The following is a 57,671-nucleotide window of genomic DNA, read 5'->3' on the forward strand; positions in this document are numbered from 1 at the left end:
TCATATTTTTGCCGCGGGTGGGGCCGTTGTCTAGTTGGTGGGTGTGGGGTGCGTGTCTACTTTTGAATAAGCCTCATAATCTCTTCACTCAAGAAGAGCTTCTCTCTACCAAATTTTTCTTCCCGAAGCACCCCAGCTGCGACATACTCACCCAGATATTTGACAGCGGCGATAGGTCGTTGTGGGGTTCATCGACAGACCAGATCATGTACAAAATCTACCGATTTTTTGGGAGGTAGGCCCTCAAAACTGCTGATATTTCAAAATTTTCGCGTTTTTGACAGGTTCCGCGCTAGACAGCTACTTCCACCTGCTGAGAGCTACCCGGCAACACCATAGACTGCCCCACGCTTCCCAGGAACATGAGAAGAGCTAATGAGCCCAGTGTCCTTGAGCTTACCGAGATTGTAGGCAACCTGTCGGCGGGTCAGTTGAAGCCCCTCCATAATTTCTGCGACGGTTCGATCGCCGCCCTGGAGCAGATAAGAGTAGATTTTCTGCTCAGTTTCTGCAAGCTCCAGAGGCGCACCGTCCTGCCCAGACTCAAGAAGCTGAGCTACTTCGTCCTTCTGCACGTCCATCGAAGGGCGCCGAATAATCACAGTAAATTGGAAGCCCTTATCTACAAACTCCAGCGGCGGCAGACCGGCCTGCCGCATGGCCTTTTGAGCCTCAAAAATACCGTTCCCTTCACCCTCAATCACCCTGGAACCATCAGAAATCTGAGCAAGTTTACAAATTTCATAGAGGGCAGAATTAACCGCAGTTTTGTGCCCCGGTTGAGCAAGGTTGGCAGTAGTCACAGCCCATAACCCTCCAGGGTTAGTGATAACAATGCGATTGCGATAAACCCGAACAACAACGTCTTTCGCGTAGGCAGTATCAGCATCAAGGGCACGGTGAACCAGAGCATTCGCCACCAGCTCACGAAGCACAATGAGCGGAATCTCAGGCTGATTTTTCAGCCCTCCCTGACCATCAGGAACCACAGAAAAACGAAGATTTCTTACTAACCATTGCAGGGTTTGCTCCAGCATCTCTACCAAGGGGCCGTCAGCTTCTAACTTGTCTGCATTACGCAAGACCTCATCTTCAACCCACCCAGAAACTTTGAGAGCAGGGTAGAACTGCTGCGGGTAGTTACCCAGGGCATACAAGCCAGCCAGGGTCAGCTGTCGGTGGTCTGCTGTAGTAACGCTTTTGCGAGCAAGCACGACCTTGTCGTCTATCTGACTCAGCCGTTGCGAAGTATGCCGGGCAGCTGAAACAAATTTTTCGGTGTACCGCCTATCGAGGTCTTCAGGGCTCGTGTGAGCAACCGCTTCAAGGTCATGCTGCCTGCGTTCCCGTGCGGCCAGAACACGGGTAATCTCGTAGTCGTCCATGGCGTAGTCGCCGTCGGAATAGCGCATGTAGGCCTTGCCCCGGTAATAGCAGGGGCGGTCAACCAGAGGGAGGGGCGCAACGCTCACGATGAGGACGGCAGCATCACCCACTGTTATGCGATCAAAGGTGGCGTTCCCCTTAGGGGTCAAAGAGTTTCGCAGGGCAGAGGCAATGGACTTTTCAAGTTCATCTATGTCATAGACTCCAACAACGGAGAAGTTCTCTGCTTCATCGATACCACAGATAAGGGCTCCCCCGTCAGGCATATTGGAGAAGGCACAGAGGGTTTCAGCGATGCTGGTGGGGTAGCCTTCCGTTGCCTTTTTAATTTCGAGGCGGGGTTCTTCGGAACCGTAGGTTCTGAGCCGGTTCAGGATCTCATTGAGATGTTCTAATGTCCATTCCATATGTACATATATACACACTTATACACATGATGTACATGGTTTTGCACATTTCAATGTACATCTCCCCTATCAATCCGCGCAGACCCCTCAGGCCGTATGCAGCGATAAACCGGCACAGAGCGAATACGACGAGGAGTTCTACCCTTTCACCACGTCACTCTTCAAAATATCCATCAGCCCCTCATTCACAAAGAGCTTCTCTCTACCAACTTTTTCTTCCCGCAGCACCCCGGCCAAGACAAGCTCCCCCAGGTACTTGGTTGCGGTCTGGCGGGTCACCGAGCAGCGACCCACCACGTCCTTAATACGGCAGTAGGGCTGCTCAAAAAGAAGATCTACAACACCTACCGGCATCTGAGATCCAACAAATTCTTTTACCTGTTCCTGCAGGGCCTGAATCTGCTTAATCTTCTGCAGAGTACTCACTGCCGTTGAACGCATAGCTTCAACCATGTAGAGCGTCCAGTCTTCCCAGGCCCCTTCCGAGGTCACCGCATTCAAGAGGCGATAGTAGTCATTCTTCTGGGCAATGATGCTCTGGGAAATATAAAGAATAGGTTCGCTCAAAAGCCCAGAAGATACCAGCATCAGCACGTTCAGAATTCGTCCAGTACGCCCATTGCCATCGTCGAAAGGATGGATGGCCTCAAACTGATAATGGGCAAGCGCAACCTTCACCAACGGGTCAAAGCTATCAACAGAGTTCACGAACTCTTCCCAGTTGTTCAGCTTCTCAGAAATCACCTCAGCTCCCTGAGGCGGGGTATAGATACGACGGCGAGTTACCGGGTTACCGATATACACACCGTCCCCGTGTCTGACCCGAGTATCAACATCACGGATAGTGCTACAGATTTCTCGAGCAGTATTAGCAGTGATAATGCCCTGATGTTCCCGCATCGCTTCAAGCCCAGCAAAGAGAGCTTTTTGATAGCGTAGAGCCTCCCGGGTCGCTCCACTGGCGTCCGTTGATACCGTTGCAGCCTTAAAGAGTTCGTCGGTGGTAGTTACAATGTTCTCGATTTCAGAGCTAGCCTGGGCCTCAAGCAGGGCAAGAGAATACAGGAAGATACTCGGATTAGGCAGAGACACCAGGGCCTCATTTAAACCAGCAATATCTGCCCGCGCCTCGATGACAGCCTTAAGTACGCGGGTAGTTTCCACGTAGCCGACCGGTGGTAGTGGCGGAAGGTCGTTGTAGGGTTCATCAGCAGACCAGGTCATGTACAAAATCTACCCATTTTTGACATATAGGCCCCGAAAACCGCTGATATGTCAAAAATTTTGGGATTTTTTGACAGATCCAGGTCATATGTTCAATCTTTTGACAGGTTCTCCGGCCGCTCCGCCCCACCCGCTTCGGTTATCTCTTAGGAGCTCGCACGCTCGCTCCCGATGACCTCAGCCAGCCTCTTCACACCCTCGGTCAGTGCTTCCGGTTCGATAGCTGAGAAGGCGATACGTAGCTGGTTGGCACCCGGGTTGCGGGCAACCCCGTCCTCACCGGCTACCGGCTCGTAGAAGGCTGAGCCGGGAATGAAGACCACACCTGCCTCGATCGCGGGGGCCAGGGCGTCCGCTGCGTCCTGGTACTTGCTACCGGCGGGCAGGGTCAGCCAAGTGAAGAAGCCACCCTCAGGTACCGTCCAGGTGGTGCCTTGGGGCATGTACTTCTGGCAGGCGTCCAGCACGGCCTTGCAGCGGGCCTCATACAGGGCGGCGGTGGCGCGGGTGTGGGGCTCCCACAGGCCCTCGTTCATGAAGCCCAGCACCAGGCGCTGCGAAAGCACCGACGGGCAGATGGTTACGGCCTCGCCCGCAATCTGCAAGAACTTACGCACGCGGAAAGGCGCGACCATCCAGCCCACGCGCAGGCCGGGTGAAAAAATCTTAGAAAAAGAGCCCAGGTAGAGCACGTTCTCAGGGTCAAGCGAGTAGAGGGAGCGGCGGCGTTCCCCGCTGAAGGAGAGCTGGCCGTAGGGGTTATCCTCAACAATCAGCACGTCAGCTTCACGGCAGACGCGCACCAGCTCAGCCCGGCGCTTACCCGATAAAGAAATGCCGGTGGGGTTCTGGAAGTTAGGGATGGTATAGAGGAACTTGATCTGCTTGCCCTCAGCCCGAATAGACTCAATCGCCTGGGCCACAGCGGCCGGATCGAGGCCGTCTGCGTCCAGGGGGACTTGGCGGACGTCCGCCTGGTAGCCCTCAAAGACGCCCAGGGCGCCGGTGTAGGTGGGGCCCTCTGCCAGGATGACGTCCCCGGGGTTGACGAAGAGTTTGGTGACCAGGTCCAGACCCATCTGGGATCCTGCGGTCATCTGAATATCATCGACCGCCGGGCAGGCGCCCTCAGATTCCATGAGGTCGCAGACCAGCTCCGCCAGGGTCTCCAGGCCAGCACCTGAACCGTATTGCAGAACCTCTAGACCCTCTTCTTGGATGATGCGGGCAGCCATGTCCCCTAGCCGGTCAAGGGGCAGGAGTTCAAGGTCGGGGTTACCCCCTGCCAGGGAGATAATACCGGGGCGCATGGCAACCTCAAAAACATCGCGCACCGCTGAGAGGCGGAACCCGGCGGCACGGTCAGCGAAGTGGCGCATGAGGCGGGCCTCAGCTGGGGTTGCTTGTTCCAGTAATTCAGCAATCTTGCTCATGGTCACTCCTTACTGCCGTAGGTAATATCAGCGACGCCGGAGGCCGGTGAAGTCGGCCCAGCCCCCACACCGGCGGCCTGCAGGGAAATCAGCTCATAGACCACGTGGGCGGCGGCGATGCCAGTTAGTTCAGCGTGATCGTAGGCCGGGGCGACCTCGACCACCTCGGAGCCCACCAGGTTAAGCCCGCGCAGCCCGCGCAGAATCTCGAGAAGTTCGCGGGAGGTTATGCCGCCAGCTTCAGGGGTGCCGGTGCCCGGTGCGTGGGCGGGGTCGAGCACATCAATGTCGATAGACAGGTAGAGGGGCCTCTCACCGATGCGCTCCCGCAGCAGCTCAACGACCTTCTGCACGCCCAGGTAGTAGACGTCCGCGCTGGTGACAATACCGAAGCCAAAGCGGGCATCGTCCTCAAGGTCTTCGCTGCCGTAGAGGGGGCCGCGGGTGCCCACGTGGCAGAGAGCGTCGGTGTCGAGGAGGTCTTCTTCAAAGGCGCGGCGGAAGGGGTGCCATGGGTGTATTCGGCGCCGAAGTAGGTGTCCCAGGTGTCTAGGTGGGCGTCAAAATGGAGCAGGGCAATTTTGCCGTGCTGCTTGGCCAGGTTGCGCAGGTTGGCGAGCGCTACGGTGTGGTCGCCGCCGATGGTCACCAAGCGGGCACCGTCCTTAGTGAGCTGGTGGGCGCCAGCCTCGAACATGGCAAGGGCTTCTTCGATGTTGAAGGGGTTGCCGATGATGTCACCGGCGTCGGCTACCTGGGCTTCTTTGAAGGGGGAGATGTTGGCGGCGGGGTTAAAGGGGCGCAGCAGGCGGGAGGATTCGCGCACATGGTTGGGGCCGAAACGGGCACCGGGGCGGTAGGAGACACCGGAGTCCCAGGGCATGCCAGCGACCACGATATCTGCTTTTTTGACTTCGTCGAGGCGGGGTAGGCGGGCGAAGGTGCCAAGCCCGGCCCAGCGGGGCACTTGGGCGGCGTCCACGGGGCCGGTGCGCTTAGTGCCGTCGGTGCCGGTAGCAATGACGCGGTGGGGGTCTGCTGAGAAGAAGGCTTGAGCCATAGGTCCTCCAAAAGGTTAGGACGCTGGCAGCAGGCTCTGTGTTCAGGGTGCGGTAGATGCCCAGGCAGACCCTCTGCAAGTGCGTCCGGTCACACTAGAATTGCTACCACTATAACCCGCCTGCGCAGCAACGGCAGGGTAGTTTTTCCTGCGACTCAGCAGCGGTTCTGATACTTATGCACCAGGCAGCAAAGCTATTCCACTTACCACAAGCGAACCTGGCGGGGGCAAGTGTCCTTATTTTCTCCACCCACCTATAGGCGCATAAGTTTGCAGAAAATGAAGTTAAAAGATTATGGCCGTATTTGACCAGGCCTACCTCGATTTTTATGAGCGGACGCTGGTACCGGCTGGTAGAGATATCAGCTGAAGGGTAGCATCCGGCTGTGCAGGGTTCTTGGGTCGTGTGCAGGGAAAACTCTGCACAGAGGCTAAGAACCCTGCACATTCACCCTTAGCACCTACTGGTAGGTCACCAGGTAGGGCTTGGGGGTCAGGGCGTAGGTCTGCTCAGGGGTCAGGGTGGGGGTATCTTCGTCGTAGAAGTTCTTCCACGAAGGCTTGATTGCTGGGTCAAGTTCGCGGATTAGCTCCTGGTAGGTGGAGTCTTTCAGCTCGGGTGTACCGTGGCCGTCTGCGTGCAGGGTGAGGGCCAACTCAGGGTGGCTGGTATCGAGTAGGGCACGGTTAGTAATCATGGAGTGCTTGAACTGGTGTAGCACCACCATCTTCTGCGGCAGGTCGTGCTCATTTGTCAGCGCCGCTAGATAATCTAGGGTTTCGTTGATTTCAGTTGCGTCTACGGTGCCGATTTGTTGCAGGTGTACCTGGCCAGGGTAGATACGCCATTCGGGGTCAAGGCCTAGACCTACGTTAGGTTTTTTCAGCAGGTCTTCGTACTGTTTGATTTGTTCTAGGAAGGTGTTCTGGCCGGGCTGGAAGTCCAGAATCACGTAGATGCCGTTTTTCTCGGCTTCTTCAATGATGGGTTCTAGGCTCTCAATGGTGGGTTCATCGGAGTAGTCCCCGTCAATGCCAGGTTCGGAGCTTGCCACAGTAGTGATGATTTCAAAGGCGGGGATGACCTTCTCATCGGTGTAGGCCTGGTACTCTGCGGCGAGTGCTTTGACGCGCTCTACAGACTGGGCAGGGTCTTGCTCGCCCAGTACACCAAGTGAGGGCCCGGAGGGGTTACCGTAGAGGGCGACGTAGCGGTGGGCGAAGATTTCTTCGCCGCCACCGAGAACTTCTTTACTAGGCACCTCAGAGGTACTAGGTTCGGGGCTAGCTGCTACGAGTGTAGAGTCTGCTTCCGTTGCGGGGGCCTCGGCGGTGGGGGTGGTTGCGGAGCAGCCGGCCAGGGCGAGAGTTGCGAGGACGCTGATGGTCAGGGTTTTGAGGAATGGGGGATTATGGGGGTACATGATTTCCTGAATATATTTAATCTGTCTTTAATTAGCCTACGGAAGAGTCTTTAGCAGCAGCAAATATGACGCCCTTCCCTCGCGTCTTATCGGAACACTCATGCAGGGTTTTACCCCGTGCACGGCCTAGGTTTCTTTAAGATTTGGGGCTCGGCACGCCAAAGCGCCTCCACTTCTGATGGTTCAGGAGTGGAGGCGCTTTGGTTTGTTGTGTGGCTCTTAGACACTCACACTAGGGCTTCTAGGTAGGAACCGTAGCTTGAGCGTTTCTGCCCCCTTTAGCTAAGGTCGCCGTCGGTGTTCCCCGGTGCAGGGTTCTGCGGGGAGGTGTAAGACGGGTTAGCAGGTGCAGCCTGCTGGGGGGCGTAGGGCTGCTGGGCAGGGGCCTGCTGCTTGCGTTCGTCCATCGCTGCCTTAATGCGGTCGCGGAACAAGAAAGCGGTAGCAATAAGGGCAAGCAGGATCAGAACGAGCAGACCTACCAGGATGATGCCCACCCAGTTAGGTGTCTTAACGTTGATCGCAAGCTCTGTCTTTTTGTAATCGCTTGTTTCACTGTTGAAGGTAACTGATGAGCGTTCTACTTCTGAGGCATCGATCTGTGCGCGTGATTCCTCAGGGATAGAGTGCTGAGACGGAAGGTCAATGGTGTAGCTATACCCGTTGGCGAGAGTTGCATCGTAGTCAGAGGTAGAGAAAGGCAGGTTGATGTACAGGTCGTACTTCTTGGAGAACCAGTTGCCTTCACGCTCTACCTTGGTGATACGAGCACCGGGCACGTAGGAAGAGAGGCGGGAGGTGAGTTCTTGGGCATCTGATCCTTCAATGGTGGCGGTGTAGGTGACCATACCATCAGACTCAGAGCGGTCGATGCTGGTGCCCTCACCTTCAGGTGCCAGGAAGTCCTGCAGGCCGTCCCCTACTCGGTTAGCCTGGTCGGCATTCAGTGAGTAAGAGAAGGTTGCTTCACCGCCGCCGTCACCGTTGAGATCTAGGTTCACATCTACTGCATCGAAGGTGAGGGAGTAGGTGTATTCAAGAATGGAGGTGCGGGAAATCTTGGTAGATTCCTCAGCGGAGTCGATGTTCCCTGAGTAAGACTTTTGCCAGTTGCTGGGGACCTTTGCGTCGAAGCGGGGGCCGTTGCCTGCGGGGGAGCAGACAGTGGGGCAGGTAATTTTAGCTTCGATGCTTGCCGTGAACAGGGTCTTGTCTGTTTCAGAGGGGCGGTCAGTCAGAGTGATGGCGTTCTGGTCAGATGAGAGCAGTTTCTGCAACTTAGTGTTGAAATCGTTGATGTCTGTTGCAGAGAAGGTAACAAGCTGACCGTGAGTGATGGTTGAGAGGTTGTTGGTCTCAGCGAAAGTGGTGTTGTCGATAGCGGAGACGGTGTGACCTTCGGGGGCGTTTTCGCTGATGTAGGTATCAACGTAGCCCTGCTTGACTGAGCCGAGAGGGGTGGTAGAACCAAAGGCAACGCGCCCGGTGTAGGTGCCGTCATCTTCAAAGATGAGCTGTACGCCCAAGGAGGGCACACCGTTGTCGGTGACGTCTGAGACCTTGATGGTGCTGTTGGTCTTATGGTCCTTGCCACCGACATGCACAATAGTTTCTTCGGTACCGCTGAAGATGTTGCCATCTGAGTAGACGCCATCAGCCTTGAGGGCATCACCCAGCCAGCCTAGAAGCTGGGCAGAGGTGAAGTTTTCTTGAACTGTGGTGCCTGTAACCAGGCCGGTGTCTGCCAGGTTGATGACGATAGTGGGTTCTAAGTCTTTACCGCTGGATTTGAGCAGTGATTCTACCTTGGTCTGGTAGTCATCTACGGAGCTAAATTTGAGGGTAAAAGTGGCGCGGGAGCCTTTATCGTCTGTGGAGATACCGCTGTATTCAAGTTCGGCAGGTAGGTGACGTTTGATGGATTCGTCTACGGCAGGCAGGCCACCTTTGAGGGAGGTGCTTTCGCTGTCTGAGGTGCCGATTTCCATGACCATGGTGCGGGAGCCGCTGAGGTTTTCGTCTATGGATAGAGTCGTGTTAACGGCGGCACCGCAGGCGGTGAGGACGAGAGCGATAATGCTCAAAAGCGCAAGGTGCGCACGTTTCATAGGTGAGCGAAGTGTTTGCATAATGATCAACTCTTAGGACAGGACGCTAGTGATGATCTGGTAGGCAACGTACCAGACGATCCATGCGGCGACGATGACGCCGGTGGTGGTGAGAATGTAGCGCATGACCGGGGAACCAACGAAGCGGGTGGAGCGGCTCATACCTACGTAGGCCTGGATATTCAGGAAGAGTGAGCAGACCATGAAGAAGAGGAAGATAAGGATAAGGACGATGAGGAAGATACCGGGGGCCGGGATCAGGGACAGGAGCCAGAGAATCAGCAGGGCCGGGATGAGGGCTACGTTAGATTCTGCGTAGACGTTAGCGGCGTAGCTGAAGGGGTATTTCTTATCTCCACCGTTGAGAGCCATCATGAGGCCGGCGGCACGGAGCGCCAAGGTTCCGAAGGTTGCGGCGGTGACCACGAGGAAGGTGGTGAAGAGTTCGCCGCCGGTGAGTGAAAACAACCCATAGCTGAATAGGTAGTAGAAAGCTGAGTTTGCCAGGTTGGAGGCGGTGTTCAGCAGGGAGATAGCCCACAGGCCTGCTAGTAGAGAGATGATGCTGAAGTTGAATACCCAGAAGAGGGGCAGGGAGGTGGCGAGCTGCTGGCTGGCCTGGTTCTGGCTCTTGAAGTTGAGGGTAAGAGTGGTGAACTGTGCCTTGAGTGCTTCAAGGGCGGGGCTGGGCTGGGCAGGTGCAACCGGTGCGCCGTATTGCTGCGCGGGGAACTGGCCCTGAGCAGCCTGGGCTGCAGGTGCCTGCTGTGCATACTGGACGGGCTGCTGCTGTGCAGGGAACTGGCCCTGAGCAGCTTGTGCTGCAGGTGCCTGCTGTGCGTACTGGACGGGCTGCTGCTGCGCGGACTGCTGCTGCGCGGGCTGGCCAGGGGTAGGGACGTCGTTACCCTGCGGCTGAGGGTTTGCTGACTCCGGGGGGAGTGACATGAAGATTTCTCCTTCGGTGCGTAGTGTGTACTGCCCTACCATCCCATTAGTGGGGTGTAGGGGGCTCATCTGAAACGAGAGTGTTTTGGTTGGGGTAGCGATGGCATATTTCTGGCAACTGCCCAAGCTACTAACTGTTTATTATCTCTTCTTTCAGATAAATATGCATACATTTAGCTGAGTTTGTGGAGTGTTCTGTATGAAACTTTCCCGTATTTTCCCCGCAAGCAGTGAGCAAAGCGCCGCCGCTTCTGAAACATTCAGAAGTGGCGGCGCTTTGAGCTAGCTAGATGTTCTCTAGATTGTGAGCAGAGAACTACTGTGCGCGGCGGCGGGAGACGACAAGAGCGCTACCACCGGCTGCCAGCAGACCCAGGCCAGCAACTAGAGGTGCAACACCTTCAGCACCAGTGTTTGCCAGCTCCTGGGGCTGACCGTTTGATGAGCCAGCAGCAGCGTTCTGAGCAGAAGATGCAGCGGCCTCATTGTTAGCTACAGGTACAGATTCACCGGCAGCAGGGTTCTGTGCAGCGGGCTGCTCGGCTGCAGGCTGCTCAGAAGCGGGCTGTTCTGCTGCGGGCTGCTCTTCAGCAGACTGCTGGGAAGCTGCGGTTACAGTCACGCCAGTGCTGAAGGTAACGGGGCTTTCGGCAATGACCTCACCTGCAACGTAGTCAGGGACGTAAGTGATGGTTGCGGTGCCTTCACCAACGGCAGTAAGGACGGTGCCTTCTTCGTTGACGCTAACAACCTCGGGGTTTGAAGAAACCCACTTGCCCATGAAGCCTGCCTCTTCATTACCGGAGAAGATAGCTTCGATGTCTGCACGGCCAGCTGCATGAGTGTATTCGATGTAGGCGTTGAGGGTGTCCCCTACAGTCAAAGCGTGTGCGTTATCTACTACTACATCGGCACCGTCAAAAGCGCTAACGGGAACGCTAGCTAGGTTAACGGGGGTGCCGTCGGCCTGGCGGTGTGCGTCAGCAGCTGTTGCGAGGATGATGCCGTCAGCTAGCTTAAGGGGTAGGCCGAGAGCTGATGCGGGGGCGAGGGCGACCTTGCCGTCAGTAACCTGCAGATCGATGGCGTAGACGCCATCAGAGTAGACTACGGTTTCGTCCTGGATGAAAGCGGGGGTGAAGTAGACAGTAGCGGCACCGTTTGCGCCGACGGTGAAGTTACCGCTGGGGTTAACTGAGATCACAGATTCGTCAGATGAGCTCCAGGCACCGATTGCGCCGGTGTAATCGCTATTGACGATTTCGGCATCGAGGCTAACTGCATCACGGATGTTTGCCTTGATGCCCTGAGCACCGTTGCGTTCAACGAGTTCCAGGTAGATCTTTGAGAGGTCGTAGTTCTCAACAGCGCCTGCACCGTTGGGAGTTCCATCGGGGCCCGCTACGATACCCATTGCGTAGACAACGAAGAGGCCGTTGCCGGTCTTGACGTGCTCGCCGGGCTGGTACCAGGCGTTGAGGGCACCCTGCCCAGCGGCTGCGGCAGAGGTAGTTGCGGCTGCAGGGGCTTCTTCGGCCTGTGCTGCGGTGGCAACGGAACCAGCTAGCAGCGCCAAGGCGGCGGAGGTAACTGTCGCGGTCTTGATAAAGGTCTTCATGAGATGTGCTCCTGAAAAGTGGGTGTATGTCGCATGGCGCATGATTGTGCCTAGCTACTCCTGGTGAGTCTAGCTAGATTTAAGGGATTCTTCAGCAACCTATGGGTGTTTGGGCATATTTAACACACATTTCCTGTATGCGTTTATCAGACAACCACCTGTGTTGGCCCTCTATCTCCCGCATCACACCCACTAATAACCATGCTGTGCCCTGCATAACATTACATGAGGAAAAAGTCTGTAACTTTCCGCACCAGCACCCTAAGCTAAACCTAAGAGCCCCTCCCCCGAAAGACCAGCATGATTCACCCTGCACTCCCCGACCGTTCCGGTGAAAGCACCGAACCCCGCCGCAACGCCGGCTACGCCATTCTGGCCACCCTACGCAACTACGGCATCGACACCATTTTCGGTATCCCCGGCACCCACAACCTCGAGTTCTACCGCCACCTCAAAGAGCTGGGCATCCACCCCGTCACCACCCGCCATGAGCAAGGTGCCGCCTACGGTGCGGACGGCTGGTCACAGACCCGCGGCCTACCCGGCGTCGTCATTACCACCTCAGGGCCCGGCCTACTCAACTCCCTCTCAGGTGCCGCCACCGCCTACGCCGAGTCACGCCCCATGATCGTCCTCTCCCCCGGCCGCCCGGTCGGCCACGAATTCCGCGACATCGGCTCCCTGCACGAGACAAAAAACCCCACCGGCGCCGTTAACTCCATCGTCGAATTCTCCCGCCGCGTGAACTCCGCAGAAGAAGCCGTGGATATCATCCATAACGCCTTCCGCTCTTTCGCCCACAGCCGTCCGCGCCCCATCCACATCGAAGTGCCCCTCGACGTGCTCGAACGCGACGTCGAACTCGACCCCGCTATCATGCAGGCCCGGCCCCTGGGCAAGCCCCAGCCTGCCCCCGCAGACGATGTGCACGAAGCAGCCCGCATGCTAGCTGAAGCCCAGCGGCCCATCATCATCGCAGGTGGCGGCGCCATCGGGGCAGCAGATGACCTACTCCGCCTAGCCGAAACCCTCGAAGCACCCGTCATCACCTCAATCAACGGCAAGGGTGCCATCCCCGAAAAACACCGGCTCTCCCTGGGGGCTGACCTGCGCCTGAGTGCCGCCCACGCCTTCTGCCGTCACGCCGACACCATGCTCATCATCGGCTCCAAAATCGGTGAAGCCGAACTCTGGGAGGGCGACATCCGCCCGGCAGGCCCCGTCATCCGCATCGACATCATGCGCGACCAGATGCTCACCAACATCACCCCCGATATTGAGTTGCCCGGCAACTCTCAGGCAGTACTCCCCCAGCTTCTGGACGCCCTGGCCGAACTCGACCTAGCACCCGGCTCCCGCGACCCCCGCGACCTACAAGACATCTTCGATGCCTTAGACAACGAAGGGCGCGCTAAAGCCCCCGAGCTGGCAGAACTCAACGAGAAAATCATGGAGATACTGCCTGATCACACCATCATCGCCGGCGACTCCTCCCAGGTGACCTACATGGGCACCACCACCTTCTACCGGGCAGCCCGCCCCAACTCCCTGCTCTACATGGCCACCTACGCCACCCTGGGCTACGGGCTACCTGCCGCCATTGGCGCCAAGATAGCTGCGCCCGAGCGTCCGGTGGTCTGCCTGCTCGGCGATGGGGCCCTCATGTTTGCCATTCAGGAGCTTATGACCGCTGTTGAGCAGCAGCTTGACCTGCCGATTATCTGCGTGGAGAACGGCGGCTACGGCGAAATCCGCCAAAACGAGCGCGACCGGGGCATCGCCCCCGTAGCCGTAGATTTAGTGCAACCTGACTGGGTGAAACTAGCCGAGGGCTTTGGTGCCACCGGCTTCTCAGCGACCATGGAAACCCTGGCCGAGACGGTCCAGCAGGCCCTGGCTACCCGCGGCCCCTCGGTAGTACACCTCAAAATCGGTGAGACTCTACGCTAGCTACTCGTAGCGCAGGGCCTCGATGGGGTCGAGCTTAGCGGCCTTATTGGCCGGGTAGTAGCCGAAGAAAAGGCCGATAGCCAGGGAGAACCCTAGAGCCAGCAGCACAGCACCCAGCGGTGGGACAACGAAGGTCCCCAGCAGGCTGGCCCCCAGCATACCTAGGCCACCACCTATCAGTACCCCCAGTAGACCACCGACCAGGCAGACCATCATAGCTTCAACCACGAACTGCAGGCGGATTGCCCCTCGGGTTGCGCCCAGGGCCTTACGGATACCGATTTCGCGGGTCCGTTCGGTCACCGTCACGAGCATAATGTTCATAACACCGATACCACCGACCAGGAGCGAGATACCGGCGATAGCCGAGATAGCTGCGCTGATGCCGTCCAGAACCGCGTTGAACTGCTCGGTCATCGCCGAGAAGTCTTGAATCTCAGCCATGTAGTGCTCATCGGTACGGTACATGCTGGTCAGATGGGCCTGAAGCAGGGCCTTCACCTGCCCCAGGTCCTTACCTTCTGCTGGGCGTACGGTGATGCTGTTCCAGCCGTTGCTGCTATAGGATTCGATGTCAGATTCCAGCGAAACCGGTAGGTAGACTGAGCCGGGCCCTGTATAGGCGAAGATACCGCTACCTATAGCCTCGGTTTGATAAACCCCGACCACCATAAAGCTTCGCGAGGTCATGCCAAATTGCAGATCGATTTCATTGCCTACTGCCGCCTGCGGGTCACTAAAGAGCTGATGAGCCTGGTCGGTTGAAAGCAGGATGACCGGTCGTTTGGCGTCCATATCGGCTTGACTTAAAGAGCGCCCTGCCACCAGGGTAACCGGGTTGAGCTCTAGGTAATCCATATTGACGAACTGGGCGTTGGTGTAGGGGGCCTGGCTCTCACCGGCGCTGAGGTTTACACTCACATAGGAGTTGGCCCCGATGGGAATGCCCGCAATGTTATCGCCCAGGGCCTCTTTAAGAGTGGCGATGTCGTGCTCATCAAACTTAGACTCAGCGGCGGGCTCAATGTATTCCCCATTCGGCATACCCATGGGGCCGGAGGTCAAACCAGCTTCTTCCTGTTCCTCGGTGGGGCGGGGGACCACATTCACCATCAGGTCATTGGCGCCAGAGCTCACAATCGACTCAGAAGCCTGAGTTTTCAAGGAATGACCCAGGGTCATGATGGTAATGACAGATGCAATACCCACAATAATGCCCAACAGTGTAAGGAAGGAACGCATCTTATTGGTGCGTAAGCTCCCCAGGGCTAAGGAAATTGATTCTCGTAGGTTCATTGACGGGCCTCCTGCTCAATCCGCCCATCTACCATCGTGACGGTGCGGTCAGTCTCAGCCGCCAGCTCAGGGTTGTGGGTAATGAAGACGATGGTCTTACCTTGCTCTTGGTGAAGCTCATGGAAGAGGTCCATGACCATGCGCCCAGTGTGGGAGTCCAGGGCGCCGGTTGGTTCGTCCGCCAGGAGCAGGGGCGGGTCGTTGGCTAGGGCGCGGGCGATAGCAACACGCTGTTTCTGGCCACCTGAAAGAGCTGCAGGGCTATGATCCATACGGTCAGCCATGCCCATCTGCTCCAGCAGGTGAGCGGCGCGGTCGCGGCGGTCGCGGGGGTTCACACCGGCGTACATCATGGGCATTTCCACGTTTTTGAGAGCCGAGATACGGCCCACCAGGTTAAAGCTTTGGAAGATGAACCCAATGTTCTGGCTGCGGTAGTAGGCCAGTTCGTCGTCAGAGAGGGAAGGGATATCCTCACCGGCGAAGGTGTAGTAGCCGTAGGTGGCCCTATCGAGTAGGCCGATGATGTTCATCAGTGTGGTTTTACCGGAACCTGACTGGCCCACCACTGACACAAACTCACCGTGATCAACATGGAAGTCGATGCCAGGGAGTACCGTGATGGCGCTGGGTGTTCCCATGTTGAAGGTTTTGACGATACCTCGCATATCGAGCAGAGTGCTCATGGCTACCACCCGAAGCTGGTGCCGGCGTCAAGGGTGACTTTTTCACCCACGCGGTGGCGGTAGGTTTCGCCGGGGGTGAGTACCATGTCACCGCTGGCCACCTCACCGCTGGTAAGGGAGATATCGAATTCGTTGGCTAGGCCAGTTTCTACAGGGCGCTCTTCGAGGGTGAAGGAGCCATCATCGTTGGGTACGGCCACTACGATGCTCTTCTTACCGAGGTCGTTGGTGTAGACCGCATCCAGAGGCACAGCCAGGGAGCTCTCTTCTTCAGAGGTGATGATGCTGGCCTTGACAGATGAGCCCAGGTAGAGGCCCTCACGGTTGCCGGTGACTTCGATGGTGACGGTAAAGGTGGGGGCTGACCCGTTACCGGCCATTACACCGGCCGCTTCATCGTTGCCCTGCTGGGCTGAGTCAGCGATGGAGGCTACGGAGGTGACGGTGCCTGCGTATTCCTTGCTTCCGGTGGCTCCGGCGGTGAAGGTGACGCGGTTGCCTTCCTTAATGGTGGCCACATCAGCTTCGCGGACGCTGGTGGTGATGGTGAGCGTGGAATCGTCACCGATAGTAACAACAGGCCCACTTGCCGGGGCACCAGGTTTAGCGACGCTCATAACTACACCGTTGATGGGTGAGGTGAGGGTAGCTGAGGTGAGGTCGCTTTGTAGGGCACCTACTGTCTGGTTGCGGGTGGTTTCTGCGCTGGCCAGGGCGGTGCGGGCGTTGTTGAGTTCAGTTTCCAGGGCTGCTAGCTGGGTGTTTGCGGCGGCGCGGGCGGTGGTGACGCCGGTGTCTGCGTCCGTTTTGGCCCCGTTAGCCAGGCGCAGGGCAGATTCTGCGGCGGCAACGTCGGCGTTGAAGAGGGTGAGGTCTTCACCGGCTGCAGCGGCCTGGTCGCGCATCTGCTGCTTGGTTTTGAGGTCGGCCGCAGCTAGGGTGACCTGCTCGTTAGCAGTGCGCTGGGCGGCTAGGGCGGCCAGAATTTCGGGGTTGGTGCCGTTGGCGATTCCCTGGCTGTACTGGTCGTAGGCGGTCTGTGCTGCGTTCAGGGCACTCTGGGCGGTGGTGACGGACCCGTCCAGCTGGGTGCGCTGGGTGTCAAGGTCCCCTTGCAAGGTGGAGGTATCGATGGTGGCTAGGGTCTGGCCAAGTTCTACCCGGTCACCTACTTCTACCTCCACGGAGCTAACGGGGCTGGTCAGGTGGGTGGTAATGGAGCGAATTTCACCGGGCTGCACAGTGCCGTCCACCCGCACCTTGTTGCTGACACCTTCATCGCTCAGAGTCAGGTAGTCGCTGGAAGGAATAGTTGAGTGGGCGCTGGTGCCGCTACCGAAGATGCTGTTGATGAGAAGTGCACCGATGGCGATCAGAGCGATGATGCCTAGGGCAAGGCCGATGAGTACCTTACTGAGGGTGCTCATTTTCTTTTTAGCTGGTGCACGCCGGTGTGCTGATCCCGGTGTAGGGGGTGGGGGTGGTGGGGGTGGTGCTCATGGTTGTGGGCCTTCATCAATAGGGGAAATAGATGTGATGTAGTCCTTTCAGTGTAAGTTCTTATCTGCCCTATGTGTGGCCGTATTGATACTAAAAATGACAAATCATACTTGAGTATGACAAGCAGCGGCACCACCCTGCACCCATCTTTTACACAAAAATATTGCCGAGCATCAGGAAGATCGCGAAGCCAATCACCATAAGCAGTGGGACGAAGATGATGACGGCACCCCCGATGGTCAAGGCAATGGTGGCGGTAACTTTTTCTTTCCCCTTCATGAAGAGAGCCACGATGGCAAGGACGACAACACCGACCCAGCTGATGCCTCTAGGCAGCATGAAGTTAAACGATCCCTCGATGAATAAGAAATCAATGATGCCGGTGATGGTGAGTAGTGCCATCAGTGCTAGGGCCCCAAGGCCTAGAGGGTTCAGCTTTTTTCCTTCCTCGGGGAGAGGAGCCCCAGGGTTGGAAGTGCCGGGATGCGGGGCGCTAAGGTGTGGGGTTGCGGGCTGTGGGTTCAGCTGCTGCGGCCCAGGGTGAACCGGAGCAGAGGGCAAGGGGGTAACCGGGCTTGCAGGGTGATGAGATACATTGTTCATGTTCACCAGTATGGAGAGAAATTCTCATTCCCACTAGGACTTTTAGAGATTTGTGGACAAATCTGGGGGTACCTTACGTGTTTATGACTGAATGTTGAGCGAGTTATCCACAGGTTCGGCAGGATGGGCTGCATCAACGGCGCGAATGGCCTCACCCAAATCATAGGCCTCCTGCTCGGCTAAGAGCTGGGCAGAATCAGTGAGCACATCAGCCACACGATTCTTCAGCTCAGTTGCACTTGCCAGGCCGTCCTCTTGCAGGACCAGGCGCTCACCGGCGTCCGTATCAGCTTCGGCGCCCGAACCGGCCCCTGCGCCCTGCTCCGTAGCGTCCTCAAGCTCGAAGAGAGCGAAGCCGTAGCGGCGTTCGTCCCCAATGTAGAAAACGTTGAGTAGCAGGGTGAAGACGCGACCGGTCAGGTCGATGTAGGTCTTTTCAAGTTCAGCGGTTTCTAGCCAGAGGCCATCGACCTCAGCGGGGCGTCATAGGCGAACTCGTAGCCAAAGTCAGTTGCCAGGGCGTGGGCCAGCGGGCCGATACCGTAGTCAGGGCGAGCCATCGGAATCCTTAATGCGGGAAAAGTAGTAGAGCGGACGCCGGAATCAGCTAGTCCATATCGCGGCCGGCGGTCTCGGGTACCGCCGCGCGGGTAAAGGTAATCAGGCCGATACCAATAACGGCAAAGACCGCGAAGGTCATACCTAATCCCAGGGATGCAACCATCTGCGGGAAGAAGAGAGAGACCATAAAGTTAGCAATCCAGGAGACAAAGGTAGCCAGGCCCATACCGGCACCGCGCACGCGGGCAGGGAAAACTTCGCTCATGAGCACCCAGGTCACCGGCGAGACAGCACCTTGCTGGAAGACCAGGAAGATAATCGAAATGGCCAAGGTAGCCCAGGGGCGGGCGGTAGCATCGAGCACCTGTGAGGTCACCGCCAGCATAGCCAGTGAGAAGGTGGTGCCGGCCAGGCCGATGGTCAGTACCAGGCGGCGGGGGAAGCGCCCCACGAACCAGAGACCCACCGCCGCACCCAGCACCGACAGCACACCGTTGGAGATATTAGCGGTCAGTGCCGCATCGGTGGAGAAGCCTGCCTCACGCAGCACCTGGGTGCCGTAGTACATGAGGGCGTTCACGCCGGTAGCTTGCTGCACGATACCGATAGAAGCAGCCAAAAGTAGGGTGGTGCGCAGGGCCGGGTCGCGCCAGAGCAGCTTGAAAGCACCGCGCTCGGCGGTGGCTTCCCGGCGGTACCCTGGCGATTCGGGCACCAGGAACATGCCCACGAAAAGGACGATGGCCGGGACGATAGAGATAGCGAACATGACTCGCCAAATCATCACCTGGTGGGCAAAAATATTGCCAATCATGGCATTGACCACGTAGGCGGTGAGCTGACCAAAGACAATCATGAACTGGTTACGCGTCACGATAGCCCCACGGCGGTTAGCCGGGGAAATCTCCGCCAGATAAATCGGCACTACCGCCGAGGCTGCACCGACCGCTAGGCCCACCAGCACACGGAAAATAATGAAGATACCAAGGGTGGGGGCCAAGGCTAGGCCCAGGGAGCTAGCAGCGAAGACGAGGGCGAGGGTGAAGAGCACGCGGCGGCGTCCGAACCGATCGATGAGTTGCCCGGCAAGGAGTGCACCAAAGGCGGCACCCAGGGTCAGGGCTGAGGTTGCCATACCTTCAGCGGCAGGGGACAGTGTGAAATCCTGTTGTAAGAAGGGTAGTGCACCGTTGATAATTCCGGTGTCGTAGCCGAAGAGAAAACCACCCACCGAGATGATCCAGGTGTAGAGGGTGACCCGGCGGGGGTCAGTAACGTGTGTCATGCGCACTCCTTTATAAACCTCAGCAATTCTAAGCCTTCTTGCGGCACGCTAGGCGTATATGACGCCGCCCCTGTGTTGGCTTGGGCCGGGCGGCAGATAGAAAATACCCCCTCAAAAATGCAGCCGCCTGCCATTTTTACAGGGTTTGTGCATTTTAAGGGGGTAAGTGGGCTGGGCTAGGTTAGTGCTTGCGGCGGCGCAGAGTCAGGACGCCAGCACCCAGCGCGAGCGCGCCAACCAGGGAAACACCAAGGGCTGAGGCGCCGGTTGAGGCCAGGCGACCTCCGCCTGCTGACGGGGACTCAGTTGCCCCGGTGGAGGGCTGTTGGGTGGCTCCACCGGCAGCTTGCTGGCTGGGGTTTGCCCCGGCGTTAGCTGATGCGGTGTTGCCCGAGTCAGCGCCAGCAGGGCTGGTGTTCTCAGCTTCGGTGCTTTCAGGTGTGCGGACGTCATCGGCCCCCTGGCTGGGCTCGGCGGTGGGTTCAACAGTAGGCTCGGCAGTCGGTTCAACAGTGGGCTCGACGGTCGGTTCAACGCTGGGCTCAGGGCTAGGTTCAACGCTGGGTTCGGCAGTGGGTTCCACACTAGGCTCGACTGTCGGTTCAACGCTGGGCTCAGGGCTAGGTTCAACAGTAGGCTCTGCACTGGGCTCAGGGCTAGGTTCAACACTGGGCTCAGGGCTGGGCTCGGCAGTGGGTTCAACAGTAGGCTCGACAGTCGGTTCTGCGCTGGGCTCGACAGTAGGCTCTGCACTGGGCTCAGGGCTGGGCTCGGCAGTGGGTTCCACACTAGGCTCGACAGTCGGTTCTGCACTGGGCTCAGGGCTAGGAGTTTCATCCTTGGCACCGGTGAGGCATTCCTCCAGGGTAGCGTTACCTACCACAAAGATTGCCTGCTGGGTCTGACTGCGGGCAATGGTGCCGTTCGGCAGCGGGGCGCTGTAGTAGACGTCAAAGGCGTAGGTGCCGGGGGCGGTAAAGACCCAGTTTGCGTGGGCGTGGGTGGCGAAATCAATGTCGATGGTGGTGTCTTTGCTTGCGCCTCCTGCCTGGAGGGTCACACCTCCGGCAAAGTCCTGTTCGTAGACACCGTAAGCGGCACCGTCAGGCAGCGCGGTGGGTACCAGGTGCAAGGTAACAGGCCCTGCTAGCTGGGTGTAGTCAACGTCTTGGGTGTTCCAACCGGGCCAGACAATTCCGGCCTGCTGAGTTTGTGGAAGGCCGTAGAACTCGCTACCAGCGGGGCCGAGGAAGTCCAGTTCAGGGGCCATCATCTGTTCCTGGCGGGTGAAACGGGCGTTATCCCCTACCCCAAGCACTACATCGTTCAAGGAACGGTCAGCGGCTTCACGGGTAATAGATGAGGTTTCATCTTTCAGGGCCAGCTTGAGGGCACCGCCAGCTAAGGATGCCTTGATGTCAACGTGGCCGTTAGTGAGTAGGTAGCGGCCTTCCATGCTGGGGCTCTGGCAGCGTTTGGCATCTGGCAGTATCTGGGCAGGTGCGGAAGGGCTGACGGTGGGCTCGGGGCTAGCGGAAGGTTCCGGGCTAGCGGAAGGTTCCGGGCTGACCGTAGGTTCAGGGCTAGCCGTGGTAGAAGGAGCAGGTAAGGACGCGCTCGGTGCTGGCTCACTGGGCTCAGGGCTCGGCGCAGGCTGGCTGGGTTCCGCAGTGGGCGCGGGACTCGTAGAAGGCTCAGGGCTGGCAGAGGGTTCAGGGCTGGCAGAGGGTTCAGGAGCCGGTTCTGCTAGGGGTTCGGTCAGTTGGAGCGAACCGCTAGACATATATTCCTCACCGGGCACATAGTTGCTGGTGACCGTGTGACGGTCGGTGTGAGCGTCCATGTCGGGGTGGGGAGTGATGTTGAAGATGGCGTGGTAGCCCTTGAGCCAGCTAGCTGCGCTGAGGTAGCAGCTAGCCACACCGTTATCAATGTGGGCGTAGCAGTTAGCTGCCCCAGAGGCATCCTCGGCACGGCGGAACATGCCCCCTGCCACGTAGCCGCGCACGGTGGGGTCAGCGAACTTAATCTGCACCAGGTTGTAGCCCTCATATTCAGAGGGTTTGATGGTGACGCTGTAATCTCCACTGGTGAGGGCCTGGTGGCCAGTGGGGAGCACTGTGTTGTCGGGGTCAGTGATGGGGGCGGGCCAGCGTCCTTCACCGGCATCTGAGCGCACACTTACTTGCTGCTCTGGCTGGTAGGTTAGGGCGGGGGTAACCCACTTGGCGGCGGTTGCCCCAGAGCCTGCCGCAGCCCCGTCAGGAATAAAGACACCCTGAATCTGGGAGTCTAGGGAGCCGAGCATCTCAGACCAGGTGGCGGTGCCGCCCTCGACCCGCACATCGGTGAGGAAGTAGCCCTGGTTGTAGAGGGTTAGGGTGCCTGAGACGTCGGTGCGGCCGGCATCAAAGGTGATGTCGGTGAGGGATTCGTCCCCATCCTGCTCTTGGGTGGGCTTGGGAGAAAGGCTTAGGCTGTAGTTTTCGGCGCTCAGGGCGGTGGTGAGGGCCTTGTTGTAGGTGTCAATGAGGGGTGCCTCAGTGGCTGCCCCTTCACCGTCAACTGGGCGGTTGCCGCCTACCTGCCAGATGGCGGTAACTGGTTTGGATTCGATGGTTTGCCCATCAAGGCCGCGGGCTACTGTGCGGTAGGTGATTTCGTAGCGGCCGGGGCGGGAGAAGGTGGTGTAGTTGTGGGTGTGGGCGCCGGGGGTGAGTACGGCCGATTGAAAGTCGGGGTCGGTGGAGCTGAGCATGCGGCGCACGTCGTTGGGGAAGTAGTTGGAGCGGTAGGTGAACATTTCCATGACGCCGGGGCCGTCAACCTTGAGCAGGTCGAGGGTGAAGGTGCCGTCGCGGAAGTTTTCTACGGGAATGTTGCTATCTGCCCCGAAGCCGATCCAGGCTGGGTCGTGGTTGCCGTAGGGCAGGGAGGGTGCCATGTAGAGTTTGTCGCCGGGTTCACCGAGGAACTGGGTGTTGGGGGAATCGGGCACGGTGAAGATGTACTGATTTTTGGCTTCTGCGCGGGTGGAGTAGCCTTTACCGATCCAGAGAACGGACTGGTCAAAGGGGATGAGGGCGTCCTTCTGGTCGCCGTGGGGCATTTTGCCGTAGAGGTTAAAGGTGTCTTCTTCCCAGACAGTTTGGGGAGCATCAATGTGGGCTTGGGTGCCTACGATTTTTCCGTCGTCGGGCCCTGCGATAGCAGGTAGGGCTGAGCCGGCGAGGGTGGCGATGGCTAGGGCTGAGAGGGTCAGGGCCCGGTAAGGACGCCGGGAGGAGGCTAGTCGAGATGAGGGAGATGGGGCGGGGTTTTGGTTGTGCATGGGGGTCTTTCTAGTGGGTGCTGGGGGAGCTAAAAACCATATTAGTTATTGAGAATGATTATCATTAAAGATATTCTAAAAGGTGAGAAAAACCAAGCATTCACCTAGAAAGCAGATCATGCGACAATTCCCCCAAGTCCTCTCGGTTGCAGCCCTTTCAGTGGCCCTTATAGCAGGCCCCCTAGCCGCAGCACCCGCCACCACTAACACCCCTGGGCACACTGCCGACGCCATCAGCCAGGTACAACCGGCTAGCGCAGACGAAGCCAGCCCCCGCACCGTCCTAGCTACCGAGCACACCGACGCCCTGGCCGTAGGGTTAGCCAACGGCCAGCTAGACCTCTTCACCTTCGCAGACCTGCCCGGCGCACCCCACACCCGCCTAGACCCGGCACAGACCACCTTCAACTTGCAAGACCGCCCTGAGACCCGCGTCCAGGTTCCCGCAGGGTTCGATTTCCTGGGAGAAGAAGGCAAAACCATCTGGCTAGCCCCTCAAACCCAGATAGCTGAGGTACTCTGGCCCGGCTGGAACACTGAGAGCATCCGCCCCGGTGAATTGGCAGGGGACACCATCAACTTGGAGCTGGTAAGAACCAAGGCACCCGAGGGTGGAGCCGTTGAAATATTCCAGTCCTCCCCCTTTGGTATCAGCCGGATCTTTAGCTCCAGCGAGAAACTACCTACCTACCAGCAGCCGGTAGGCGCACACGTTCACGCCAACTGGGCCTTTACCGCTACAGGAACCTACGAGCTAACCTTCCAGGCCAGCGCTACCCGCACAGATGGAACCTCCATCAGCGCCGAGCAGACCTACACCTTTGTCGTAGGCCAGCTACCTGACGATTCAGCCGACCAGGGTGAGCAGCCCCAGCCAGAGACCCTGAGCCCCGCACCAGAAGCACCGGCACCTACCTCTGCCCCAGAGGTAGCTACCCCTGCTTCTCCTGCCCCATCAGCCCCGGCACCTGCCCCGGAGGAAACCAGCGCAGCACCGGCCCCCACCCAAGATGCAGCTGAAACTCCTTCTGCTCCAGAAACAGAGTCTGCTGCCCCCGCTGGCGATGACCAGACCAGCCCTGCCACTCAGCCTGAAGCTCTGCCGCCGGTAAGCAACCCCAACCAGGCTCATCAGACCCCTGACTCACAGGCCCCTGCCTCCCAGGCACCAGCCCAGAGCCAGCCTCTTTCAGGGAGCACCCAGCAGAACCCCGCCCCCCAGAAGTGCCAGGCCACCGAAGAGCTCATTAAGCCTGCCCAGCAGGCTCAGGCCAGTGACGAAGGAACTATCAACCGGGCGTCCGCACCGACCCTAGAGAAGCCTGCCTTCACCATTCAACGGGCTGTAGACACCCGCACCGACCGCGCCACCAGTGGCCACTTTGATTTTGGTGCAGTTCTCAACGGCGGCAACCTATCAGCACAGATTAAGGACGACCGTACCTCCCCGGCCATCTGGAAGCAGCCCAGCGCTCTTACCTTCGTCCTCGGTGACGGCGCTAAAACCACCATGCCCGGCGGTATGGGGCACATTGCTCCGGCAGGGTCCGAGGTCTACCTCATTGGGGCAACCCAGCAGGCCACCGTACCTTGGGTTGGTTGGAACACCCAGAACCCTGAACTGGTTGCCCAGGCCGCTGGCCCCGCAACCCTCACCCTGACCGACATGCAGGGCCCCGGCCAGCTCTCAGTGTTCCTCTCCGGTAACTTCGGTTCAGCAGGCACCACCGTCTTCAATAAGGTCGGTGACTCCTTCTCTGTACCGTTGAACACCCACCAGCACGGGAACTGGGTCTTTACTGCCCCTGGCATCTACACTGCCACTCTCACCTGGTCTGCTCCCCTTAAGAATGGTCAGCAGGTCTCATCTAGCGGCACCCTTACCTTTGAGGTAGGCGATGTCAGCTCAGCACAGGCACCTCAGCAGCAAGGCCAGCCCCAGGAAGAGACCCAAGATCAGGGGAAGGCCACCCAGCAGGACGCCACCCCCAAGTCCACCTCTGATGGCGAGCAGAAGGGGTCAGTAGATCAGACCACCGGCATTGTGACTCGCCCTGATGGGTCACAGGTGCGCATTGTGGGCAAGACCGCTGATGGGCGCGACTGCACCTTGAGCGAAGAAGAATTGAAGCAGGCTCAGCAGGCTTCTGCTCGTGGCGAGCTAGCCTACACCGGTGCTTCCTCGGTGGGCACTGTAGTTGCAGCTGGCGCCCTGGCTCTGCTTCTTGGTGCCGGTGCTTTGATTGTTCTGCGTCGCCGTTCCGCTGGCCATGCAGCCTAAGCACCTGCCTGCCTGCCTCCCCCTTCTGTTAGCTTTTCTTCTAGCTTTAACCGGCTGTAGTGGGTTAGCAGAGCGGGGGCAGCAGGGGTTACAGGTGGTGGCCTCCACCCCGATTCTGGCCGATTTGGCCTCATCGATTGCCGGCGACAGGGCCCAAGTGACGTCCCTGGTGCCGGCAGGGGCCAACCCTCACACCTATGAGCCTTCCCTGCATGATGTGCGTCAGATAGCCTATGCCGATGTGGCTTTCACCAACGGCTTACTGTTGGAACAGCAAAAGCTGGTGCGCATGGTAGATGCCAACCTACCTCAAGACGCTATCTCGGTGGCCGTTGCTGAAGAGATTGAAAGCTACGGGGGTAAGCTCATCCCTATCGTTGAGGACGCTTCTTTAGACTCCATCTGGTTAGGTCTGCGTACCTCTGGTGCGCCTCGTGAAGCCGAGCTAGCCCGTGATGCTTCAGTTACCTTCCGGGCCACTGAGGCCAGTGGGCCGGGGCAGCTAGCAGCTTTCATTACTGGCACCTTTGGGTCGGTAGAGAAGGTGGCCGATTCGGGGGAAGGCGGGCATCATCATTCTGGTGCTTTGGGAGAGACTGCTCTTCCTCTCCAAGCTCACACCCACCTATCATGGGCATATACCCAGCCGGGTATATACTCTTTGAGTCTTGAAGCCCAAGCCCGCACCACTGAAGGCAACCCCCTTCCCGGGCTTAGAGACGTCCCCCCTACCCCCGTACATTTTGCGGTAGGTGTCTTACCTGATGCCCAGGTTCAGGCCATGGAAGAAGCAAGCGGTAAGCCAGTTACTGTGCTTGACGCTGGGCACGCTGATTTAACTGCTCAGCTAGATAGCGGCCAGCTAGTAATCCGCACCGATTCTGACGGTCAGGTCACCGAGTACGACCCGGCCACCACCGTCATCGCGGTGCCCTCCCGCACCTTACAGGAGCTTCCGGCCGGGCCCCAGTACCGCTTCCTCGGCAAACCAGGCGACCAGGTCTATCTTCTGGCCCAGGCAGTGCTAGGTAAGCACGTACACGGCGAAATTGACCCCCACATCTGGCATTCGGTGCCCAACGTCATGTCCACCGCCCAACTCATGCGCGATACTCTCATCGCAGCCGACCCCGCAGGGGCCGCCACCTACCGGGCTAATACTGAGGCCCTACTAGCTGAGCTAGAAGGAACTGATCAAGAGCTTCACCGCATATATGATCAGCTCCCCGACGCAGCTAAAAATCTGGTGACCACCCACGACGGTTACCGCTACCTGGCTTCAACCTACGGCCTAAATATTGCTGGCTATGTCTCGCCGGTGGCTGGTGTTGAGCCTAGCATCCAGCAGCGCGAGCGCCTGCGGCGCACTATCGACGATTTGGCTGTGCCTGCTCTTTATACGGAGCGCCGGTTGATGAATAGGACGCCGGTGCTCAAGCAGGTGGGTGATGAGGCTGGTGTGAGGGTTTGTGAGCTTTATTCCGATTCTCTTGATGCAGATGCGCCTAGTTATTCCCAGATGATGCTGACGAACGCGCAGATTATTACTGATTGTTCAGCTACTTCCCCTTAAGGATTTTTCTATGAAGACTTCTACTCGTTGTACTGCTGCCCTTGCTGTGGCGGCCTTGTTGGTGCCTACCTCCGTGTTGAGTTCGGTTGCTTATGCTGCTGAGGAGAATAAGAGCGCCCAGGAGCGTGCTTTGGAGCAGACTCTTTCTCCTGATGAGCCGGTGGTGACTGGTCAGCATGAGATTTCTGCTGGGCATGTTGATATGGGCCCGGCTTTTGTGGAGGGTTCTTGGGAGTTGATGTTCCGTGATGATTCGACTGCTGAGCCGGTGTGGCGTGATCCTGCGGAGGTGGTGCTTCGTGGGGATGATACTGCCATGATGTTGGTGCCTGATGATCCTCGTTATTCTTTTGTGCAGGCTAAGGCTGGTGATGAGGTGTATGTGATTCCGCAGACTGAGCTGGCTGGGGTGGTGTGGCCGGGTTGGAATACTCAGAACCCTCAGGTGGTGGAGCGTTTGGGTCGTGGGGTTACCTTCACTCTTGAGGGGGTGGAGGGCCCTGGCGGGTTCTCGCTGTATTTGGAGAACGGTACTTTCGGCGCCCCTGATGTGTTGTGGTCCTCTGATAATAGTGACCCTCAGGATATTTTTGTTGAGCCTAATGTGCATACTCACGCTAACTGGGTTTTCACTGCCCCTGGCGCCTATTATTTGACGGTGCGGGCTCATGCTGAGCTGGCTGATGGGACGGTTGTGAGTGATACTGCCCGTTTGCTTTTTGCTGTGGGTTCGTCGGTGAGTAATGAGCAGGTTTTTGCTGGGGCGGACGCTTTAGGTTCGGTTGATGAGGGCGCTACGGCGCAGGGGGGTGAGAGCTCATCTGCCGAGGGTGTTGCTTCTGCCCCTGCTGGTGATAGTTCGCAGGCTGGTGTCGAGGCTGAGGCCGGTGGGTCTGGTCTGCCGCTTGGTTTGGTTGTTGGTGGTGCTCTGCTGCTGCTAGGCCTCATTGTTGGGGGTATCTTGGTAGCTCGCCGTTCTGCCGCTGCTAAGGCTGAAGCCTTTAAGCACTCTACGGGGGCTCGTTCATGACCACCGCTTTACCTGATTTTACGCAGCAGGGTGTGGGTGCGGCGTCCGCCCCTACTCTTACTATCACCGACTTGCATGCGGGTTACCCGGGGCGGCCTGTGCTGACTGGTCTGAGTCTTACTCTGTGCCCCGGTGAGTTTGTGGGGCTGATTGGTGCTAATGGTTCTGGCAAGACTACCTTGCTGCGGTCTTTGCTGGGGCTGGTTCCTACGAGTAAGGGGCGTATTGATATTTTGGGGCTGCCACCCCTTAAGGCTCGCTCTCATATTGGTTATGTGCCGCAGAAGCATCTTTTTCAGTGGGATTTCCCTATTACTGTGGAAAATGCTGTGATGAGTGCCCGGACGCGGGCGATTGGTTGGTTTCGTCGCCCTGGTCGAGCGGACTGGCAGGCGGTTTATTCGGCTCTTGATAAGGCTGAGTTGACTGGGCTGAAGGATCGCCCTGTGGGTGAGCTTTCTGGTGGGCAGAAGCAGCGGGTGTTGCTTGCCCGTGCTTTGGCGTCCGCGCCGAAGCTTTTGTTGCTGGATGAGCCTTTTACTGGTGTGGATGCCCCTACCCAGGATTCTCTTAACCGTCTTTATCGGTCTTTGACGGCTGAGGGCATGACTATTCTCATGTCGACTCACGATATGGTGTCGGCCCGTAACTGGTGCAGCCGCATTGTGGGTGTGCGCGGTGATTTAGCCGTTGATGCCCCTGCCCAGCAACATAGTGTCGAGGAGCTTTATGCTTTCTTGCACGGACAACACGAAGGCTGTGAGTTAGCCCTATGATTACTCCTCTGGAATTTGTTCAAGATCTTTTCAACCCTAATCTGGCGTTTCTGGCGCGTGCGCTGGCGGCGGTGGTGATTGCTTCTCTGATTACGGGGCTGGTGGGTTGCCATGTGGTCATGCGCGGCATGGTTTTCATTGGTGATGCTGTGGCTCACTCGGTTTTTCCGGGTTTGGCGGTGGCTTTTGTGGTGGGTGGTTCTTTGGTGCTGGGCGGTTTGGTTGCTGGTGTGGTGACTGCTGTTCTGGTGGCAATTTTTAGCCAGAATCAGAAGCTTAAAGAGGATTCGGTGATTGGTATTTTCTTTGCTGGGGCTTTTGCTTTGGGTATTACTATCATTTCTCTTGCCCCGGGGTATTCGGGGTCGGTGCAGGACTTTTTGTTTGGTTCCATTGTGGGTATTTCTAGTGCGGACGTTGCCCAGGCGGCGGTGATTGCCGCGGTGCTGGCGCTGGTTTTGGGTCTTTTCCATAAGGAGATTGTGGCGGTGTCTCTTGATAAGGAGAGTGCTCGGGCTGCGGGTTTGCCGGTGTTGGCTCTGGATATTTTGCTCTATGTGGTGGTGACGGTGTCTGTTGTGATTTCTTTGCAGACTTTGGGTAATGTGCTGGTGCTGGCTTTGCTGGTGATACCGGCGGCTACGGCCCGGCTGCTCTGCTCTACCTTGGGGCGCATGATGGTCTTTGCACCGGCCTTCGGGGCGGTGACGTCAACGGTGGGGCTCTATCTTTCCTGGGCTTTCAACCTGCCTACTGGCGGTGTCATCGTGCTGACTATGATTGCCGGGTTCCTGCTCTGCTGGGCGGCTAGTCGGATCTTTCAGGGGAACTTTAGCGTCAAAAGCGCGGTTCCTGGGTAGGGATCGGCAGGGGTTGGGGGCATCTTCTGTAAAGAAGTTGTCCTTATCTTGCTTTTGTTCCCTGCCCTGGGAAAGATAGTGAGTGAACTATTATCGAGCGATTGAAGGATGAGACATGATTTTCATTGTTGTGAAGTTTCAGGTGAAGGACGGCGACCGCGAGGGCTTTTTGGCTGCAACTCGTGAGTTCACTGAGGCTACCCGCGCTGAGCCGGGTAATAAGTGGTACGAGTGGTCTTTGAGCGTGGAGAACCCCAATGAGGTAGTTCTGATTGAGGCTTTTGAGGACGACGCTGCGGAAGCTCATGTGGAGTCTGAGCACTTCGCTCAGGGTATGGAGTCTATCCGTCCTTGGCTAACTGCAACCCCCAAGATTCTTTCTCGTGCCGTTGAGGGCGATGGCTGGGATGAGATGGAAGAGCTGAAGGTTTCTTAGTCTTTTCTTCACGAGCTTTCTGAAGAGAAGGGTGATGGGACCGGCCTCCCCCACTGTCCTCGTTACGGGTGCCACAGGTTTCTTGGGTAAATATGTGGTGCAAGAACTGTTGGATCATGGGTATCGTGTTCTTGCTGCTGGGCGTAACCGGCAGCGGCTAGCTAGTTTGCAGGGCCCTGGTGTTACTACCTTTGCGGGCAGTCTTACTGAGCTTTCTCGCCAGCAGGTGAGCTTTGATGGTGTGGTTCATTGTGCGGCGCTTTCAACCACCTGGGGCAGCCGTGAAGAGTTTTATCTTCATAATGTTCTGGGGTTGCAGCAGGTGGTTGATTTTGCCAAGCGCAGTGGGGCTCAGCGTTTGGTGCATATTTCTTCCCCTAGTATTTATGCCCAGCGTGGGGATCGTTTGAATATTCGTGAGGACGAGTACGATCCGGCTAATACTCTGACCAACTATATTTGGAGTAAGTTGCGCTCTGAGGAGCTCCTTGCGGCGGTTGATTCTCAGGAGCTAGAAACTGTTGTGTTGAGGCCGCGGGGGCTCATGGGTGCTGAGGATCCGAGCATTGTTCCTCGTTTTCTTGCTATTAATGCCAGGTTCGGTGTTCCTCTGGTCAATGAGGGTGCCCATCTGATTGATTTGACCTGTGTGCAGAATGTTGCTCTGGCCTGCCGTCTTGCTATGGAGTCCCCGCAGGCTGTAGGTGGAACCTATAACATTACGAATGGGGAGCCGCGGCCCTTTAAAGAGCTGGTTGATTTTATGTTTGACCGGTTGGGGCAGCCGGTGCGGTATCGCAGGGTCAGTGAGGCTGTACTGTATGGGGGTGCGGCGGCTCTTGAGGGCTTGTACCGTACCTTTAATTGGGTGGCGGAGCCTCCTTTGATGCGGTATAGCGTCTGTACTGTTGCTTATGCCCAGACCCTTGATATTAGTCGTGCCCGTGAGGATCTGGGCTATTGCCCGCAGGTGCCTCTTGATCAGGGGATTGAGAGTTCTGCTGCGGCCCATCGTGGGGTAGGGCCGTCATTTTAGGGGCGGGTGTGGTTTTCTAGGGCTGCGGTGTAGACCGCTAGTAGCTTGTCAGTAAAGTTTGTTTGTTGGGCTCGTTGCCTCTCATCGAGGGTTGCTTGGCTTAGTTTTTGCACCATTTCTGGTGCGGACGCCAGCCGGTTGAGGGTGTGCGCTAGCCCTTGTTCGTGGGGGTTGGGGGTGCAGAGGGCCCCAGCTGGGGGGACGACTTCTGCTAGGTCTGGGTCGCAGTAGATGATGGGTAGGCCGGTGGCTATGGCTTCGAGCATGACCATGGGCTGGTTATCAAAGTCGTGGGAGCTTGAGACGAAGACGTGGTTTTCTTGCATGGCGGTGAGCACTTCGCTCTGCGGTACTCCCCCGTGTACTGTCACTTTTTCTTCTAGCTGGTGGTGGGCTATGAATTCTTTGACCTGGTTGAGGGCCATGCCGTCACCGTACATGTTGACCTGTAGGGGTGCTTTTAGCTGGGTGAGGGCGCCGAGGAAGACCAGGGGGCGTTTTTCTGGGGAGACTCGCCCGCACCACATGATGCGCAGGGGTTCTGTTCCGTCGTACTGCCGGGCTTCTGCGTGGGTGAGGGCCTGGGTGATGGAGGGTTCGATACCGTTGGAGATGATGGTTAGGGGCTTGTAGACCCCTTGTTCTTGGAGTTTGTGGGCAAAGTGGGCTGAGGGGACGATGACCTGGTCGGCGGTGTTGGCTTGAACGACCATGCTACGCCACATGTTACGGGCTGCGCGGGTGCGAGTGTAGGGTTGCCCCGGCTTGATGTGCACCCCTTGGTGGCTCATGGTGCGGTGGTGTAAGCGTTCGTAGATGCTTGTGGTGATGGTGGGTACTGGTAGTACTTTGCTCATGTAAACATCGAGTCTGCCGTGCATGGTTTGCACGAGGGGGATTTTTAGTGTGTGGGCTGCGCGGATTCCGGCGAAGGCTACGAACATTTCTGAGTGCACGTGGATAATGTCAGGTTTGATCTCTTGTAGGGCTGAGAGTGTGGCCTTATAGACTCGGCGCGGCGACCAGGGCAGGGGGTATCCTCCTGGTTTTATGAAGGGGTGGGTGGGTAGGCCGATAATATCTGGGTTGTCGTTGGGTTCGGTGAGGGGGCAGAGCACTGTGACCTGGTGCCCGAGGACTTGGAGTGCTTCTTTTTGGGCTTTGATGGATGTTTGGGCCCCGCCGAGTGTGGGCAGGTAGTAGTCGGTCAACATGGCTATGTGCATGTTTATCATTCTATGTAGATTCTGTGGGTCTAGGCCGGTGGTCTTGACTAGAATGGGTAAGGGGCGTTTTGTGCGTCCTCACTTTTACTGCCTACGACCGGGGAGCCAGATGACTTTGCCGAATGCCGCCCAGGCCCACCACGATGAGCATCTTGATGCTGATCATACGTCGGTTTCGCTTGCTGTTTCTACGGTGATTTTGGCTTTGCGCCGTAAGGAGGGCGAGTCGCATCATTCTCTGTGGCTGCCTCTGGTGCGTCGTTTGCGGGAGCCCTATAAGGGCCAGTGGGCTTTGCCGGGTGGGCCCTTGCACCCTGATTTGTCGCTTGAGGAGGCTGCTGGTTCTACCTTGAAGCGGGCTACTGGCCTGGTTCCGGGCTATTTGGAGCAGCTCTACGCTTTTGGGGATGTGCACCGCACTCCTGACTATAAGATTATGCGTGAGGGCGGGTCTTTGCCGCTCCCTTCTGAAGAAAATACACATGAGCGGGTAGTGTCGGTCATTTATTGGGCTTCTATTCCTCAAACCGAGGTGAATCGTACTCGTGTGCACGAGAATATTCGCTGGTTCCCGGTCGATGAGCTACCTATTTTGGCTTTTGACCATAATGAGATTATTGAGTACGCCCTCTACCGCCTGAAAAATAAGGTGGAGTACTCCCGTATTGCGCATTCTTTTTTGGGTGAGGAGTTCACTCTTGCCCAGTTGCGGGAGGTGTACGAGGCGATTTTGGGTCGGGCTCTTGATCCGGCGAATTTCCGCCGTCAGATTGCGGCGTCTAAATCTATTATTGATACAGGTAAGCGTGTTGAGGGCACCCGTCACCGCCCCCCGCGTCTTTACCGTTACAATCACTCACGTGCTTTTGCGGATCAGGGCCCTTTGGGTATGTACCGCGAAGCTGCTTATAAGGCCGAACAGGGGAAATAATTTTGATGAAGCGTCTTGCGCCCTTAGCTGCAGTTACTCTTCTGGCGTTGACCGCTTGTGGTTCTGGCACAGAGCCAGCCCCAGAAGCGACGACAGCTATCACCTATACCGATGGTATGACTGCCACTGTAGTTTCAGTGAAGTCGGCCAATACTTTTACCGCCAGTTTTGATGGGGTTGAGAAAGAGGTCCGCCTGATTAACACTGCTGCTCCTTCTGAGAATGGTGTGGCACTGTCTAATAATTGTTTGGTGGAAGAGTCCACGTCTTTGCTGGCTGAGAAGTTGCCTGAGGGTAGCCAGGTGACCTTGCATTTTGATGAGTCGCAGCGTGGGGCGACCGGCTATGTTGAGGCTGCGGTCTATGCCGGGGACGCTTTCATTAACCGTGATATGGCGCGGGCTGGGCTAGTTTCTACTACTTTCACTACCGCCACGGATGAGTTCTACGGCGAGGTTTCTCAGGCCCAGCAGGAGGCCGCTCATGAGGGCTTGGGTCTGTACTCAAAGGATGTCGAGTGCACTATTCCTGCCCAGATTCAGCAGCAGAAGGCTCTTGTAGAGGATGCCCGGTCTTGGGAGGTTGATACGTCACCGGAGGCTTCTGCCGAGCAGAGGCAGCGTGAAGCTGAGCGCCAGCGCGTCTACCAGGATGCTTCTCGTTTTTATAGGGAATTGGAGGGCCAGACTAAGGCTCCTGCCCAGTGGGTTGGTTCTATTGTTACCCTCGATGCTCTTGAGAGGCAGCTTGAGGATTTCCGTATGCTTCTGGGTGATGATTTCTACCCTGAGAACGGCACGAGCGTGAACCAGCAGAAGAAGGCTGAGTCGGAGGCTGTTCCGGTTCGCCCTGGTTCTTAGAGTCGTTTTAAATAAGGCCGGGTGCTGGCCGTCCCTCTGTATAAGAGCGGACGCCAGCACCCGGCTTTTTAGCTATGCGCAGGGCGCAAGGGGTTTAGGCTTCGGGGATGACCAGGCCCTTGGTCTGGGATACGGCGCGGTCGAAGCGGGCTGCGACGTCTTCCCAGTTGACGATGTTCCAGAAGGCTTTGACGTAGTCAGCCTTGACGTTCTGGTAGTCCAGGTAGAAGGCGTGTTCCCACATATCCAGCTGTAGGACAGGAATCAGGGCGACGGAGATATTGCCCTGCTGGTCGTAGAGCTGCTCGATGATTAGACGCTTACCGACGGTGTCCCAGGCGAGGATTGCCCAGCCGGAGCCCTGGATGGTGAGGGCTACGTTTTCGAAGTGGGCACGGAAGCCGTCGAAGGAGCCGAAGTCGTTGTCGATGGCTGCTGCTAGTTCGCCAACGGGCTTGTCGCCGCCCTCGGGTGAGAGGTTCTTCCAGAAGACGGAGTGGTTGGTGTGGCCGCCCAGGTTGAAGGCTAGGTCTTTGGAGAGCTTGCCGATGTTAGCGAAGTCGCCCTTTTCGCGGGCTTCTTCCATCTTTTCTAGGGCGGTGTTGGCGCCGCCGACGTAGGTGGCGTGGTGCTTGGAGTGGTGCAGCTCCATGATGCGTGCTGAGATGTGGGGTTCGAGGGCTGCGTAGTCGTAGTCGAGTTCAGGCAGTACGTACTTCTCTGACATGGTCTTTCCTTTCGTTGAAGGCCCTTCTTTGGGTCTTTCTGGGTTTAACTCTACACAGTGGGGTGGGTAAGGCACGAGAAGTTACTTGATAAGTTCCCTTATTTAGCCCTGGGCAAAATAGGTGACACCAGGAAGCGCGGACGCCAGCAGCAGGTTTTCCACAGTTTTCCACTTAAGAGCCAAGAAAGTTATCCACAGGTGGGGATAAATCTGGGGATATTCGAATTACACAGCCGAGGGTTTCGAAGATGTTCGAGAATTCCTAGGGTAAAGCAGGGAAGAACAAGGGCTGGGGTTCGAAAGTACATGGGTGTTGTTCGAAAATAACACCAGTGTCACTTATCCACGGGTGTGGATAAGGCTTGTGGAGAACCCCTCTTGAAGCCCTGGAATCGGGGTTTTTATGCACTTTCTGCCAGCTTTACCCACAGGGTCAAGGGGTTTTCCACCCTTTAAGTGGATATTGTTCACAGACTTATCCACAGGTGGGGATAAAGTGGCAGGTCGCTTCCCCACTGCCCCCAAAGACCCTTGGTAACTAGCTCTACCGCAGAGTCTTAGCCAGGAGCGTCCGCACCACTCTGGGGATAACCCTTGTGGATAAAGAAGAACCCCACCCCCTAGCCGAGGGTGGAGTTCTTATAACCTCTAGGTGAAGCCGGCCTACTACTTTTTAGTCCTCATCAAAAAGTTCGACATTCCGCACAGTGATAACTTCACTGGGCTTATTGCCCAGCACCGACTCGCCAATCTTTGCCAGGGACTTAATCTGACGGTTATTGAGCTGGTCAAAAACAATCTTCCGCACAGCCTCCACGTGACCAGGAGCAGCCTCCTGCACCTTAGCTAGACCACCTGGGAGCAAATGGCAGATGGAGACACGGCGGTCTTTAGCCCAAATGCTGCGCTCTACAAAATTATCTTTCTCTAACCGGGTTACTACGCGGGAGAGACGAGGTAGCAGGGTGTTAGTGTGCCGGGCCAGATCGGTCATAGTCAGCTTGTGCTGGGGAGCTTCTGAGAGCATGGCAAGCACCATATACTCAACGAAGCTCAGATTTGAATCCTTCTGTAGCTGATGTTCTAGCTGCCCAGGCAGATTAAACATGATAGATGAGATAAAGAGCCAGCCTTCACGCTCTTCTTCATTGAGCCAACGGGTTGTATCTTTGACGGCTAGGGGGGATTCTTCGCTCATGGTTCCTCTGGTCAGTACAGGGTGTGTAGGGGATACGGGGGGCATCTACCTAGTCTAAGTTTCTTCTGAAATAGTTTCTGCTTGAGTGTGCTCGTGTTGGTGAGTTTAGGGAAAAATATAGAATATTCTGGGCTAATTTTTACCCTGTGTCTCAAGAGGCACCCCATGAGCCCGGTTGTTAATATAGCCAGCTGCCAAAGATGCACCCCCATCACGTCACCGCCATCCTTACCTTGTTAACCGCCCAGATTTCGGCATTAGCTGAACTTAAGGCGCATAATGGAACCTAAAGCAAGCGAACACACACACTTGACCTAAGGAGAGGCATGTCTGAAGCGCCTCATACGGACCCGCTCTTTTCCCGAGGATCCTACGCAGAAACTAGCCGCATCTCAGAAATTATGCGCAAAGAATCGATAGGCGGTTTCATTCTTCTTGCCGCCACCGTCCTGGCGGTCGTACTGGCTAACACTCAGGCAGCCAGCTTCTATGAAGGCATCAGAGACACCGAGCTTGGGTTCAATATCCCCGGGTTTAGTCACCTGATGATGAATGTTCACCTCTGGGCAGCCGATGGCTTACTGACGGTCTTTTTCTTCCTGACCGGCCTGGAGCTGAAGAAAGAGTTCGCAGTAGGCGATTTGCGTGACCCGGGTAAGGCTATCGTTCCGGTTGCTGCCGCCTTCGGTGGTGCTATGACCCCAGCTATCATCTATTTCGCTATCAATCACGGCAACGAGACAGCCGTTCACGGTTGGGCTATTCCCGCAGCTACCGATATCGCTTTCGCCGTGGCCGTCTTAGCCGGTGTAGGAACCTTCCTGCCTGCGGGTCTACGCACCTTCCTGCTGACCTTGGCTGTTGTCGATGACCTCATCGCCATCGTCATTATTGCCCTCTTTTACACCAGCAACTTCCACGCCTGGTACCTGATTGCCTCTATTCTTCCTATCGGCCTCTATTTCTGGGTGACCCACAAACATGAGAAGCTCTTCCACGATCACAAGTGGGCTGCCTGGGTTATCTTGCTGCCGCTAGGTATCGTCACCTGGGCACTCTTCCTTGAATCTGGTATTCACGCCACCATCGCCGGTGTTATTCTGGGCTTCTGTGTGCCTGTGCACATGACCGGCCAGACTAAGCAGGCTGAGGCCAATGCTTCTTTGGCTGAGACTCTAGAGCACCGCTGGCGCCCGCTGTCCACCGGCATCTGTGTGCCTCTCTTCGCCTTCTTCTCAGCGGGTGTGGCCGTGGGTGGCTGGGAGGGCCTGCGCACCGCCCTGGCTGATTCGGTAGCTATCGGTATTATGGTCGGTCTAGTTATCGGTAAAACTATCGGTATTACCGGTACAACCTGGCTCATTACCCGCTTCCGCGGGGTTAACCTGGACCCCGATATCAAATGGGTGGATGTTATCGGTCTAGCGGTGACCGGTGGTATCGGCTTCACCGTTTCCATGCTGGTTGCTGAGCTCTCTTTCGAGACCGGCTCTATCCACACCGAGGACGCCAAAATCGGTATCATGATTGGCTCTGCTGCCGCCGCTATCTTAGGTGCCACGATTCTCTCAATCCGCAATAAGCACTACAAGCAGGTTGCGCTCAAAGAAACTATCGACGAAAACAAGGACGGCATACCCGACGTCTTTACCGACGATACGCACGCACCCCGCCCCACCGTCTAGCACCCTCACCGAGACAGGTAGACTCAAGGGTTCAGGGAGCTCACTTTTGAGGACGCCGCCGCCCGCCACCTTGCTCTAAGGCAGAGATGGCGAGTGGCGGCGTCCTGGTTTTATCCCACTAATTCGAATGATGTATTTACCCCTTTTGAAGATGCTGCTGTGAGGTCTTGGGGTTGGGTGATTATTGTGGCTGTGGCAGGTCAGGCGTGCCACGATGCGGGGCTTAGCACCGGTCAAACGTATAGAAGAAGGGGCAACACGCCATACGGGGGTAAAAAATTTTTATAGATAGATAAAATTTGTACTACTTGTGGCTGATTTTGTTTGACCTTGCCAGACCCAAATTAGGGGGCAATAAACCCCACCTGCCTGCCCTTTATCCCCTTTTATGCCTACAGAATCTCAGGTTTTGCAAAGGTTGAGCTGGCATACTTGGTGTAGTAGGCCTGGAAGAGTTTGGGCTGACAGGCCTGCGATTCAGAGTATGAGTGTGTTTCAAATTTATCGTCTCTGATAGCTGCCCGCAGGGGTGTGGGCAGTAAAACTGAAGTGGAGGCGAGCCCCCTGGGAAGGGCTCGGCTCCACTTTTCTTTTACCCCTTTCTTTGAGTCCCAGTACAGTAGATACGAAACACTCGTCTTGACAAGGAGAGCCCATGGCTGTTGATTCGCAGCACACCCAGATTAAAGAGACTGCTTTTGCGCTGGCCCGCAAGTTTGGTTGGGCTCTGGAGTATAACGGCGGGCTAGAACTTGACGGGGAGTTCCTTGACGATGCTGACCTATCTATAGAGCGCACCGAGGACGGCCTGCAGGTAGAGTATGTGCTCAATATCAGCTACGCCGATTCCACCGCCTACGGGTACACGTTCACTCGGGAGTCTGCCAGCGCACCAGTCTCTACCTTTGGGGTGGGCGCTTTTGGTCAGGACGCAGGCGGGCAGGCGCCTGCCGCCAGCAGCCTGGGTGCGGGGGCTAGTTTTGGGTTGGGGTCTTTTGCTACAGAGGGTTTACCGGGTGAGAATGCTGTGACCTTAGCTGAGAAGTATTACATCACCACTCTTGCTGAGCTGATTGAGGCGGCGGAGGAGAAGCTAACCACTCTGGCTCTCTAGAAAAGGTTTTCATCCTGTGCGTGCCTTCTAGGCATCGCACCATCCAAAAGGTAAGGTTACTTAAAATTCCTTTGATTCCAGGAAGGTTGCCATGGCTGACTTTACCTACACCGCCGTTTACCCCTACGATGAAGACACTGTGCGTACCTGGTTTTTGCGCCCGGGCGCCCTGACTCGGGCGACTCCTCACTGGGCTGGCTCCGTCACCGAAGAGGGCAATCCGAACGATCTGGGAAGTACCGCTCGTACCAGGGTGGCCCTGCCGCTGACCTCGGGTCTACTGACCCTACCCTGGACGGCCCGCCATACCCGGGCGTCCGCAGATTCCTTCACTGATGAAATGGTCCGCGGCCCCTTTTCTTCCTGGGAGCACACCCACGATTTTCTGTCGACGCCGGGCGATACGGTGGTGCGCGACAGTATTACCTTCACAGCTCTTCCCACGCTGCCCGCACCCGCGGAAAAGGTAGGAGCTGCGGCTGAACGGCTTGCTCGGGCAGCGGCTCAAAAGCAGCTAGAGAAAGTTTTTGCCGCCCGCAAGCGCCGAATCGGTGCTGATCTTGATTTTCAGCAGCGCTATGAAAGTGCCCCCCCTGACGGTAGTGGTTGCGGGCGCGTCCGGCATGGTGGGGCACCAAGTGGTTGCCCTGTTGACCGGGGGCGGGCATAGGGTGCGCACGCTGGTGCGCCGCGCACCCGAGGCTGAGCACGAGTTCCGTTGGGATCCGTCTGCTGGTGAGGTTGATACCGCTGCTTTTGAGGGTGCGGACGCCGTAATTCATCTGGGCGGGGCCAGCATCAACCAACGCTTTACCGAGGAGAATAAGAAGAAGATTCTTACCTCCCGTGTTGAGTCCACGACTCTGCTGGCGACTACCCTGGCCAACCTGGTGCGGCAGAGGGGTGCGGACGCCGCCCCGCGCGTTTTTGTCTGCGCTTCTGCGGTGGGTTTCTACGGCTCTGACCGGGGCCAAGAGATACTCACCGAGGATCAGGACGCCGGGAGCGGCTTCCTGGCGCAGGTATGCCAGGCGTGGGAGGCAGCCTGCCAACCTGCTCGTGAGGCTGGACTTCGAGTAGTTAACGTGCGCACCGGCCTGGTGCAGTCTGCCCTGGATGGTATGTTGTGCCTGCAGCTTCCGGCTTTCTTGAGCGGGACCGGTGGTTGGATTGGTTCGGGTGAGCAGGTGCAGAGCTGGATTAGCCTGGATGATATTGCCGGTATCTATGTGCATGCGGTGCTTACCGAGAAGCTGGAGGGGCCGGTCAACGCGGTGGCTCCCACGCCGGTAACGGCGAAGACCCTGGCAAAGACGGTGGGTAGGGTGCTGCGCCGCCCCGTCCTGCTCCCTATTCCGTCCGCTGTGCCTGCCTTACCCCTGGGGCGGGAGGGAGTTCGTGAGTTGGCGCTAGCTAGTCAGCGGGCCAGCGCCGATAAGCTTCTGGCCAGTGGCTATGTTTTCTTTGAGCCGGAGCTCGAATCTGCCCTGGCTCATGAGCTCACACAATAGGGCGTATTATTGTTCACCGAAATATCACCCTAATACGTCAGCGAAGCGGCACTGAGCGGGATATTCTATTGAGTGATACACATCATTCATTCACGAGCGAAAGCTAAACATGCACTCTTCTCTCTCACGCCGTTTAGCTGGTTTAGCGACCAGTGGCGCAACCCTTCTTGCCCTCGTTATTGTTCCTATGCCCAGTGCTGGTGCAGCTGACACCACCACCTTGACTCTGCTGAACATTAACGACTTTCACGGTCGTATCTCTACTAGCACTGCGATGGGTCTAGCTAACACTATTCAGACCGAGCGCGCGGCAGCTGATGGTTCTTTGCTGCTGTCTGCTGGTGATAATGTGGGCGCTTCCCTCTATGCTTCTAGTGTGCAGAAGGATCAGCCCACCCTGGATTACCTGAATGCCCTGGGCCTTTCTGCTAGTGCGGTGGGTAATCATGAGTTCGATGCGGGTATAAATGATTTGCTGAACCGTATTATCCCTGCTTCTTCTTTCACTTACTTGGGTGCTAACGTCCTTAAGACTGACGGCACCCCCGCCCTGGAGCCCTACTACACCACTGAGGTCAATGGCACCACGGTGGCTGTGATTGGTGCTGTCACCACTGAGACTCCGCAGCTCACTGACCCCTCAGCGCTGGCGTCCGTGCAGTTTACCGACCCTATTGAGGCTGTGAATATGTACGCCGACCAGCTCTCTGACGGCGATGTGAGTAACGGTGAGGCTGATGTGATTATCGCTGAGTACCACGAGGGTGTAGACACCTCAGCTCCTGCTTCTGATGCGATTATCACCCAGACCAGTGCCGAGGTTGATGCTATCTTTACCGGCCACACTCACCAAGAGTATGTGATTGATGGTGCTGTGCCTGGCCAGGCAGGCAAGACTCGCCCCGTGATTCAGACCGGCAACTACGGCGATAACTTGGGCAAGGTTGTGCTGACCTTGGATGCTGAGCAGAATGTGATCGCCTATTCTTCTGAGCTGGTTAAGCGCATGGACGCCCCAACCGCCGAGCAGATTGCAGCTGACCCTGTGCTGGCGCAGGTTAACACCATCGTTACTGAGGCTAACGCCTACGCTACTGAGCAGGGTTCTGTGATTGCAGGCCAGGTCAGTGCCCCTATCACCACTGGGTTTAACTCCGCTAAGGATGCCCAGGGCGGCTTTGATATGCGCAACTATGAGTCCACCATGGGTCACCTGGTGGCAGATATGTACCTGGCGGCTGCTAACTCTACCGGCCGCACCCCTGCCGATATCGGCATCGTTAACCCCGGTGGCCTGCGCGATGAGCTGCCCGGGGGCCTACGCACCTCGCTGGGGTTGGCGGTTAACAAGAATGTGCGCGTCATGGACGTCGTCAATGTGACCCCCTTCGCCAACAACCTCTGGACGACCGAGCTGACCGGTGCCCAGCTCAAGGCTGTGCTTGAAGAGCAGTGGCAGCGCAATTCAGCAGGTGAGATGGCTACCCGCCCTTACCTGCAGCTAGGGTTCTCTTCTAACGTCACCTACACCTACACTGGTTCCCCCGATGCTGAGGGGTATGCAACTCGCGGTTCTAACGTGCTCGATGTGTATGCGAACGGCACAAAGGTTGAGGACGCCGATACCTACACCGTCGCTGTCCCCAGCTTCTTGCTAGGTGGCGGCGACAACTTTAGCACCCTCGCTCAGGGCGCTAACGCTAAGGACACCACCCTGGTCGATTCAGATGCTTTCGTTTCTTACGTCAAGCAAGCTGGCACCCTTGAACCTAACTTCGCCAAGCAGGCTGTGCGCGTAACAGACCTTGCTGAGAGCTACGATGTGAACGGCACTCTTACCTTCACCCTCTCTGACCTGAATGTTCGCAGCTACGGCGCACCTGCTCTGACTGAGCTGAAGATTGCCGTGGGCGGCCTTGAGGTTGGCACCGTCGCTGTTGCTGAGGACGGCAGCGCGGCAGTTTCCCTGAATCTGGCAGGTAGGGGCATCACCAATGGCGCCCACGACATCGTGCTGACTGATGCGACTGGTGTGGCTGGTACTACCGTCCGCCTCTCAGCCAACTTCACCGGTGCGGTTGCCGAACCCACCTCTGCCCCCTCTGAAGAACCCACTCCCGCTCCTTCTGAAGAGCCGACTGTAGCTCCCAGCCAAGAGCCCACCGTTGCTCCCTCTCATGAGCCGACCGCTGAGCCCACCACCGAGCCGACCGTAGCTCCTAGCTCCGAGAGCACTGTTGTTGCACCTGCCCCCTCAGCTACCGCTTTTGAGTACGAGAACTGCGCCGCCGTGTGGGATGACTTGGGTCGCTCCATCAAGTCCGACGAGGCAGGCTTCCACCAGGGCCTGGACGCCGATAAGGACGGCGTAGGGTGCGAGCAGGACCCCAACTACACCAACAAGGCTGAGGACGGCAGCGCCATCAAGTCCTCTACCTCTTCTTCGGGTAGCAGCTCCTCCGGCAACCTGGCTAACACCGGTTTCACCGCCTCTATGATTGCTGGCGCGGGCGCCCTGACCCTGTTTGCCGGTGGCGCTGCCCTGGTAGCTAACCGCCGCCGCAAGGCCTAGAAGTTTACACCGCAGGCTCCACGCCCTAGAACGGTGAACACCTAGTCTGCCCTCACGAAGGGACCAGATTACTCCGCATTGTATGTGTTGTGTACAAGGACTATCGGAGTAATCTGGTCCCTTCTCTTTCTTCTGCCCACTACCATGGACACTATGCCCCTCGATTACCTTTCCACCCCCGCCCTATCGCCTACACGCACACTTGCCGCGGGCGTCCTCACCGCCGAGCAGACGGGAACCCAGCTCAGCCTCTTCGGCTGGTTCTTCTACCCCCTGCTCTTTCTCGCAATGGGCCTGGCTATCTTCTGCGTGCTCACCGTGCATCGCCAGCCTCACCTGAGTGAGACGCAGAAGCTCAAGTGGCTGCTCTTCACCCTCTTTATCCCCATCGTGGGCCCCCTCGCCTACTGGCTGCGCATGCGCTCTGACCGGCGCGAGCACACCGAAGGCACAACCGCTCACTCTGAGAGCGAACCGGCGGCGCAGTAGGTAGCGCAAGAAGCGGGCAGGCGTAGAGTGAAAGGTGACAGCACCACCTCATTCAGGAGACTCTATGCCTATCACCGTCAAAGCCCTGCAAAAATTTGGCCCCGACCAGCCCTTCAAGATCACCGAAATCGAGCGCCGTGACCCCCGCGAAGACGATGTGGTCATTAAAATCGAGGCAGCCGGTATCTGCCATTCTGACATCCACACCATCCGTAACGAGTGGGGTGAGGCCCACTTCCCCCTGGCTGTAGGTCATGAAATTGCGGGTACGGTTGAGGCTGTTGGCTCTGCCGTCACCAAGTTCAAGGTGGGCGACCGTGTGGGTGTTGGCTGCCTGGTCAACTCCTGCGGCAAGTGCGAGCAGTGCGCCGCCGGGTTCGAGAACAACTGCCTGAACGGGGCGGTGGGCACCTACAATTCCAAGGACGTGGACGGCACCATCACCCAGGGTGGCTACTCCCAGAAGGTCACCGTCAATGAGCGCTTCGTTCTGCGTATTCCCGACGCCCTGGACTTCGACGTGGCAGCACCCCTGCTCTGCGCCGGCATCACCACCTACTCACCCCTGGCCCGCTGGGGCGTTAAGCCCGGCATGAAGGTTGCCATCTTGGGCCTGGGCGGTCTGGGGCACATGGGCGTGCAGATTGCCGCCGCCATGGGCGCCGAGGTCACCGTGCTCTCCCGCAGCCTGAAGAAGGCGGACGCTGCCGCCAAGCTGGGTGCCGCCCGCACCCTGGCTACCACCGACGAGGGTTTCTTCACCGAACACCGCGGTGAGTTCGACCTGATCCTCAACACCATCTCTGCCCCCATCGACCTGGATTCTTACCTGGGCCTACTTAAGCCCCGCGGTATCCTCTCGGTGGTGGGCCTCCCCCCGGAGGCCCTGGAGATTCATATGAACCGCCTAATTGGGGGCGGCAAGGTACTCACCGGCAACAACATCGGCGGTATTCCCGAAACCCAGGAAATGCTGGACTTCTGCGCCGAGCACGGCATCGGCGCTGTGATTGAGAAAATCGGCGTGGACGAGGTTGATGCCGCCTATGAGCGTGTTGTGGACGGTGATGTGCAGTTCCGCGTGGTTATCGACACCGCAACCTTCGACAGCGCTGAGGTCAGCGCCTAGCCAACCACCGGCGTCCTGATCTGGAGGTAGCTCAGACCCCGCCCGCCAAAGTGTGCGCGGGGTCTTAGCCTGCCTAGGGCCGCCGGGCAGTATTCTTAGGAACAAGACAACCTTTCATTCCCGAGGAGATTTCTATGGCCGGTGGTTTAGCGGCTCTCTTAGATGACGTAGCGGCTCTTGCCAAGCTGGCAGCTGCAAGCGCGGACGACGTGGCGGCAGCAGCTGGCCGCGCCAGCGTGAAGGCAGCCGGTGTGGTGGTGGACGACGCCGCCGTCACCCCGCAGTACGTGCGCAATATTGAACCCAAGCGCGAACTGCCCATCATCAAGAAAATTGCGATGGGCTCCCTGCGGAACAAGCTGCTCTTTATTCTTCCTGCAGCCCTGCTGCTGAGCCAGTACCTGCCCTGGATGCTCACCCCCCTGCTCATGCTGGGCGGCACCTACCTCTGCTTTGAGGGTGCCGAAAAGGTCATCGAGATGTTCTCGAAGAAGGAGCACGCCGAGGAAGAAACCCCCGCCGTAGTGCAGGGTGAGGACGCCGAGAAGAAAATCATCTCGGGGGCTGTGCGCACTGACTTCATTCTGAGCGCCGAGATCATGGTAATTGCCCTGAACGAGGTTGCTTCTGAGGGTTTCTGGTCGCGGGCTGTCATTCTGGCCGTGGTGGGTATCGGTATTACCGTGCTGGTCTACGGGGCTGTTGGCCTGCTGGTCAAGATGGATGACATCGGCCTGGCGATGGCTCAGCGTGAATCTGCCGGGGCGCAGAAGTTTGGTCTGGGCCTGGTGAAGGCTATGCCCGTGGTCATGAACGTTATTTCTGTGGTGGGTACTTTCGCCATGCTCTGGGTGGGTGGCCATATTATTCTGCTGGGCCTCTACGATATGCACTGGTGGGAGGCTCCCTACCAGTTCGTGCACCACCTTGAGGAGTACGGCCACCACCTGCCCGCCCTGGGCGGAGTAGCAGCCTGGCTGATCAATACCTTCTGCTCTATGGTGATTGGCCTGATCTGGGGCGGCATTATTGCCGCTGTGGTTCACTTCCTGCCCGGCAAGAAGCACCACTAGGCTTTGTAGCTCCTCGTGGAGGGGTTCTGCAGGCTCAGGCTCGCTCCTATGGCCCCCTCCCCTAGTTTGTACCGTGCCCTGCCCGCTTTTGACGCTAAAAGTGGGCAGGGCACGGTACATTTCAAAAGCAACTGTGGCACTGACCGCCAAATGTGGCGCTGGCACCGCCACATTTGGCGGCTGTCGGCACATATACCTTCTGGCCAGTGCCGGGGAGGCGATCAAGAGTGCCTGCACCCACCGTGGCGCCCAGCTGCCGGGCAAACGCGCATCACAGAAGCGCCACAGCCCCATTTTCAGGCACGAAAAACCCGCTCCCCCTAGCTCTCACTAGGGGAAACGGGTTTTTCTTCTCTGTGCGCAAGGGGGGACTTGAACCCCCACGATCTTGCGATCACTGGCACCTGAAGCCAGCGCGTCTGCCAATTCCGCCACTTGCGCATTATTCATTTTTTATCGTTGCTGAATGAGCAACGAAGATAACTATACACACACCTCCAAGAAGATGTCCAACCGCTCTTAAGTGTCCTCAACCACACACAAGCCTATAAGGCACCTAAAACTGGCGCGCGGGCGTCCGCGCACCACCCTAGAACCCGTGAGATAGCAGGGCTTTACCAGGTTTTCCCGGGGAGTTTTTACGGTTATCCACTAGACTAGAAGCTTAGGCTGTGCGCACACCCTGCGCAGCGAATCAGCTCGAGCACCCGCAGAACACGGCGCGGTGCGCCCGTAGTTTTGTGTTGAAGGAGGCAAGCATGGGGTTCATCGACAGACTTGAACAGGGCCTAGAAAAGGCCGTGCGTGGCACCTTCAGCAAGGGCGGCACTTTTGAGCCGGTAGATATTGCCAACCGGCTCCGCACCGAGATGGACAACAAGGCATTCTCCGTCTCGTCCGGGCGTACCATCGCCCCCAATAACTTCACCGCCGAATTTTCTGCCAGTGACTTTTCCCGGGCCCAGCAGTGGGGTGTGCCCCTGGCTGAAGAGCTCTGCGACGTGGTCATCCGCCACGCCCGCGACCAGGGCTACTCCCTGCGCGGGGCGGTGCGCGTGACCTTCTCGCTCAACAACGAGCTTGAACCGGGCAGCTTCGACATCACCAGCGCGGTGAAGAAGATGCAGGCCCCTCAGGACGAACCCGCCCCGGCACCTGCCCCTCAGGCAGCGCCTGCCCACCCGGCGTCCGCCCAGCAGCAGCTCCCCACGCGCATCACCCGCCCGGCAGCGCCACCGCGCACCGAGCCGGTGCCCGCCCACCAGCTACCGCAGTCTCGCCGCCCTGCCCCCACCCCCCAGGTGGTGCTCGACATCAACGGCGAGCGCGTTGTGGTGCGCGATTTGCCGGTCACCCTGGGGCGTGGCTCCAGCGCAGATATCACCGTTGAAGATACGGGTGTCTCACGCCGCCACCTCGATATTGTGGAGCAAGATGGCACCTACCTGGCGGTTGATTTGGGGTCCACGAACGGTTCTTACCTCGACGGTAAGCGCCTGCACGGCCGGGCTGAGCTGCGTAACGGTTCTGTGATTGAGATGGGCCGGGCCCGTATTGTTTTCCGTCTGATGGTTCGTAAGGGGTAGCTTGTGGCATCTGAAATTACCGTGACGGTTTTGCGTTTTGCCTTTTTGGGCCTGCTGTGGCTGTTTATTTTTATGGTTCTTGCCGCGTCGCGCCGCGACCTGGGTGTGGGGCGTAATATCCGCACTGCGCGGGCTCAGTTTGAGGACGCCGCTGTTGATGCGCCGGTTGCTCCTGCGACTCCCGCCCACCCGGCGCCGGCGGCTGCTCCTCCGGCGCGTCCGTCTCTGCTGACGATTGTGGACGGTACCCAGGCCGGGGCTACCATGCGCCTGGGTGATAGCCCGGTGACGATTGGCCGCGCCACCGATATTGAGGTGTCTTTGCAGGACGACTACGCTTCGGGCCGTCATGCCCGTCTTTTCCCGCAGGGGTCGCGCTGGTTCCTTGAAGATATGGGGTCAACCAACGGCACTTTTGTGGGTGATACCCGCCTGACCCGTGCTACTCCGATTGAGGCTGGCCAGCTCTTTAGGGTTGGCCGCACCACCATGCAGCTGAAAGCCTAGTGCATGAGTATCGCTTTCCGTTTTGCGGCCCGCTCCGATGTGGGGCGAGTGCGCTCTAAAAACGATGATTCGGGATATGCGGGCCATTACCTGGCGGTTGTTGCCGACGGTATGGGCGGGCATGTGGGCGGCGACGTTGCGTCGGCGACCACGGTGCTTGATTTGACCCCTCTTGACCGGGCAGGTTTTGAGGGTAATGCCGGGGTGTACCTGGCCGATGAGATCGTGAATGCCAATATCATCATGAATGAGCTGGTGGCGCTGAACCCGCGTTTGGCGGGTATGGGTACCACCTGCACGGCTCTGCTGATTGATGGCGACCGCATTGAGATGGCCCATATTGGTGATTCGCGCGCCTACCGTCTGCGTGACGGCGTGTTTGAGCAGGTCACCACCGACCACACCTTTGTGCAGCGCCTGCTGCAGGAGGGGCGTATTAGCCCCGAGGAGGCTGAGGCTCACCCGCACAAGAACGTGATTATGCGCGTGCTGGGCGATGTTGATGCCTCCCCCGAGCTTGAGCTTCGCACCCTGGACGCCGTGGTGGGCGAAAAGTGGGTGCTGAGCTCTGACGGCCTGGACGCCGTGGTGCAGGTAGCCGAGATTGAGGCGGTCATGCGCTCCACCGGCGACCTGCAACAGGTGGTCGATATTCTGACCGATATGACCCTGGAACGCGGCGCCCCCGACAACGTGACCGTGGTGGCTCTGCAGGTCATTAGCGAGGACTCCCTATCTGCGGCGATTACCGCCCCGCAGCCGATTATTCCGGTGCGTAAGTACGGTAAGGACGGCGAGCTGGTGGGGGTTTACCCCACCGTGGAGCAGGAGGCCGCTGAGCCTGCCTCCAGCGACAGTGAGGCAGAGGGGGCGGACGCCGGTGAGCCGGTAGACGAGGACGGCGAGCACCGCGCCCCCTGGCGCCGCCGCATGCCCCAGCACGCCAAGATGCGTAACGCCCTGCGCCACGGCAAGTGGCGCGGCGAGTCCTTCACCGACGGCGTGCTCAACACCATGACGGTTAAGGCCGGGGTGGACGCCGCTACCGCCACCACCGGTGACGGTGAGGACGAGCCGACCCCGGCATCCGTCCTGCGTCAGGAGCTCTCGGAACGACCCCACGACCTAGTGGGAGCTGCCGCTAACGCAACCCAGACCGGCATGATTCCGGCGGTGACAGCCCGCACGGCCCAGAACATCTGCACTCTCTCGCAACAGCAGGCCACCCAGACCCTGGAACCCGCTGAGCTGCCCGAGGAATACCGGGTTGCCCTGAGCAACGAGGTAGCACCGTCGCCCCACCGCTGGCCCATGCGGGTCTTCGTGGTGGCCCTGACCCTGGCGGTTCTCGCGGCGAGCGCCTGGAGCTTCTTCTCGTGGACCAAAACCCAGTACTACGTGGGTGTTAAGGACGACCACGTGACGGTGTTCAACGGCATCAACCAGTCCCTGGGGCCGGTAAGCCTGAACAGTGTGGTGGAAGAGACCGATATTGAGGTCAGCTCCCTGCCGGAGTTCTCCCAGTCGCTTCTGCGCAGCACTATCACCGCCACTAGCCAGGACGAGGCTGAGCAGATCGTGCAGAACCTGCGCGACCAGCTACCGGCTACGGTCACGCCGGGAACCGTCACCACGGCGGAACCCACCCCGAGCGCCTCTGCCAGTGCCTCGGGTGAGCCGAGCCCGGCGTCCGAAACCAGCCCAACACCCGATACCAGCACAACTACCCAGGGAGGTAACTAGTGAGCGCTTCATCTGCCGCACCTGCGGTTGAGCTGCCCCGCTCCCGCCGACTGACCGAACTGGTACTCACCGTGCTCGCGGTGTTGCTCTGCCCTGCCGCCATGTACCTGGTAGACCCCGAAGCGGCCCTGGAAAACCGCATGTGGGTGCAGGCTCTTACCGTTCAGGGTGTGGGCGCCCTGGTACTGCATGCCGTTATGTATATGCGGGCCCGCTACGCCGACCCCTTTATTCTGCCGATTGCTGTGGCTCTCAACGGGCTGGGTCTAGCCATGATCTACCGTATCGACCTGACCACCACCGCTAACGCGGGGGCAGCCCAGCTCATGTGGACCGGCGTAGCCATGATTGCTTCAGCCGTGGTGCTCTTCTTCCTACGCGACCACCGGGTACTGCGGAAGGTCACCTATATCTCTCTGGCTGCCTCGATTGTGCTGCTCCTGCTGCCGCTGCTACCGGTCATCGGTACCGAAATTAACGGTGCCCGCATCTGGATTTCACTCGGCGGCCGTACTTTCCAGCCCGGTGAAGTCGCCAAGATTACCCTGGCTATCTTCTTCGCCGGTTATCTCTCAACCCACCGCGACCTGATTATGTTGGCCGGTAAGCGTATCGGCCCGGTACGCCTGCCCCGCTTCAAAGACCTGGCCCCCATGTTTATCGCCTGGTTTGTCTCGCTAGCGGTGCTGGTTTTCCAGCGCGATTTGGGCTCGGCTATCCTCTTCTTCGGCATCTTCCTGGCCATGCTCTTCCTAGCGACCGGAAGCCTCACCTGGGTTGCCCTGGGCCTGCTCTTTGTAGCCGCCGGCGGCGTGCTGGCCTACAACTACATCCCCCACGTCTACTACCGCATCAACTCCTGGGTGCACGCTTTTGACCCTGAAATCTACAACCAGCCCCTGGGTGGCTCGGGTCAGATCGTGCAGGGCCTCTTCGGCTTGGCCTCTGGCGGCCTGTTCGGACGCGGCTGGGGCAACGGACGCCCCGACCTCGTCTCGTATTCCAACTCAGACATGATTATCACCGCCCTCGGTGAAGAGCTGGGCCTGCTGGGTCTGGGAGCGATTCTTATGCTCTTCCTGCTGCTGGTCTCCCGCGGTTTCCGTGCGGCCCTGGGCACCCGTGATGCCTTCGGTAAGCTCCTAGCTGCCGGTTTCTCAGCCCTCATCGTGATTCAGCTCTTCGTGGTCATTGGCGGCGTCACCCGCCTAATCCCTCTGACGGGCCTCACCACCCCCTTCATGTCCGCCGGTGGCTCCTCCCTACTCTCAAACTGGGTCATCGTAGCCATCCTGCTCGCTATCTCCCACACCGCCCGTGCCCCGCACGTGGTAGAAGAGTTCGACGAAGCAGACAGCATCGACTACGAGGGCTACGAGCCCGAGGGGGCCACGTCCGTCATCTCTAGAATTACCGAAACCAACCGTTCAGGAGGTGCTCGCGGTGAATAAAGCTATCCGCCGGGCATGGATCGCTGCGGCCTGCGTCTTCGTGATGCTGCTGGGCACCCTGACCTATATCCAATTCTTCGACGCTAAAAACCTGCAGGCCAACGCCTGGAACTCCCGCACCCTCTACGAAAGCTACGGCTCCCAGCGCGGGTCCATTGTGGTTGACGGCGTAGAAATTGCCTCGTCCGTAGAATCAAACGACGGCTACGCCTTCCAGCGCACCTACTCCCAGCCCGAGCTCTACGCGGGGCTCACCGGATACTTTTCATCCATCTACGGGGCAACCGGCCTGGAATCTGCCATGAACGACCAGCTGTCGGGCAACTCCGACGCCCAGTTCTACGACCGCCTGGCCCAGATGTTCACCGGCAACACCGCCCAGGGGGCCAGCGTTGAGCTGACCATCGACAGCGAGCTCCAGCAGCTGGCCTACAACCTGCTGGACGGCTACAAGGGCTCTATCGTGGCCCTCGACCCCAAGACCGGCGAAATCCTGGCTATGGTGTCCACCCCCTCCTACGACCCCAACACCCTCTCGTCCCACAACGCCGAATCGGTGCTGGCCCAGTACGCGGCCCTCAATGAGGACGCCAACCACCCGCTCTACAACCGCGCTATTGCGGGCGACACCTATGCCCCGGGCTCACCCTTCAAAATCATTGACGCCGTAGCCGCCCTCGAATCGGGTAAATACAATGCAGACTCGGTGATTCCCAACCCGCAGAACCTGACCCTGCCGAACACCACCGTCACCCTGCCCAACTACACCGGCGGCCAGTGCTCAACCCGCACGTCCGCCACCATCGAGTGGGCCCTGGCGCAGTCCTGCAACACCCCCTTTGCCCAGATTGCCATGGACCTGGGTGAAGAAACCATCGCCCAGACCGCCAGCAACTTTGGCTACGGGCAAGACCTCCAGATTCCCCTGACCGTGTCACAGTCGGTCTTCCCGACCAACATGGAAGACAGCCAGCTAGCACAGGCGTCTATTGGTCAGTACGATGTGAAGACCACCCCTTTGCAGGTTGCCATGATGAGCGCAGCTATCGCGAACGACGGTGTGCAGATGAAACCCAACCTGATTAGGTCGGTTAAGTCTCACAATCTCAGCTCGCTGTACGAGTTCTCAGCTGAGGAGCTACGACGCTCCACCTCAGCCGATATCGCTAACCAGGTAACAGAGTGGATGGTAAACGGCGTGAGCAACGGTATCGCCTCGGGCGCCGCGGTGAGCGGGGTCCAGGTGGCCGGTAAGACCGGTACCGCTGAAATTGGGGACACGGGGTTGAATAACTCCTGGTTCACCGGTTTCGCTCCGGCTGACGACCCGCAGGTAGCTATCGCGGTAGTCTATGAAGGTGTAGACGTCACAACAGGGGCGCAGCTTGCTGCTCCCGCAGGTAAACAACTTTTTGAGGCGGTGTTGAACAAGTGAGGCCTTCGGTAGATGTGACTCTTGGTGGTCGCTACACCCTGACCGAGCGTATCGCGATTGGCGGTATGGGCGAGGTCTGGAAGGCGCGCGATAAGGTCTTGGGCCGTACCGTCGCCGTAAAGATTCTGAAAGAGGAATATACGGGCGACCCCGGCTTCCTGGAGCGTTTCCGCGCCGAGGCCCGCCACACCGCCCTGCTCAACCACCCCGGCGTCGCCAACGTCTTTGACTACGGTGAAGAGGACGGCTCTGCCTACCTGGTCATGGAGCTCGTGCCCGGGGAGCCGCTGTCTAACATCATTGAGCGCGACAAGCAGCTACCTGCTGACCGCATTCTCAACATCATGGCGCAGACCGCCCGCGCCCTGGCAGCCGCCCACGCCCAGGGTCTCGTGCACCGCGACGTGAAGCCCGGCAACCTGATTATCACTCCGGACGAGCGAGTGAAGGTCACCGACTTCGGTATCGCCCGCCTCGCTGATCAGGTGCCTTTGACTGCTACCGGTCAGGTGATGGGCACCGCCCAGTACCTGGCCCCGGAGCAGGCTACCGGCCAGCAGGCCACTCCCTCTTCCGATATGTATTCTCTGGGCATTATCGGTTATGAGTGTCTAGCGGGTAAGCGCCCCTTCACTGGCGAGTCGCAGATTGCTATCGCTTTGGCTCAGGTGAATGACCCCCCACCGCCCCTGCCTAAGGACGTTCCTGCCCCAGCAGCAGCGCTTATTATGTGTTTGCTCTCCAAAGATCCTGCTGACCGCCCTGAGACGGCGACCGCTCTGGCGTCTGCTATTGACGCTATCCGCCGCCGTGATATCCCGGCAGCGATTAAGGCTGTACCGCCTCTGGGTAAGTTCTTACCTCAAGGGGCAGAGACCCAGGCTACTCAGGTGATGACGGCGGCTACCACTGTAGCTCCTGTAGCTACACGCTTTGGTTCAGGGGCACGCTATGAACCTGAGCCCACTACCGCTCGTGTACCCAATACTCCCTCTGTGGCAGCAGCCCCAGCGGCTAAAGCTTCGGATAAGAAGAAGAATCCTTGGGGTTGGGTGTCCTTGGTGCTTGCCTTACTGTTGATTGCTGCGGTTGTCTGGTTTATCTTAGCTGGTAGCAACCGCCCCAGCGGCCCTGGCCAAGTGCCTCCCACCGCGTCGGGCACTGTCTCAACGGTGAGTACCCCGCCTACCTCTAGCGCTAGTGAGACTAGCGCCCAGAAAACCCGGGTAGAGATTAATTCTGCCGCTTTCGAGGGGCGCTCTCTTGATACGGTGGTCAATGAGCTCACTGCTATGGGCTTCTCAACCCGCACCACTGGCGTCACCTCGGATTCTCCTGTAGATACTGTGCTTTCTGTATCGCCTACTGGCAGTGTAGAAGTGGGAGAAACCATTACCGTGCAGTACTCCACTGGCCCCAAATCAGTGACCCTACCCAGTAATCTGGAGGGTACAAACTCTGAAGAGGCCATTAATGCGATTACTGCCCTGGGCGTTAACGTACAGATACACTTTGAAGAAAGCAGTAGCGCCCGTGAGGGGACGGTACTACGTACTAGCCCCACTTCGGGCTCACGCGTTGAAGTAGGGAGCAACGTAGATGTCTACGTTGCTAAGGCCCCCGCAGCGAGCGCGTCGGAAACAACGTCACCGAGTCCTTCAGCATCACAGTCAGATACCGCCTCAGAAGCAGCCTCACCGAGTGCTGATTCGACTGGCAACTAAAACTCCACCGGAAATGATGGGTGAATACATGGACCAGCAGGTTCCTGAAACTATCGATCAGCGTTATGAGGTCGGGGCCCTTATTGGCTCTGGCGCTATGGCGACCGTCTATGAGGCGGTTGATACCCGCCTGGGCCGCAAGGTTGCGCTGAAGGTTTTACGTGTTGAGCATGCTCAGGACGTCATCTTCCGCGCTCGTTTTCAGCGCGAGGCAGAGGCCGTGGCGGCTCTTAACCACCGCTCTATCGTGGGTGTCTATGACACCGGTTCTTTCGATATCCAGGTGGGTAGTTCTGAGGTTTCTGTGCCTTTCATGGTCATGGAGCTGGTGCAGGGCACCACCTTGCGTGAGGCCATGTCTCGTGGTGAGGTTGATCAGGCCCAGGCTCTAGCTTACGGCGTGCAGATTCTTGAGGCGCTTGACTATAGCCATAGCGCAGGTATTGTGCACCGCGATATTAAGCCTGCTAACGTCATGATTCTTCCTCAGACTGCGGAGGATCGTGAGCTGGGTGAGCCGGGTCAGGTTAAGGTCATGGATTTCGGTATTGCTCGCGCCGCTGAAGGAGCCGGTGATGCTCTGACTAAAGCTAATACTGTCATTGGCACTGCCCGCTATATTTCCCCTGAGCAGGCTCGTGGTGAGACTGTTGATGCCCGTAGCGATGTCTATTCAGCTGCCTGCCTTGTGTATGAGATGTTGGCGGGGCGTTCACCCTTTGACGCTCCGACGAATGTTGAGCTGGCCGGTAAGCATCTGAGTGAGATTCCTCAGCCTCCTAGTGCTTTTGCGTCTGAAGAGATTTCTCCTGCTCTTGATGCTGCGGTTCTTAAGGGTCTGGCGAAGAACCCTGCTGGTCGTTATCAGAGCGCTGGTGAGTTTGCAGAGGCCCTTAAAGATGCTCAAAGCAGCATAAATGCTGGTGAGGGTCAGAATTCGACCGAGGCGACTACTGTCTTTAGTGCAGCTGCAGTTCCCGCAGGTCTTGCAGCTGGTGCTGTAGCTGCTGGTTCGCAGGAAACTGAAGAAGCTGGTCTGGGTAGTTTCTTTGATAATGCTCAGTCTGAGTACACCGATGAGGAACTCTACGGTTATGGCTATGGTCAGGACCCTGCTAAGGCCCGTAAGAAGCGCCGCCGTAGCGCCTGGGGCAAGGCTCTTACTACCTTGTTGATTCTTCTGCTGGCTGCATTCGGTGTGAGCTCTGTGCTTTATTATCAGGCCAAGCTCAATGAGGTTCCTGTCCATGTGATTCCTGCGGTTCAGGGCTTGTCGAAGGAAGAAGCTGAGACCCAGCTGCGCAACCTGAACTTTATGCTCAAGTTCGAAGAGGAGCATTCTGACACTGTAGCCAAGGGTTCGGTTGTTAAGACTTCCCCTGTGACTGGTCTTGAGGCTGAGGAGGGCAGTGAGGTTATTGTGACGGTGTCCTTAGGCCCTGCTGTTCTCACTGTTCCCGCTAATCTTGAGGGGCAGAGTGAGCAGTATGTGCGTGAGACTCTCACCAGCGCAGGCTTTGTGCCCGGACGTACGACCACGGTCAATAGCCCCACTGTGCCCGCGGGCATGGTGGTTGGGGTTTCCCCTGGCTCGGGTCAGCAGGCTGATGCTGGTGCGACGGTCAATATTATTCTCTCTAATGGCAAGGTTGAGGTTCCTAGCCTGATTGGGTTGAACCGTGATGCTGCTATTGCAGCGCTGACTGCTTCAGATACCCTTTTGAGCACTAACATCGAAACTGTTACCACGACTGCTCAGCCTGCGGGAACTGTTATTTCGCAGAGTGCTACTGCCGGCTCACTCATTGAGCAAGGGTCGACTGTGACCATTCGTGTGGCAGTTGCTCCGACTCCTACCGCTGCTCCTTCTGCTACGGTATCGGCTCCGGCTCCGGCTCCTCAGCCGACTTCCCAGCCTACTCAGGCACCTCAGCCGACTACTCCGCCTGCTCAGGCCACTCCGAGCGCAGCTGCAACGGCAAGCGCAAATAACAATAATGGCTAGGTTTAGCTAGCCGATAGTAAAGCCGCCCTCCCCGGTTTTGGGGAGGGCGGCTTTGTCTTAAGGGGTGCCAGGGGGCTCAGTGGACGCTGGCTGTTAGGCGGCTGGTTCGATGAGGGGTGAGAGGGTGGCGCCTAAAGCTGCGGCACCTTTGAGGCCGACTTCTTCTAGCCAGTTGCCGAGCATGAGGTAGCCGCCTTCGGTGAGCACTGATTCGGGGTGAAATTGCACCCCGTGTAGGGGGGCGGTTATGTGGCGTAGGCCCATGATGATGCCCTGATCGGTGGTGGAGGTTACCTCTAGCTCAGCAGGGAGAGTTTTAGGGTCTACAGCGAGGGAGTGGTAGCGGGTGGCGGTGAAGGGGCTGGGGAGGCTCTTGAAGACGGACTGGCCGGTGTGCACCAGTTCTGAGGTTTTGCCGTGCATGAGTTCAGGGGCGTGGCCGACTACGGCTCCAAAGGCTTCTGCTAGGGCCTGGTGGCCTAGGCAGACACCCAGTAGGGACTTGTTGGCGGTTTTAGCCCATGTGATGACGTCGATGATGACGCCTGCTTCTGCGGGGTTGCCGGGCCCTGGTGAGACCAGTACGCCGTCGTGTTCTTGGGCTAGGGTGATGGTCTCGTCCAGGGGCAGTTCGTCGTTGCGGATAACGGTGGTTTCAGCCCCTAGCTGCTGGATGTAGCCGACCAGGGTGAAGACGAAGCTGTCGTAGTTATCGATGACGAGGATTTTTGTCATGGCACCTGCCTTTTCGTGATGGTGTTTTGATTCTATCGCAGGGGGTGGGGCGGGTGCCCTGAGCTTATTGTTCTATGGTCACATCAGTGTTGAAGGGGCTGTATTCGGCAAAGTGGGGGAAGACGTATTCCATGAGTAGGTAGGCGGCCGCCACGATGAGGGCGAGGGCGATGATGATGCGTAACCAGAGGGGGCCGGGTAGGTGGCGGAAGATCCAGGCGTACATGGGGGGTTCCTTGGGGTGGACGGTAGTGGCGGGATTTAGCCGGCGATGGCGGCGATTTCTTGGGGGGCTCCAGCTTCTGCTGGTTGCCAGCTCACAAATTCTGCGTGCACGATGTAGCGTTCGGTGTCGCCGTAGCGGGGGTGGCAGCTGGTGAGGGTGAGCAGGCGCCGGTTAGCTTCGTGTGCTGGGGCTTGGGGGTTGTCGGGGTTGGGGGCGATGACTTCTACCTGGCTGGGGAGCACAATCTTAGATGCGTAGACCTGGTAGGTGTAGTAGCCTTCGGCGGTGCGCACGTAGATTTTGTCGCCTTCTTTAAGTAGGTCGATGTGGTCTAGGACTGCGCCGTTAGTCTGGCGGTGGCCTGCTAGGGCCAGGTTGCCGTATTCGCCGGGCATCTGGCTGGTGGGATAGCGTCCTAACCCGAGGGTGTCGAGCACATCGGGGCCTACACCTTCGGCTAGGGGGCGGGCGTAGTTCTGCCCTAGGCGGGGTATGTAGACCACGCCGTAGGCTTGCCCGTAGGCAGGTGGGGCGGCGACCGGCGGGTTGGCGGGGTCGTAGTCGGGTATGGCAGGTTCAGGTACTGACTCGGCGCCCTGGCTTTTGTCGTCTGTGACGGTGGGGGCTGGGTGGGCACTGTTGAATTCTTGGATGAGGCTATCGACGGCTTCTTGTTGGGTGCGGTTGACGTCGATGTTGGTCCACCAGAGTTGCCAGGCTACGAAGAGCAGCAGGATGAGGCCGGCGGTAATGAGTAGTTCCCCCATGATTTGGGTGCCCCATTGTAGGGGGGTGCGCCTGGTTGGGGGGTGTGTTCGTCTACTAGCGGCTGGGGCTGCTGGGGTCACTTCTTACCTCGAGGTGGGACAGTTATGGGGACTGTCTATATGGTAGAACTTTTTCAGGTACTACGGTTAAAATCGTCTCTGACC

Annotated in this window: 47 protein-coding genes, 1 tRNA gene and 1 pseudogene; 26 read left to right on the plus strand and 23 right to left on the minus strand. The window is 58.0% G+C overall.

Features of this window, described 5'->3' with window-relative positions; translation table 11 throughout:
• Positions 1-56: 56 nt before the first annotated feature.
• The 9 genes and pseudogenes from ACEE09_RS08335 to ACEE09_RS08375 all read right to left on the minus strand — a co-directional run bounded on the left by ACEE09_RS08335 (position 57) and on the right by ACEE09_RS08375 (position 11,608).
• A complete protein-coding gene (locus ACEE09_RS08335) occupies positions 57-173 on the minus strand; it encodes a hypothetical protein (protein WP_449083861.1) in 117 nt (38 codons plus the stop codon).
• Between the two features lie 147 nt (positions 174-320).
• Positions 321-1,793 (minus strand): ATP-binding protein, encoded by a 1,473-nt coding sequence (locus tag ACEE09_RS08340; protein ID WP_449083775.1) that lies wholly within the window; start codon positions 1,791-1,793, stop codon positions 321-323.
• 138 nt (positions 1,794-1,931) lie between these two features.
• On the minus strand, positions 1,932-3,017 hold the full coding sequence (locus tag ACEE09_RS08345; RefSeq protein WP_449083777.1) for a Fic family protein: 1,086 nt from the start codon (positions 3,015-3,017) through the stop codon (positions 1,932-1,934).
• Positions 3,018-3,163: 146 nt separating this feature from the next.
• Entirely contained in the window at positions 3,164-4,450 is a 1,287-nt protein-coding gene (locus tag ACEE09_RS08350; protein ID WP_449083779.1) for an aminotransferase-like domain-containing protein, read from the minus strand.
• Between the two features lie 2 nt (positions 4,451-4,452).
• Positions 4,453-5,510: pseudogene (speB, locus tag ACEE09_RS08355) on the minus strand (agmatinase).
• A 461-nt stretch (positions 5,511-5,971) separates the two neighbouring features.
• On the minus strand, positions 5,972-6,934 hold the full coding sequence (locus tag ACEE09_RS08360; protein ID WP_449083780.1) for a hypothetical protein: 963 nt from the start codon (positions 6,932-6,934) through the stop codon (positions 5,972-5,974).
• 278 nt (positions 6,935-7,212) lie between these two features.
• Positions 7,213-9,063, minus strand: a complete 1,851-nt coding sequence (locus tag ACEE09_RS08365) for a hypothetical protein (RefSeq protein ID WP_449083782.1) — start codon at positions 9,061-9,063, stop codon at positions 7,213-7,215.
• A gap of 12 nt (positions 9,064-9,075) precedes the next feature.
• Positions 9,076-9,990 (minus strand): hypothetical protein, encoded by a 915-nt coding sequence (locus ACEE09_RS08370; protein WP_449083783.1) that lies wholly within the window; start codon positions 9,988-9,990, stop codon positions 9,076-9,078.
• A 316-nt stretch (positions 9,991-10,306) separates the two neighbouring features.
• Entirely contained in the window at positions 10,307-11,608 is a 1,302-nt protein-coding gene (locus tag ACEE09_RS08375) for an Ig-like domain-containing protein (RefSeq protein WP_449083785.1), read from the minus strand.
• Positions 11,609-11,908: 300 nt separating this feature from the next.
• On the opposite strand from ACEE09_RS08375, the gene ACEE09_RS08380 reads away from it, so the two are divergent.
• Positions 11,909-13,558, plus strand: a complete 1,650-nt coding sequence (locus ACEE09_RS08380; RefSeq protein ID WP_449083786.1) for a thiamine pyrophosphate-binding protein — start codon at positions 11,909-11,911, stop codon at positions 13,556-13,558.
• Here ACEE09_RS08380 and ACEE09_RS08385 read toward each other — a convergent pair whose 3' ends face one another.
• From ACEE09_RS08385 to ACEE09_RS08405, 5 genes are all read right to left on the minus strand, one after another.
• Positions 13,559-14,854, minus strand: a complete 1,296-nt coding sequence (locus ACEE09_RS08385; protein WP_449083788.1) for an ABC transporter permease — start codon at positions 14,852-14,854, stop codon at positions 13,559-13,561.
• Positions 14,851-15,540, minus strand: coding sequence for an ABC transporter ATP-binding protein (locus ACEE09_RS08390; protein WP_449083790.1), 690 nt, complete (start codon positions 15,538-15,540; stop codon positions 14,851-14,853). The genes ACEE09_RS08385 and ACEE09_RS08390 overlap by 4 nt, the downstream gene beginning before the upstream one ends.
• Before the next feature lie 2 nt (positions 15,541-15,542).
• Positions 15,543-16,967 carry an efflux RND transporter periplasmic adaptor subunit gene (locus ACEE09_RS08395; RefSeq protein ID WP_449083792.1) on the minus strand — a complete coding sequence of 475 codons (1,425 nt, stop codon included), beginning with the start codon at positions 16,965-16,967 and terminating at the stop codon, positions 15,543-15,545.
• 223 nt (positions 16,968-17,190) lie between these two features.
• A complete protein-coding gene (locus tag ACEE09_RS08400; protein WP_449083793.1) occupies positions 17,191-17,442 on the minus strand; it encodes a hypothetical protein in 252 nt (83 codons plus the stop codon).
• Positions 17,443-17,724: 282 nt separating this feature from the next.
• Entirely contained in the window at positions 17,725-17,859 is a 135-nt protein-coding gene (locus ACEE09_RS08405) for a hypothetical protein (RefSeq protein ID WP_449083795.1), read from the minus strand.
• Positions 17,860-17,898: 39 nt separating this feature from the next.
• On the opposite strand from ACEE09_RS08405, the gene ACEE09_RS08410 reads away from it, so the two are divergent.
• Positions 17,899-18,039 (plus strand): hypothetical protein, encoded by a 141-nt coding sequence (locus ACEE09_RS08410; RefSeq protein WP_449083797.1) that lies wholly within the window; start codon positions 17,899-17,901, stop codon positions 18,037-18,039.
• Between the two features lie 211 nt (positions 18,040-18,250).
• Here the strand turns inward: ACEE09_RS08410 and ACEE09_RS08415 are convergent, their stop codons facing one another.
• Together ACEE09_RS08415 and ACEE09_RS08420 are read right to left on the minus strand one after the other, a co-directional pair.
• The gene (locus ACEE09_RS08415; protein ID WP_449083799.1) at positions 18,251-19,489 is read right to left on the minus strand and encodes an MFS transporter; all 1,239 of its coding nucleotides are present in this window, start codon (positions 19,487-19,489) and stop codon (positions 18,251-18,253) included.
• A gap of 181 nt (positions 19,490-19,670) precedes the next feature.
• The gene (locus ACEE09_RS08420) at positions 19,671-22,820 is read right to left on the minus strand and encodes a choice-of-anchor M domain-containing protein (protein ID WP_449083801.1); all 3,150 of its coding nucleotides are present in this window, start codon (positions 22,818-22,820) and stop codon (positions 19,671-19,673) included.
• Between the two features lie 118 nt (positions 22,821-22,938).
• Between ACEE09_RS08420 and ACEE09_RS08425 the strand changes: the two genes are divergently transcribed.
• From ACEE09_RS08425 to ACEE09_RS08455, 7 genes are all read left to right on the plus strand, one after another.
• A complete protein-coding gene (locus ACEE09_RS08425; RefSeq protein WP_449083803.1) occupies positions 22,939-25,101 on the plus strand; it encodes a TIGR03773 family transporter-associated surface protein in 2,163 nt (720 codons plus the stop codon).
• A gap of 94 nt (positions 25,102-25,195) precedes the next feature.
• Entirely contained in the window at positions 25,196-26,674 is a 1,479-nt protein-coding gene (locus ACEE09_RS08430; protein WP_449083804.1) for an anchored repeat ABC transporter, substrate-binding protein, read from the plus strand.
• Between the two features lie 10 nt (positions 26,675-26,684).
• The gene (locus tag ACEE09_RS08435) at positions 26,685-27,704 is read left to right on the plus strand and encodes a choice-of-anchor M domain-containing protein (RefSeq protein WP_449083806.1); all 1,020 of its coding nucleotides are present in this window, start codon (positions 26,685-26,687) and stop codon (positions 27,702-27,704) included.
• Positions 27,701-28,480: an anchored repeat-type ABC transporter ATP-binding subunit gene (locus ACEE09_RS08440; protein WP_449083808.1), complete on the plus strand. Its 780-nt coding sequence runs from the start codon at positions 27,701-27,703 to the stop codon at positions 28,478-28,480. Before ACEE09_RS08435 ends, ACEE09_RS08440 begins: the two co-directional genes overlap by 4 nt.
• On the plus strand, positions 28,477-29,340 hold the full coding sequence (locus ACEE09_RS08445; RefSeq protein ID WP_449083810.1) for an anchored repeat-type ABC transporter permease subunit: 864 nt from the start codon (positions 28,477-28,479) through the stop codon (positions 29,338-29,340). Before ACEE09_RS08440 ends, ACEE09_RS08445 begins: the two co-directional genes overlap by 4 nt.
• 115 nt (positions 29,341-29,455) lie before the next feature.
• Positions 29,456-29,776, plus strand: coding sequence for a putative quinol monooxygenase (locus tag ACEE09_RS08450; RefSeq protein ID WP_449083812.1), 321 nt, complete (start codon positions 29,456-29,458; stop codon positions 29,774-29,776).
• A 34-nt stretch (positions 29,777-29,810) separates the two neighbouring features.
• Complete coding sequence (locus tag ACEE09_RS08455) at positions 29,811-30,812, plus strand: NAD-dependent epimerase/dehydratase family protein (RefSeq protein ID WP_449083814.1); 1,002 nt, start codon at positions 29,811-29,813, stop codon at positions 30,810-30,812.
• Here the strand turns inward: ACEE09_RS08455 and ACEE09_RS08460 are convergent.
• Positions 30,809-32,038 carry a glycosyltransferase gene (locus ACEE09_RS08460; RefSeq protein WP_449083816.1) on the minus strand — a complete coding sequence of 410 codons (1,230 nt, stop codon included), beginning with the start codon at positions 32,036-32,038 and terminating at the stop codon, positions 30,809-30,811. The two genes, ACEE09_RS08455 and ACEE09_RS08460, sit on opposite strands and share 4 nt — an antisense overlap.
• 109 nt (positions 32,039-32,147) lie before the next feature.
• On the opposite strand from ACEE09_RS08460, the gene ACEE09_RS08465 reads away from it, so the two are divergent.
• Both ACEE09_RS08465 and ACEE09_RS08470 read left to right on the plus strand, forming a co-directional pair.
• Positions 32,148-32,969, plus strand: coding sequence for an NUDIX hydrolase (locus ACEE09_RS08465; protein ID WP_449083818.1), 822 nt, complete (start codon positions 32,148-32,150; stop codon positions 32,967-32,969).
• Between the two features lie 5 nt (positions 32,970-32,974).
• Entirely contained in the window at positions 32,975-33,829 is an 855-nt protein-coding gene (locus tag ACEE09_RS08470; RefSeq protein ID WP_449083820.1) for a thermonuclease family protein, read from the plus strand.
• Positions 33,830-33,923: 94 nt separating this feature from the next.
• Here the strand turns inward: ACEE09_RS08470 and ACEE09_RS08475 are convergent, their stop codons facing one another.
• Entirely contained in the window at positions 33,924-34,556 is a 633-nt protein-coding gene (locus tag ACEE09_RS08475; RefSeq protein WP_449083822.1) for a superoxide dismutase, read from the minus strand.
• Between the two features lie 673 nt (positions 34,557-35,229).
• A complete protein-coding gene (locus ACEE09_RS08480) occupies positions 35,230-35,754 on the minus strand; it encodes a MarR family winged helix-turn-helix transcriptional regulator (protein ID WP_449083824.1) in 525 nt (174 codons plus the stop codon).
• Positions 35,755-36,080: 326 nt separating this feature from the next.
• Between ACEE09_RS08480 and nhaA the strand changes: the two genes are divergently transcribed.
• The 8 genes from nhaA (at position 36,081) to ACEE09_RS08520 (ending at position 45,327) form a co-directional block, all read left to right on the plus strand.
• Positions 36,081-37,439, plus strand: a complete 1,359-nt coding sequence (gene nhaA / locus ACEE09_RS08485) for a Na+/H+ antiporter NhaA (protein ID WP_449083825.1) — start codon at positions 36,081-36,083, stop codon at positions 37,437-37,439.
• Positions 37,440-38,094: 655 nt separating this feature from the next.
• Positions 38,095-38,553: a hypothetical protein gene (locus ACEE09_RS08490; RefSeq protein WP_449083827.1), complete on the plus strand. Its 459-nt coding sequence runs from the start codon at positions 38,095-38,097 to the stop codon at positions 38,551-38,553.
• Positions 38,554-38,644: 91 nt separating this feature from the next.
• Complete coding sequence (locus tag ACEE09_RS08495; protein ID WP_449083829.1) at positions 38,645-39,223, plus strand: SRPBCC family protein; 579 nt, start codon at positions 38,645-38,647, stop codon at positions 39,221-39,223.
• Positions 39,177-40,064: a TIGR01777 family oxidoreductase gene (locus ACEE09_RS08500; RefSeq protein WP_449083863.1), complete on the plus strand. Its 888-nt coding sequence runs from the start codon at positions 39,177-39,179 to the stop codon at positions 40,062-40,064. Before ACEE09_RS08495 ends, ACEE09_RS08500 begins: the two co-directional genes overlap by 47 nt.
• Positions 40,065-40,173: 109 nt before the next feature.
• Positions 40,174-42,636: a 5'-nucleotidase C-terminal domain-containing protein gene (locus ACEE09_RS08505; RefSeq protein WP_449083830.1), complete on the plus strand. Its 2,463-nt coding sequence runs from the start codon at positions 40,174-40,176 to the stop codon at positions 42,634-42,636.
• A gap of 153 nt (positions 42,637-42,789) precedes the next feature.
• Positions 42,790-43,125, plus strand: a complete 336-nt coding sequence (locus tag ACEE09_RS08510) for a PLD nuclease N-terminal domain-containing protein (protein WP_449083832.1) — start codon at positions 42,790-42,792, stop codon at positions 43,123-43,125.
• A 64-nt stretch (positions 43,126-43,189) separates the two neighbouring features.
• Positions 43,190-44,254 (plus strand): NAD(P)-dependent alcohol dehydrogenase, encoded by a 1,065-nt coding sequence (locus ACEE09_RS08515; RefSeq protein ID WP_449083834.1) that lies wholly within the window; start codon positions 43,190-43,192, stop codon positions 44,252-44,254.
• Between the two features lie 134 nt (positions 44,255-44,388).
• A complete protein-coding gene (locus tag ACEE09_RS08520) occupies positions 44,389-45,327 on the plus strand; it encodes a DUF808 domain-containing protein (RefSeq protein WP_449083836.1) in 939 nt (312 codons plus the stop codon).
• Positions 45,328-45,684: 357 nt separating this feature from the next.
• Here the strand turns inward: ACEE09_RS08520 and ACEE09_RS08525 are convergent.
• A tRNA-Leu gene (locus ACEE09_RS08525) sits at positions 45,685-45,768 on the minus strand.
• 317 nt (positions 45,769-46,085) lie between these two features.
• Between ACEE09_RS08525 and ACEE09_RS08530 the strand changes: the two genes are divergently transcribed.
• The 7 genes from ACEE09_RS08530 to pknB are packed head-to-tail and all read left to right on the plus strand — an operon-like array spanning position 46,086 to position 55,778.
• A complete protein-coding gene (locus ACEE09_RS08530) occupies positions 46,086-46,913 on the plus strand; it encodes an FhaA domain-containing protein (RefSeq protein WP_237186426.1) in 828 nt (275 codons plus the stop codon).
• 3 nt (positions 46,914-46,916) lie between these two features.
• Positions 46,917-47,420 carry an FHA domain-containing protein FhaB/FipA gene (locus tag ACEE09_RS08535; protein WP_185173720.1) on the plus strand — a complete coding sequence of 168 codons (504 nt, stop codon included), beginning with the start codon at positions 46,917-46,919 and terminating at the stop codon, positions 47,418-47,420.
• 3 nt (positions 47,421-47,423) lie between these two features.
• A complete protein-coding gene (locus ACEE09_RS08540) occupies positions 47,424-49,163 on the plus strand; it encodes a PP2C family protein-serine/threonine phosphatase (protein WP_449083838.1) in 1,740 nt (579 codons plus the stop codon).
• Positions 49,163-50,614 (plus strand): FtsW/RodA/SpoVE family cell cycle protein, encoded by a 1,452-nt coding sequence (locus ACEE09_RS08545; RefSeq protein WP_449083840.1) that lies wholly within the window; start codon positions 49,163-49,165, stop codon positions 50,612-50,614. The genes ACEE09_RS08540 and ACEE09_RS08545 overlap by 1 nt, the downstream gene beginning before the upstream one ends.
• Entirely contained in the window at positions 50,607-52,049 is a 1,443-nt protein-coding gene (locus tag ACEE09_RS08550) for a peptidoglycan D,D-transpeptidase FtsI family protein (protein ID WP_449083842.1), read from the plus strand. The genes ACEE09_RS08545 and ACEE09_RS08550 overlap by 8 nt, the downstream gene beginning before the upstream one ends.
• A complete protein-coding gene (locus tag ACEE09_RS08555) occupies positions 52,046-53,773 on the plus strand; it encodes a protein kinase domain-containing protein (RefSeq protein ID WP_449083844.1) in 1,728 nt (575 codons plus the stop codon). The genes ACEE09_RS08550 and ACEE09_RS08555 overlap by 4 nt, the downstream gene beginning before the upstream one ends.
• Positions 53,774-53,801: 28 nt before the next feature.
• Positions 53,802-55,778 carry a Stk1 family PASTA domain-containing Ser/Thr kinase gene (pknB, locus tag ACEE09_RS08560; RefSeq protein ID WP_449083846.1) on the plus strand — a complete coding sequence of 659 codons (1,977 nt, stop codon included), beginning with the start codon at positions 53,802-53,804 and terminating at the stop codon, positions 55,776-55,778.
• Positions 55,779-55,871: 93 nt separating this feature from the next.
• On the opposite strand, the gene ACEE09_RS08565 is transcribed toward pknB, so the two are convergent.
• From ACEE09_RS08565 to ACEE09_RS08575, 3 genes are all read right to left on the minus strand, one after another.
• The gene (locus tag ACEE09_RS08565) at positions 55,872-56,513 is read right to left on the minus strand and encodes an anthranilate synthase component II (protein ID WP_449083848.1); all 642 of its coding nucleotides are present in this window, start codon (positions 56,511-56,513) and stop codon (positions 55,872-55,874) included.
• 64 nt (positions 56,514-56,577) lie between these two features.
• Positions 56,578-56,739, minus strand: coding sequence for a hypothetical protein (locus ACEE09_RS08570; protein ID WP_449083850.1), 162 nt, complete (start codon positions 56,737-56,739; stop codon positions 56,578-56,580).
• A gap of 35 nt (positions 56,740-56,774) precedes the next feature.
• Positions 56,775-57,506 (minus strand): class E sortase, encoded by a 732-nt coding sequence (locus ACEE09_RS08575; RefSeq protein ID WP_449083852.1) that lies wholly within the window; start codon positions 57,504-57,506, stop codon positions 56,775-56,777.
• Between the last annotated feature and the right edge of the window lie 165 nt (positions 57,507-57,671).

This window comes from Rothia sp. 88186D007BW, from assembly GCF_053544215.1.

What these genes read in the sequence shown, in the direction of transcription:
- ACEE09_RS08340 (WP_449083775.1), bottom strand. Translation starts at nt 1,793, where the DNA reads ATGGAATGGACATTAGAACATCTCAATGAGATCCTGAACCGGCTCAGA.
- ACEE09_RS08345 (WP_449083777.1), bottom strand. Translation starts at nt 3,017, where the DNA reads ATGACCTGGTCTGCTGATGAACCCTACAACGACCTTCCGCCACTACCA.
- ACEE09_RS08350 (WP_449083779.1), bottom strand. Translation starts at nt 4,450, where the DNA reads ATGAGCAAGATTGCTGAATTACTGGAACAAGCAACCCCAGCTGAGGCC.
- ACEE09_RS08360 (WP_449083780.1), bottom strand. Translation starts at nt 6,934, where the DNA reads ATGTACCCCCATAATCCCCCATTCCTCAAAACCCTGACCATCAGCGTC.
- ACEE09_RS08365 (WP_449083782.1), bottom strand. Translation starts at nt 9,063, where the DNA reads ATGCAAACACTTCGCTCACCTATGAAACGTGCGCACCTTGCGCTTTTG.
- ACEE09_RS08370 (WP_449083783.1), bottom strand. Translation starts at nt 9,990, where the DNA reads ATGTCACTCCCCCCGGAGTCAGCAAACCCTCAGCCGCAGGGTAACGAC.
- ACEE09_RS08375 (WP_449083785.1), bottom strand. Translation starts at nt 11,608, where the DNA reads ATGAAGACCTTTATCAAGACCGCGACAGTTACCTCCGCCGCCTTGGCG.
- ACEE09_RS08380 (WP_449083786.1), top strand. Translation starts at nt 11,909, where the DNA reads ATGATTCACCCTGCACTCCCCGACCGTTCCGGTGAAAGCACCGAACCC.
- ACEE09_RS08385 (WP_449083788.1), bottom strand. Translation starts at nt 14,854, where the DNA reads ATGAACCTACGAGAATCAATTTCCTTAGCCCTGGGGAGCTTACGCACC.
- ACEE09_RS08390 (WP_449083790.1), bottom strand. Translation starts at nt 15,540, where the DNA reads ATGAGCACTCTGCTCGATATGCGAGGTATCGTCAAAACCTTCAACATG.
- ACEE09_RS08395 (WP_449083792.1), bottom strand. Translation starts at nt 16,967, where the DNA reads ATGAGCACCCTCAGTAAGGTACTCATCGGCCTTGCCCTAGGCATCATC.
- ACEE09_RS08400 (WP_449083793.1), bottom strand. Translation starts at nt 17,442, where the DNA reads ATGGCACTACTCACCATCACCGGCATCATTGATTTCTTATTCATCGAG.
- ACEE09_RS08415 (WP_449083799.1), bottom strand. Translation starts at nt 19,489, where the DNA reads ATGACACACGTTACTGACCCCCGCCGGGTCACCCTCTACACCTGGATC.
- ACEE09_RS08420 (WP_449083801.1), bottom strand. Translation starts at nt 22,820, where the DNA reads ATGCACAACCAAAACCCCGCCCCATCTCCCTCATCTCGACTAGCCTCC.
- ACEE09_RS08425 (WP_449083803.1), top strand. Translation starts at nt 22,939, where the DNA reads ATGCGACAATTCCCCCAAGTCCTCTCGGTTGCAGCCCTTTCAGTGGCC.
- ACEE09_RS08435 (WP_449083806.1), top strand. Translation starts at nt 26,685, where the DNA reads ATGAAGACTTCTACTCGTTGTACTGCTGCCCTTGCTGTGGCGGCCTTG.
- ACEE09_RS08440 (WP_449083808.1), top strand. Translation starts at nt 27,701, where the DNA reads ATGACCACCGCTTTACCTGATTTTACGCAGCAGGGTGTGGGTGCGGCG.
- ACEE09_RS08445 (WP_449083810.1), top strand. Translation starts at nt 28,477, where the DNA reads ATGATTACTCCTCTGGAATTTGTTCAAGATCTTTTCAACCCTAATCTG.
- ACEE09_RS08450 (WP_449083812.1), top strand. Translation starts at nt 29,456, where the DNA reads ATGATTTTCATTGTTGTGAAGTTTCAGGTGAAGGACGGCGACCGCGAG.
- ACEE09_RS08455 (WP_449083814.1), top strand. Translation starts at nt 29,811, where the DNA reads ATGGGACCGGCCTCCCCCACTGTCCTCGTTACGGGTGCCACAGGTTTC.
- ACEE09_RS08460 (WP_449083816.1), bottom strand. Translation starts at nt 32,038, where the DNA reads ATGCACATAGCCATGTTGACCGACTACTACCTGCCCACACTCGGCGGG.
- ACEE09_RS08465 (WP_449083818.1), top strand. Translation starts at nt 32,148, where the DNA reads ATGACTTTGCCGAATGCCGCCCAGGCCCACCACGATGAGCATCTTGAT.
- ACEE09_RS08470 (WP_449083820.1), top strand. Translation starts at nt 32,975, where the DNA reads ATGAAGCGTCTTGCGCCCTTAGCTGCAGTTACTCTTCTGGCGTTGACC.
- ACEE09_RS08475 (WP_449083822.1), bottom strand. Translation starts at nt 34,556, where the DNA reads ATGTCAGAGAAGTACGTACTGCCTGAACTCGACTACGACTACGCAGCC.
- ACEE09_RS08480 (WP_449083824.1), bottom strand. Translation starts at nt 35,754, where the DNA reads ATGAGCGAAGAATCCCCCCTAGCCGTCAAAGATACAACCCGTTGGCTC.
- nhaA (WP_449083825.1), top strand. Translation starts at nt 36,081, where the DNA reads ATGTCTGAAGCGCCTCATACGGACCCGCTCTTTTCCCGAGGATCCTAC.
- ACEE09_RS08490 (WP_449083827.1), top strand. Translation starts at nt 38,095, where the DNA reads ATGGCTGTTGATTCGCAGCACACCCAGATTAAAGAGACTGCTTTTGCG.
- ACEE09_RS08495 (WP_449083829.1), top strand. Translation starts at nt 38,645, where the DNA reads ATGGCTGACTTTACCTACACCGCCGTTTACCCCTACGATGAAGACACT.
- ACEE09_RS08500 (WP_449083863.1), top strand. Translation starts at nt 39,177, where the DNA reads ATGGTGGGGCACCAAGTGGTTGCCCTGTTGACCGGGGGCGGGCATAGG.
- ACEE09_RS08505 (WP_449083830.1), top strand. Translation starts at nt 40,174, where the DNA reads ATGCACTCTTCTCTCTCACGCCGTTTAGCTGGTTTAGCGACCAGTGGC.
- ACEE09_RS08510 (WP_449083832.1), top strand. Translation starts at nt 42,790, where the DNA reads ATGCCCCTCGATTACCTTTCCACCCCCGCCCTATCGCCTACACGCACA.
- ACEE09_RS08515 (WP_449083834.1), top strand. Translation starts at nt 43,190, where the DNA reads ATGCCTATCACCGTCAAAGCCCTGCAAAAATTTGGCCCCGACCAGCCC.
- ACEE09_RS08520 (WP_449083836.1), top strand. Translation starts at nt 44,389, where the DNA reads ATGGCCGGTGGTTTAGCGGCTCTCTTAGATGACGTAGCGGCTCTTGCC.
- ACEE09_RS08530 (WP_237186426.1), top strand. Translation starts at nt 46,086, where the DNA reads ATGGGGTTCATCGACAGACTTGAACAGGGCCTAGAAAAGGCCGTGCGT.
- ACEE09_RS08540 (WP_449083838.1), top strand. Translation starts at nt 47,424, where the DNA reads ATGAGTATCGCTTTCCGTTTTGCGGCCCGCTCCGATGTGGGGCGAGTG.
- pknB (WP_449083846.1), top strand. Translation starts at nt 53,802, where the DNA reads ATGGACCAGCAGGTTCCTGAAACTATCGATCAGCGTTATGAGGTCGGG.
- ACEE09_RS08565 (WP_449083848.1), bottom strand. Translation starts at nt 56,513, where the DNA reads ATGACAAAAATCCTCGTCATCGATAACTACGACAGCTTCGTCTTCACC.
- ACEE09_RS08570 (WP_449083850.1), bottom strand. Translation starts at nt 56,739, where the DNA reads ATGTACGCCTGGATCTTCCGCCACCTACCCGGCCCCCTCTGGTTACGC.
- ACEE09_RS08575 (WP_449083852.1), bottom strand. Translation starts at nt 57,506, where the DNA reads ATGGGGGAACTACTCATTACCGCCGGCCTCATCCTGCTGCTCTTCGTA.